Source organism: Kribbella sp. NPDC055110 (assembly GCF_053607525.1).
This window is the reverse complement of the sequence record NZ_JBSGTS010000041.1, coordinates 1-41,531: the sequence shown is the minus strand read 5'-3', so window position 1 is coordinate 41,531 and position 41,531 is coordinate 1. Positions and strand designations below refer to the sequence as shown.

The 41,531-nt window shown below is 68.7% G+C and carries 40 protein-coding genes; 27 read left to right on the top strand and 13 right to left on the bottom strand.

The features are described from left to right. The first annotated feature begins 1,270 nt into the window (after positions 1-1,270). Positions 1,271-1,411 carry a hypothetical protein gene (locus ACWF0M_RS36035; protein WP_452240244.1) on the top strand — a complete coding sequence of 47 codons (141 nt, stop codon included), beginning with the start codon at positions 1,271-1,273 and terminating at the stop codon, positions 1,409-1,411. A gap of 316 nt (positions 1,412-1,727) precedes the next feature. Here the strand turns inward: ACWF0M_RS36035 and ACWF0M_RS36030 are convergent, their stop codons facing one another. From ACWF0M_RS36030 to ACWF0M_RS36020, 3 genes are all read right to left on the bottom strand, one after another. Next, positions 1,728-2,303 (bottom strand): dihydrofolate reductase family protein, encoded by a 576-nt coding sequence (locus tag ACWF0M_RS36030; protein WP_452240243.1) that lies wholly within the window; start codon positions 2,301-2,303, stop codon positions 1,728-1,730. 169 nt (positions 2,304-2,472) lie between these two features. Next, on the bottom strand, positions 2,473-3,063 hold the full coding sequence (locus tag ACWF0M_RS36025) for a GNAT family N-acetyltransferase (protein ID WP_452240242.1): 591 nt from the start codon (positions 3,061-3,063) through the stop codon (positions 2,473-2,475). Then, complete coding sequence (locus ACWF0M_RS36020; protein WP_452240241.1) at positions 3,063-3,695, bottom strand: TetR/AcrR family transcriptional regulator; 633 nt, start codon at positions 3,693-3,695, stop codon at positions 3,063-3,065. The genes ACWF0M_RS36025 and ACWF0M_RS36020 overlap by 1 nt, the downstream gene beginning before the upstream one ends. A 128-nt stretch (positions 3,696-3,823) precedes the next feature. Here ACWF0M_RS36020 and ACWF0M_RS36015 point away from each other — a divergent pair, with 128 nt between their 5' ends. Genes ACWF0M_RS36015 through ACWF0M_RS36005 form a run of 3 tightly spaced genes read left to right on the top strand, consistent with a single transcriptional unit; the run spans position 3,824 to position 6,862 of the window. Further along, positions 3,824-5,278, top strand: coding sequence for a flavin-containing monooxygenase (locus ACWF0M_RS36015; RefSeq protein WP_452240240.1), 1,455 nt, complete (start codon positions 3,824-3,826; stop codon positions 5,276-5,278). Between the two features lie 55 nt (positions 5,279-5,333). Beyond that, positions 5,334-6,629 carry a hypothetical protein gene (locus tag ACWF0M_RS36010; protein ID WP_452240239.1) on the top strand — a complete coding sequence of 432 codons (1,296 nt, stop codon included), beginning with the start codon at positions 5,334-5,336 and terminating at the stop codon, positions 6,627-6,629. Beyond that, positions 6,626-6,862, top strand: coding sequence for a hypothetical protein (locus tag ACWF0M_RS36005; protein ID WP_452240238.1), 237 nt, complete (start codon positions 6,626-6,628; stop codon positions 6,860-6,862). The genes ACWF0M_RS36010 and ACWF0M_RS36005 overlap by 4 nt, the downstream gene beginning before the upstream one ends. 202 nt (positions 6,863-7,064) lie before the next feature. On the opposite strand, the gene ACWF0M_RS36000 is transcribed toward ACWF0M_RS36005, so the two are convergent. Further along, the gene (locus tag ACWF0M_RS36000; protein ID WP_452240237.1) at positions 7,065-7,286 is read right to left on the bottom strand and encodes a hypothetical protein; all 222 of its coding nucleotides are present in this window, start codon (positions 7,284-7,286) and stop codon (positions 7,065-7,067) included. 395 nt (positions 7,287-7,681) lie between these two features. After that, positions 7,682-8,431 (bottom strand): MerR family transcriptional regulator, encoded by a 750-nt coding sequence (locus ACWF0M_RS35995; protein ID WP_452240236.1) that lies wholly within the window; start codon positions 8,429-8,431, stop codon positions 7,682-7,684. A gap of 105 nt (positions 8,432-8,536) precedes the next feature. Here ACWF0M_RS35995 and ACWF0M_RS35990 point away from each other — a divergent pair, with 105 nt between their 5' ends. From ACWF0M_RS35990 to ACWF0M_RS35965, 6 genes are all read left to right on the top strand, one after another. Next, positions 8,537-10,360: a hypothetical protein gene (locus ACWF0M_RS35990; protein ID WP_452240235.1), complete on the top strand. Its 1,824-nt coding sequence runs from the start codon at positions 8,537-8,539 to the stop codon at positions 10,358-10,360. Beyond that, entirely contained in the window at positions 10,357-11,352 is a 996-nt protein-coding gene (locus ACWF0M_RS35985; protein WP_452240234.1) for an alpha/beta fold hydrolase, read from the top strand. The genes ACWF0M_RS35990 and ACWF0M_RS35985 overlap by 4 nt, the downstream gene beginning before the upstream one ends. A 68-nt stretch (positions 11,353-11,420) precedes the next feature. Next, positions 11,421-12,566, top strand: a complete 1,146-nt coding sequence (locus ACWF0M_RS35980) for a CaiB/BaiF CoA transferase family protein (RefSeq protein WP_452240233.1) — start codon at positions 11,421-11,423, stop codon at positions 12,564-12,566. A gap of 343 nt (positions 12,567-12,909) precedes the next feature. Next, positions 12,910-14,454 carry a sugar ABC transporter ATP-binding protein gene (locus tag ACWF0M_RS35975; protein ID WP_452240232.1) on the top strand — a complete coding sequence of 515 codons (1,545 nt, stop codon included), beginning with the start codon at positions 12,910-12,912 and terminating at the stop codon, positions 14,452-14,454. After that, positions 14,454-15,470, top strand: a complete 1,017-nt coding sequence (locus tag ACWF0M_RS35970) for an ABC transporter permease (protein ID WP_452240231.1) — start codon at positions 14,454-14,456, stop codon at positions 15,468-15,470. The genes ACWF0M_RS35975 and ACWF0M_RS35970 overlap by 1 nt, the downstream gene beginning before the upstream one ends. Positions 15,471-15,483: 13 nt before the next feature. Next, positions 15,484-16,491 carry a substrate-binding domain-containing protein gene (locus ACWF0M_RS35965; RefSeq protein WP_452240230.1) on the top strand — a complete coding sequence of 336 codons (1,008 nt, stop codon included), beginning with the start codon at positions 15,484-15,486 and terminating at the stop codon, positions 16,489-16,491. A 186-nt stretch (positions 16,492-16,677) separates the two neighbouring features. On the opposite strand, the gene ACWF0M_RS35960 is transcribed toward ACWF0M_RS35965, so the two are convergent. Continuing rightward, complete coding sequence (locus ACWF0M_RS35960; RefSeq protein ID WP_452240229.1) at positions 16,678-17,670, bottom strand: LacI family DNA-binding transcriptional regulator; 993 nt, start codon at positions 17,668-17,670, stop codon at positions 16,678-16,680. 118 nt (positions 17,671-17,788) lie between these two features. Between ACWF0M_RS35960 and ACWF0M_RS35955 the strand changes: the two genes are divergently transcribed. From ACWF0M_RS35955 to ACWF0M_RS35945, 3 genes are read left to right on the top strand one after another with little or no spacing between them, the layout of a single operon-like run. Next, positions 17,789-19,219 (top strand): malic enzyme-like NAD(P)-binding protein, encoded by a 1,431-nt coding sequence (locus ACWF0M_RS35955; RefSeq protein ID WP_452240228.1) that lies wholly within the window; start codon positions 17,789-17,791, stop codon positions 19,217-19,219. A gap of 8 nt (positions 19,220-19,227) precedes the next feature. Continuing rightward, positions 19,228-19,617, top strand: a complete 390-nt coding sequence (locus tag ACWF0M_RS35950; protein ID WP_452240227.1) for a VanZ family protein — start codon at positions 19,228-19,230, stop codon at positions 19,615-19,617. 7 nt (positions 19,618-19,624) lie between these two features. Further along, entirely contained in the window at positions 19,625-20,182 is a 558-nt protein-coding gene (locus tag ACWF0M_RS35945) for a YqgE/AlgH family protein (protein WP_452240226.1), read from the top strand. Positions 20,183-20,191: 9 nt separating this feature from the next. Here the strand turns inward: ACWF0M_RS35945 and ACWF0M_RS35940 are convergent, their stop codons facing one another. After that, positions 20,192-20,461 carry a DUF3039 domain-containing protein gene (locus tag ACWF0M_RS35940; protein ID WP_452240225.1) on the bottom strand — a complete coding sequence of 90 codons (270 nt, stop codon included), beginning with the start codon at positions 20,459-20,461 and terminating at the stop codon, positions 20,192-20,194. Positions 20,462-20,633: 172 nt separating this feature from the next. Here ACWF0M_RS35940 and ACWF0M_RS35935 point away from each other — a divergent pair, with 172 nt between their 5' ends. From ACWF0M_RS35935 to ACWF0M_RS35925, 3 genes are all read left to right on the top strand, one after another. Then, positions 20,634-21,155, top strand: a complete 522-nt coding sequence (locus tag ACWF0M_RS35935) for a Uma2 family endonuclease (protein ID WP_452240224.1) — start codon at positions 20,634-20,636, stop codon at positions 21,153-21,155. Positions 21,156-21,213: 58 nt separating this feature from the next. After that, positions 21,214-23,019, top strand: a complete 1,806-nt coding sequence (locus tag ACWF0M_RS35930; RefSeq protein ID WP_452240223.1) for a DEAD/DEAH box helicase — start codon at positions 21,214-21,216, stop codon at positions 23,017-23,019. Positions 23,020-23,353: 334 nt separating this feature from the next. Then, positions 23,354-26,686, top strand: a complete 3,333-nt coding sequence (locus ACWF0M_RS35925; RefSeq protein WP_452240222.1) for a CARDB domain-containing protein — start codon at positions 23,354-23,356, stop codon at positions 26,684-26,686. Between the two features lie 82 nt (positions 26,687-26,768). On the opposite strand, the gene ACWF0M_RS35920 is transcribed toward ACWF0M_RS35925, so the two are convergent. Both ACWF0M_RS35920 and ACWF0M_RS35915 read right to left on the bottom strand, forming a co-directional pair. Continuing rightward, entirely contained in the window at positions 26,769-27,524 is a 756-nt protein-coding gene (locus tag ACWF0M_RS35920; protein WP_452240221.1) for a glycoside hydrolase family 16 protein, read from the bottom strand. Positions 27,525-27,571: 47 nt separating this feature from the next. Next, positions 27,572-28,414 carry a helix-turn-helix transcriptional regulator gene (locus ACWF0M_RS35915; RefSeq protein WP_452240220.1) on the bottom strand — a complete coding sequence of 281 codons (843 nt, stop codon included), beginning with the start codon at positions 28,412-28,414 and terminating at the stop codon, positions 27,572-27,574. 101 nt (positions 28,415-28,515) lie between these two features. On the opposite strand from ACWF0M_RS35915, the gene ACWF0M_RS35910 reads away from it, so the two are divergent. After that, positions 28,516-29,244 (top strand): SDR family NAD(P)-dependent oxidoreductase, encoded by a 729-nt coding sequence (locus ACWF0M_RS35910; RefSeq protein ID WP_452240219.1) that lies wholly within the window; start codon positions 28,516-28,518, stop codon positions 29,242-29,244. 102 nt (positions 29,245-29,346) lie between these two features. Here ACWF0M_RS35910 and ACWF0M_RS35905 read toward each other — a convergent pair whose 3' ends face one another. After that, the gene (locus ACWF0M_RS35905; RefSeq protein ID WP_452240218.1) at positions 29,347-29,895 is read right to left on the bottom strand and encodes an NUDIX hydrolase family protein; all 549 of its coding nucleotides are present in this window, start codon (positions 29,893-29,895) and stop codon (positions 29,347-29,349) included. Between the two features lie 67 nt (positions 29,896-29,962). Next, entirely contained in the window at positions 29,963-30,643 is a 681-nt protein-coding gene (locus tag ACWF0M_RS35900; RefSeq protein ID WP_452240217.1) for a helix-turn-helix domain-containing protein, read from the bottom strand. A 118-nt stretch (positions 30,644-30,761) separates the two neighbouring features. Here ACWF0M_RS35900 and ACWF0M_RS35895 point away from each other — a divergent pair, with 118 nt between their 5' ends. Both ACWF0M_RS35895 and ACWF0M_RS35890 read left to right on the top strand, forming a co-directional pair. Next, on the top strand, positions 30,762-31,523 hold the full coding sequence (locus tag ACWF0M_RS35895) for a phytanoyl-CoA dioxygenase family protein (RefSeq protein WP_452240216.1): 762 nt from the start codon (positions 30,762-30,764) through the stop codon (positions 31,521-31,523). Between the two features lie 29 nt (positions 31,524-31,552). After that, the gene (locus ACWF0M_RS35890) at positions 31,553-32,785 is read left to right on the top strand and encodes an MFS transporter (protein WP_452240215.1); all 1,233 of its coding nucleotides are present in this window, start codon (positions 31,553-31,555) and stop codon (positions 32,783-32,785) included. Positions 32,786-32,788: 3 nt separating this feature from the next. Here the strand turns inward: ACWF0M_RS35890 and ACWF0M_RS35885 are convergent, their stop codons facing one another. Further along, positions 32,789-33,538, bottom strand: a complete 750-nt coding sequence (locus ACWF0M_RS35885) for a hypothetical protein (RefSeq protein WP_452240214.1) — start codon at positions 33,536-33,538, stop codon at positions 32,789-32,791. A 55-nt stretch (positions 33,539-33,593) separates the two neighbouring features. Here ACWF0M_RS35885 and ACWF0M_RS35880 point away from each other — a divergent pair, with 55 nt between their 5' ends. Continuing rightward, a complete protein-coding gene (locus tag ACWF0M_RS35880) occupies positions 33,594-34,238 on the top strand; it encodes an IclR family transcriptional regulator (RefSeq protein ID WP_130382015.1) in 645 nt (214 codons plus the stop codon). Between the two features lie 141 nt (positions 34,239-34,379). Here ACWF0M_RS35880 and ACWF0M_RS35875 read toward each other — a convergent pair whose 3' ends face one another. Further along, positions 34,380-34,850, bottom strand: coding sequence for an Lrp/AsnC family transcriptional regulator (locus tag ACWF0M_RS35875; protein WP_452240213.1), 471 nt, complete (start codon positions 34,848-34,850; stop codon positions 34,380-34,382). Between the two features lie 151 nt (positions 34,851-35,001). Between ACWF0M_RS35875 and hppD the strand changes: the two genes are divergently transcribed. The 7 genes from hppD (at position 35,002) to ACWF0M_RS35840 (ending at position 41,454) form a co-directional block, all read left to right on the top strand. Continuing rightward, positions 35,002-36,204: a 4-hydroxyphenylpyruvate dioxygenase gene (gene hppD, locus ACWF0M_RS35870; RefSeq protein ID WP_452240212.1), complete on the top strand. Its 1,203-nt coding sequence runs from the start codon at positions 35,002-35,004 to the stop codon at positions 36,202-36,204. A gap of 161 nt (positions 36,205-36,365) precedes the next feature. Then, positions 36,366-36,839, top strand: coding sequence for a hypothetical protein (locus ACWF0M_RS35865; protein ID WP_452240211.1), 474 nt, complete (start codon positions 36,366-36,368; stop codon positions 36,837-36,839). A gap of 44 nt (positions 36,840-36,883) precedes the next feature. Continuing rightward, positions 36,884-38,260: an FAD-binding oxidoreductase gene (locus tag ACWF0M_RS35860; protein ID WP_452240210.1), complete on the top strand. Its 1,377-nt coding sequence runs from the start codon at positions 36,884-36,886 to the stop codon at positions 38,258-38,260. Positions 38,261-38,411: 151 nt separating this feature from the next. Next, positions 38,412-39,011: a hypothetical protein gene (locus ACWF0M_RS35855; protein ID WP_452240209.1), complete on the top strand. Its 600-nt coding sequence runs from the start codon at positions 38,412-38,414 to the stop codon at positions 39,009-39,011. Positions 39,012-39,059: 48 nt separating this feature from the next. Continuing rightward, positions 39,060-39,725, top strand: coding sequence for a two-component system response regulator CseB (gene cseB, locus ACWF0M_RS35850; RefSeq protein ID WP_452240208.1), 666 nt, complete (start codon positions 39,060-39,062; stop codon positions 39,723-39,725). Continuing rightward, positions 39,726-40,970, top strand: a complete 1,245-nt coding sequence (locus ACWF0M_RS35845; protein WP_452240207.1) for a HAMP domain-containing sensor histidine kinase — start codon at positions 39,726-39,728, stop codon at positions 40,968-40,970. Positions 40,971-41,040: 70 nt separating this feature from the next. Beyond that, a complete protein-coding gene (locus ACWF0M_RS35840) occupies positions 41,041-41,454 on the top strand; it encodes a hypothetical protein (protein WP_452240206.1) in 414 nt (137 codons plus the stop codon). Positions 41,455-41,531 lie beyond the last annotated feature (77 nt).

The following is a 41,531-nucleotide window of genomic DNA, read 5'->3' as shown; positions in this document are numbered from 1 at the left end:
ACCCACCACCCCGCCGCCGCCACACACCACCAGACAACACACCCCCGGCACACCAGCCCCCGGGCGAGCACCCCACGCCCCCAGCCCCACCGGACCGCGGACTCACCCGTGCCGGGAGCTCAAGGCCCGAAACCTCGACTCCAGCAGCCGATCCGTGGGGTGAGACACCCGTGCCCGCACCGGAGCCGCCGGACACCGCATCGCGGGCACACGAGCCGCCGGGCGAGCGCCCCACGCCCCCAGCCCCAGGCGACGGCGGACTCACGCGCGCCGGGAGCTCAAGGCCCGAAACCTCGACTCCAGCAGCCGATCCGTGGGGTGAGACACCCGCGCCCGCACCGGAGCCGCCAGAGACCGCATCGCGGGCACACGAGCCGCCGGGCGAGCGCCCCACGCCCCCAGCCCCAGGCGACGGCGGACTCACGCGCGCCGCGAGCTCCAGGCCCCAAACCTCAATCCCCGCAGTGGATCCGTGGGACGAGGCAGTCGGGCCTGCGCCGGAGCCGCCGGACGGGGGACTCACCTGTGCCGGTAGCTCAAGGCCCGAAGCCTCTGCCCCAGCAGTCGATCCGTGGGGTGAGACAGACGTGCCTGCAGCGGAACCGCCGGAGCTTGCGCCGTCGGCCAGCGCACCGGATGTGAAACCCAGCCGCTGGCACTGCGACGAATCGACGCGTGCGGAAGCAGCCCGGTTCGCGGTGTGGGGTGAGAGCGCCACGAACGACTCCGGCACCGGCCCACCATCCTTCGCCACAATCTGATCCCAACGGCTGCACCATCCTCGGCACCGACCGTCAGCCCCGGCGCGCGGTCCGGAGCGTGCGGCGTACGGGTTCTGGGGATGTGCGGTGCTCGGGATGTGCCGTGCCTGGGGAGTGCGGTGCGCGTGGCCGGGGAGGTGCTGCGGCGGACCGGGCGGCGGCGAGGTCTCCGCACTTGAGGCGGGCGCTGAGCGACTCCCGGGCCGGGCCCTTCGGTCGGATGCGCGGGACGGGGTGGCGGCGCTGCCCGACGTGATGTACCTGGCGGTCTGGGGACAGTACGTCGGCCGATCGTCGGGCGAAGCTGCGGGTGTGGGGTCTGGGACAGTCCACCGCTCGGACTGCAGGGCGAGACTGCCAGGGTCAGCTCAGCCACAGCGGCCCCCGATCCGCGCCAACGATTGCCGCAAGCAAGTACCGCAGAGCCCCGCTCGTGAGGCGCAGCCCCGCTGTACGGTGCGGCCCCGCTCGTGCGGTGCGGCTCCCGCTTGTGCGGTGGAGTGCCCGGTTTGTCTCGAGCCGCCGGTGGCTTGCGGCTGCACGAGGCGGCGCGGGAGGACGGCGCGTTCTGGAAGGTGGTCAGCTGGTTGGGAGCGCAGTCCGGGTTCTTCGGCGTGGCCTCGGGTGGTCTGTGGGGCTCGGATGTGTGACGTCCTGCGGTGGGGGTGCGCTCGAGTTGGCCACGCCCGGAGGCGGATGATGCGGCTCGTTGCCCGACCACCGCAGACCGCCGCTGGCCGCCGCCGCCTCCTCCTCGTCCTCCTGCCGCCACCGACTGTTGCCACCGACTGTTGCCGCCGACTGCTTCCGCCCCCGGTTGCCCCTGCCCCCTCCTGCCGTCGCCAGCCAAGGGCGGTGTGGGATGTCTCGGGGTTGAGCTTTGGGGCGTCGTGGGTGACGGCTGTTGGCGGGAGGGCTGGGTATGGGCGCCTGTCGACGGGGTCGAGTGAGCGCGGTTCGGGGGAGTCAGGGGTGGAGGGTGGGGTGGTAGATGAGTTCTTGGGTGTGGGTGTCGAGGGTGTGGGTTTCGATCAGTTCTAGGTCGAGTTCGGCTGCGTCCTCGAAGATCCGGCCGAGGCCGCCCTTTCCCGTGATTACGGGGAAGAGAGTTACCTGGATTCGGTCGACTAGGCCGGCGGCCAGGAGTGCGCGGTTCAGGGTCAGGCTGCCGTGGGAGCGCAGCGGGACGTCTGATTGTTTCTTGAGTTGGGCGATGGCCTCGACTGGGTCGCCAGTGAGGACGGTGGCGTCCGGCCAGTCGAGTGGTCCTTGCAGGGTGTTCGACACCACTGTCGTCGGCAGGTTGTGCATCCGGGTGACCCACGGGTCGAGCGCGTCGGGCCACTCGGAGGTGGAGGCGAGCATTGCCGCCATCCCTCGGAAGGTGTTGGCCCCGAGGACCAGCCGCTGCTCCTCGCCGAACTGGTTGAAGCGGTGCTCGAGAAACTCCGGACCCTGCTTTCCGAAGTAGCCACCGAACGACTGGCTATTCGAGTAGCCGTCGAAGCTGGAGAAGATGTCGAAGGTGTAACTGGCGGTCATTTCTGTTCTCCCCTGGTTTGGTGGGCGCTTCGTCGGCGCCCTCACCACTACTACGACGACCTCAGACCCGATCCGACACTGCCTCCCACCAGATGTCGGCTGAGGGCGAGGAGCGTACGTCGGCGACGGTTCGCGGCGGGCCCAGACAGGTCCTAGATGAGATGGGCGGTTACCAGAGCCTGTCGATGTCTCCTGGATGGAGCGGGATGCGGGTGTGGTGGAACGTCGAGGCGGCCCCGCGCGCGGCCGGGGTGAAGAAGGCGGCGAGAGTGACTTTGTCGAAGCCGGGTTGGTCGCTGGGGAACGGGGCGTCGGGAGTGCCGCCGATCAGGACCGTGCCGGGGAGGGCTTGCCAGCCGGCTGATTCGTAGAACGGCTGGAGGGCGCGGTCGCAAGTGAAGATGCCTAGATCCAGGTGGAGGTCGATCATTGCGGTGCGGGCGGCGGTGATCAGGTGGTGGCCGTAGCCGTGGCCGCGGAGGTCCGCGCGGGTGACGACGGTACTGAGTCCGCCTGCCTGGAAGGTGTTTCCGGCGTGGTGCAGCGGCTTGCGCAGGATGTCCAGTGCGGCGACGACCACGCCATCGTCGAGGAGCATCATCGAGAGCGGCTGGAGTTCGGGGTCGTGGACAAGACTGTTATCAGGCGGAGCGCCGGTCGTGGGTGTGCCAGAAGGCGGCCAGGCTTCGTCTTGCAACGCGTGGATCTGGCGGCGGAGGGCCTGCGGTACGGCGCCTTCGGGGTAGGACTCGACGTGCATCAGGTGGTCTTGAGGGTGTGGAGGCCCTGCCAGAGAAGGTCTTGGAGGGTACGGGCGACCTTCTCGGGGGTGGGTGGTGTGACGCTGCGGGTGCGCCAGATGGCCAGGCGTTCGGTGGCGCCGGAGATGCTCTGGGCAACGATCTGGACCTCGTCGTCGTCGGCGGTGCGACCGGCCGGGAGGTTCATCCGGACCATCGTGGCGATCAGTTCGATGAAAGCCGCGCGTACCTCGTCCGTGGCTTCCGCGGCCGGGCCGGCGCTCAGCATGCCCTCGTCGACCAGGACGGACCATGCCTGCGGGTGCTCGTCGAGGAAACGGAACCAGGCCAGGAATCCGGCGTACAGGGCGTCCTCTGCGTCCGGCGCGGCCATCACCGCGTCGGCGACGGTGTCCAGCAACTGGCCGCGGAGCCGGGCGAGGCAGGCGAGGAACAGGCCGTCCTTCGAGCCGTAGTACTGGTAGATCAGCGGCTTCGAGACCCCGACCTGTGCGGCGACGTCGTCCATCGATGTGCCCTGGTACCCGCGCTCGCCGAAGATCCGCTCGGCCGCCTCGAGGATCTCCCGTTCCCGCGCGGCCCGGTCGCGTCGGCGCTTCGGCGGGCCCTGGGGAACCGTGGTCGAGGTCACTTGCGCAGTCTAACTGACTCCGAGTAACTTACTACGAGTAAGTTCCGACCGAGTAACTTCCGGCCGGACAACTCCTGGCCGAGCAACTCCGGCCGGGTAGCTTCCGACGACGACGGGCGGAGAACCTCATGGGCGAGCGGCATCGGATCGTGGTGATCGGCACCGGGTTCGCGGGCATCGGGATGTCGGTCCGGCTGAAGCAGGCCGGGTACGACGACTTCGTCGTACTGGAACGCGCCGAGGATGTCGGCGGCACCTGGCGGGACAACACGTACCCGGGCTGCCGGTGTGACGTGCCGTCGCACCTGTACTCGTTCTCGTTCGCCCCGAATCCCGACTGGTCGTCGACGTTCTCGCCGCAGCCGGAGATCGAGGACTACCTGCGGAACGTCACCGAGTCGTACGGCGTCCGCTCGCACATCCGCTTCGGCAACACGGTCGAATCCGCGCGCTGGGTCGACGGCACCTGGCAGATCACCACGAACCAGCAGACGTTCACCGCGGACATCCTGCTGTCCGGAATGGGTCCGCTGGCGGAACCGTCGTACCCGAAACTTCCCGGGATCGAGGACTTCGAGGGTGAGGTCTTCCACTCCGCGCGCTGGAACCACGACCTGAACCTCAGCGGCCGCAAGGTCGCCGTCATCGGGACCGGTGCGTCGGCGATCCAGTTCGTGCCGGCGATCCAGCCCGAGGTCGAGGAACTGCACCTGTTCCAGCGGACGCCGCCGTGGGTGATGCCGCGGCCCGACCGCAAGATCTCCGCGGCGGAGAAGGCGGTCTACCGGCGGTTCCCGCTGGTGCAGAAGGCTGTCCGGGCCGGGATCTACTGGGGTCGCGAGTCGATGGTGCTCGGGTTCGCGAAGCTGCCCGCGATCATGAAGCAGGTGCAGAAGGTCGCCGAGAAGCACCTGGCGCAGCAGGTCCGCGACCCGCTGTTGCGGGCGAAGCTGACGCCGGACTTCACCCTCGGCTGCAAGCGCGTGCTGATCTCCGACGACTACTATCCGGCGCTCGCGCGGCCGAACGTCGAGGTGGTTACCGACGGGATCGCCGAGGTGACGCCGACCGGCATCGTCACGACCGAGGGTGTGAAGCACGAGGTCGACACGATTGTGTACGGCACCGGCTTCAGGGTCACCGACCTGCCGGTGATGGACATGGTGCACGGCCGCGACGGCGTCTCGTTGCGCGAGGCCTGGGCCGACGGCATGGAGGCCCATCTCGGTACGGCGATCGCCGGCTTCCCGAACTTCTTCATGCTGATCGGCCCGAACACCGGCCTCGGGCACAGCTCGATGGTGTTCATGATCGAGTCCCAGATCGCGTACATCCTGGACGCGCTGAAGACCATGGACGCCCAGGGCCTGCGGGAGGTCGAGGTACGGCGGGACGTGCAGCGCGCGTTCGTCGACGGGGTCCGCTCGTCGATGCGGAACACGATCTGGGCCCGCGGCGGCTGCACCAGCTGGTACCTGGACTCGGAGGGACGCAACACGACGCTCTGGCCGTCGTTCACGTTCCGGTTCCGGCAGCTCACCCGGCGCTTCGATCCCACCGAATATCAGACTCTCGCTATGTGACATCGAGCGTGTTACATTCAATCGGTCGGATAGCCCGATTGATCGGAGTTGCGCGGTGCTGCCACTGCATGGGATCGGCGGTCGAGGGGACCTGCCGGTGCCGTTGTGGCTGGCGATCTACTCCGCCGGCGCCGCGGTCGCGGTGTCGTTCTTCGCGCTCGCCGCGTTCTGGTCGCGCCCGCGCTTCGAGAGGACCGTCGGCCGTCCGCTCGAGGTCCTGACCCGGATCGTCGACCACCCGGCGACGCGCGCCGTACTGAAACTGGCCGGGTTAGCAGCGCTAGCGTTTCTGCTCGGCGCCGCGTGGTTCGGCAGCCACGAACCGTCCCTGAACCCCGCACCAACTTGGCTGTACGTGTGGATCTGGGTCGGCATCATCCCGCTCTCGCTGCTCTGCGGACCGATCTGGCGGCTCGCGAACCCGTTGCGGACGATCGCAGGCCTGGTACGGCGTACGTCGTACCGGCGGCTCCCGAACGGGATCGCGTACTGGCCCGCCGTGGCTGGTCTGGCCGGCTTCCTCTGGCTCGAACTGGTGTACCCGGAAGGCTCCGACCCGCGCGTGGTCGCGATCTTCACCACGACGTACGCCGTCGTGAATGTTGCCGCCGGCATCGTGTACGGCCCGTCCTGGTTCGCGATCGGGGACAGCTTCGAGGTGTACGCCGAGACGCTCGGCCGACTGAGCCCGCTCGGCCGCGGCGCGCGAGGCCGGCTCGAACTACGGAACCCACTCGCCGGACTGGCGACGACGCCGCAACAGTCGGGGATCGTCGGACTGCTGTGTTTGCTGCTCGGATCGACGGCCTTCGACGGAATCTCCCGCTGGTCGGCGTGGACCCGGCTGACGGGTGGGCTCGACCACATCCTCGTTTACACGCTGGGGTTGATCGCCGCGGTCGCGATCGTCACGACCCTGTTCCTGCTCGCCGCGCGGACGACCGGCGCGGCGCAGATCCGGCCGGGGGCGGTCGGGGCCGCTGGGCTGCCGGGCGCGTTCGTGCATTCGCTGGTGCCGATCGCGATCGGGTACGCCGTCGCGCACTACTTCTCGTTCGCGATGTTCCAGGGCCAGGAGGGCTGGCTGCTCGCGAGCGACCCGTTCGGGCGCGGCTGGGACCTACTCGGAACGAGCGGGACGCGGATCGACTACGCGTTCCTCGGAACCGGTCTGATCGCGGGGGTCCAGATCGGCGCGATCGTGCTCGGACACGTACTTGGGGTCGTGTCCGCGCACGATCGCGCTGCCGACCTGTTCCGGCGCCGGCAGCTGCGCAGCGCGCAGTACCCGATGCTGGCCGCGATGGTCGCCTTCACAGCCGGCGGAATCGCCTTGGTGACAGCGTCATGATCGCCCAGATGATCGCCCAGATGATCGCACTGCACATGGGTGGGATCCCCGAGACCGCGATGGTGCTCGGCCCGATCCTGCTGATCATCGCCTTCCTCCGGATCGCCCGCCGCAACGAAGCGACCCTCCCGGACGAGGACGACGAGGACGGCTGGATCTCCGACCTCGGCGACCTGCCCCAAAGACTGCCCGACGAGGCCAGCCACAACGACCACACCAACCAGCAGGCCTGAACCGCTGGCCGCGCCTGTCGCGCCGCAGCAGACCGCGGCCGTGAAGCAGAGAGTGGCGGCGTCGCAGTACCGCGCCGGCCGGAGTAGCCGCTGGGTTGCCACGCGGTACGTCGGGATGTGGGGGTGCTGGCGGGCTGAAAAGGTGAGGCCCGGCAAACCCCCTGCGGTTCGCCGGGCCTCCCGTCCCCGTTGGCTCAGTGGTTCAGGCGGCCAGGGCCGGTTCGTAGTAGCCGCTGACGCGGGACAGGTCGGTAGTGCGGGTCAGTTCGGCGAGGCGGGCGCAGCCGGCGGCGAGGGCGGCCTCGAGGGTCGGCCACGCGTCGACGCACCAGTACGGGTCGTCCGGCTGCCGGTCGTTGTCGTCATCGATGTCGGCACACCAGCCGCCGGAGCGGACGTGGTGGACATGCAGTCGGAGTTTCATGGTCGCAGGGCTTTCGGGGGACTGGACGGGTTCGGGATCAGAAGGGCAGCGGACGACCGGACGGGGTCCGGAGGTCGTAGGTCTTGGTCTGACGGCGAGTCGTCGTGGTGCGCGGCCGCCGGCGGATCTGGATCTGGCGCATCGTCGTCCTCCTGTCTCGTGGTCCGTTGTGGTAGCTATACGGTGCCGCACCAGGGGTGGTTCACACATGCGGAGGATTACCTATCCGAGTCCCTAACCGCCCCCGGCCTTCGACTCCGGGTTCACTAAGGGACGCTACCGGGGCCCATGGACAGTTTTTGCCCGTAGGAAAGGTGAATCTGTTGCGGCGCCGGGGACTTCACCGGTATGACGACATATGCCCGCCGAAGGTTCGCCTGGCTCACCAATCACAGTTAGCCCGCGGAGGGCAGGTCTTTCGGGTTGAGCCCTAGTTCCTCGTAGGCGACGACCTCGATCTCGCGGGCCATCGCCTCCCGGAACGCCGCGACCAGCGCCTGCCCGGCCAGCGGGATGATGCCCTCCAGCGTCCGCTGGATCTCCGGCCAGCCCTCCGTAGGCATGCCGGCGTTGGTGAAGTCGCGCCAGACGGTCGAGCGGAACAGTTCGACGTACGTCTTGGCAACCGCGTCGGCCTGTGCGAACAGCTTCGGCAGCATCTCGAAGATCGCCTGCATCGGGACACCGAGCTTGATCACCTCGAGGCCGGCGCGCAGCAGGTCCGAGTTCGCGATCCGGAGCCTGCCGTCGTCGAGCCGCTCGGCGATCCCGAGCTCGACCAGCCGCGCGATCACCTCGGGGTCATGCGGTACGCCGGCCCGCTCGGCCAGCTGGAACTCGTCGAGCACCTCGGGCTCGACCGGTGTCCAGGGGTTCACCAGGGTCTCGAAGACGCCGAGCGCCATCGCGCCGTCGGGCAGTTCGCCCATCATCCGCTCGACCGCGGCCAGCGTGTACCCCTTGGCGAGCAGCTCGCGGACCAGCGTCAGCCGGGCCACGTGGTCCGGGCCGTAGTACCCGGTACGGCCGGCCAGCCGCGGCGGCGGGATCAGGCCGCGCCCGGCGTACGCGCGTACGTTCCGCACCGTCATGCCCACCTTGGCGGCGAGCTGGTCGACGGTGAGCTCCTCGTCCTGTGCATCCACCCTTGACAGTCTTCCAGACTTCACGTTACATAGCTGATGTAACATCACTCATGGCGCATGCCTTCTGTCGCGCCTGAATCACGCAGCCGGACGAAGGAGCACCAGATGGCGATCCCGCTGGCGACCACCGGTACGGCGACGTTCGACCAGATCGCCATCGTCACCGGCGTGGTCGGGCTGCTGTACGTCGCACTCGCCGTGCTGCTGTGGCGCGAGCGCACCGGCCACGTCACGCTGGTAGGCAGGTTCGCGGACACCATCGGGAGACTGGACGGAGTCCCCCGATGGGCCGCGCTCACGCCGTACCTGCACGCCGTCTCGCTGCTCGCCTGCGCGTTCGGGGTCTGGTGGGACATCGCGGTGCACATCGACAAGGGCCGCGACACCGGTCCGTTCGGGACGCCGGCGCACTACCCGATCTTCTTCGGCATCCTCGGCGTGATCGTCTCCGGCGTGCTGCCGATCGCCCTCGCGCGCAAGCCGCTCCCGGCCCGCACGATCAAGCTGACGAAGGGCTGGCGGATCCCGTGCAGCGCGGCGCTGATCACGGTCTGCGGCACGTTCGCGCTGGTCGGGTTCCCGCTCGACGACGTCTGGCACCGGCTGTTCGGCGAGGACGTCACGCTCTGGGGGCCGACCCACCTGCTGATGATCGGCGGCGTGGTGTTCTCGATCTTCGCGCGGCTGCTGGCGATCGCCGAGGTCGAGCAGTTGATGGGCGTGAACAAGCGCCGCCTGCTCCAGGAGATCGTGTCGGTCGGCGCGCTGCTGATCGCGTGGGACCTGTTCAGCACCGAGTTCAACTACGGCGTACCGCAGTTCCCGCTGATCCTGCAGCCGCTACTGATCGTGTTCGGGTCCGCGATGGCGTTCACGATCCTGCGGGCGCGCCGCGGTCCGGGGACGACGTTCGCCGCGCTGGCCGTGTACCTGGTGATCCGCGGCGGGATCGCGTGGGCGGTGGCCGAGCCGCTCGGCGAGATCGTCGGGCACTTCCCGTTGCTGGTCGTCGAGGCGCTGCTGGTCGAGATCGTGGCGTTTGCCCTCGGCAACAAGAACCGCTTCCGGCTGGGCGCCGTGTCCGGTCTGCTGATCGGGACGGTCGGCGTGGTCGCGGAGTACGCGTGGAGCCACGTCTGGATGCCGATCGCGTGGCCGTCGTCGATGCTGCCGTCCGCGATCGGGTACGGCGTGATCGTCGGAGTCGGCGCCGGCCTGGTCGGGGCGTGGCTCGCGACCCGGTACGCCGAGGTGGCCGGCGAGGAGCGCGCGATCGGGATCAAGCACATCCGGCCGATCGCGGTCCGGCGTACCCATCAACTGGGTGCAGTCGGACTCGTGGCGGTCGTCGCGACGGTGTTCTTCTGCGTACCGCGAACGGCGGACGCAGGCGTGTCGGGGGTCGTGTCGTTGGAGCGGATGGCCACGGGGGCCGAGCCGACGGCGTACGTCACGATCACCCTGTCGCCGACCGATGCGGCCGACGGTGCGCGGTGGTTCGAGGCCCTTGCCTGGCAGGGCGGCGGGCTGGTGTTCCACCCGATGGAGAAGGTTGCCGACGGCACGTATCGGTCGGCGGACCCGCTGCCGATGTACGGGAAGTGGAAGTCGATGATCCGGCTGCACCAGGGGCCGCGGGACCTGGTCGCCAGTTGGGTGTACGCGCCGGAGGATCTTGCGATCGGGAAGCCCGCGATCCAGGTGTCGAACGGGCAGACCGTCGAGTTCGTGAACGAGCAGCAGACGCTGCGCCGCGAGGAACGGACCGACGTGCCACGATGGATGTGGAACGCCGGCTACGTGCTACTCGCGGTCGTCGGGTTGCTCGAGGTGATCGGGATCGCCTGGCTGGTCGGGCGCGGTGCCCGCGGCGGACGGATGCGGGCGGCTCACTTGGCCACCGGCGAACGGGAACGGGAGACTGCGTGACGATCCAGTTGGAGCGGTCCGGGGTGACTACCGCGGACGGAGTACGGCTGAACGTCGAGGTGGCCGGGCCGGCCAACGCGCCGGTGACGGTGCTGCTGGTACACGGGTGGACTTGCTCGACGCGCTCCTGGCACAACCAGGTGGAGGGTCTGCCGCAGATCCTCGGGCCGGACGCGGTGCGGGTCGTCACGTACGACCACCGCGGACATGGTCGGTCGGATGCGGCGCCTGCCGGTACGACGCGGCTCGATCAGCTGGCCGATGACCTGGTGACTGTGCTCGACGAGGTCGTCGGCGACGGACCGGTCGTGTACGGCGGGCACTCGATGGGCGGCATGACCTTGATGGCTGCCGCCGAGCAATACCCGGAGCTGTTCGGTTCCCGCATCCGCGCAGCCGCCCTGGTCAGCACCACCTCCGGCCACCTCACCGAAGGAGCCCTCGGAATCCCCGAGCGCTTCGACCCCGCAGCCGCCCGCATCGCCCCCCGCGTGCTGAACCGAGTCGGCAAGAGAGCCGACCGCCACGCCGAGGCCCGCACCCGCCGCCACGCCGCGGCTGGAATCACCCCCGAAGCCGGCGCGGCCGGATTGGCGCGTCGGGCGGCGCGGCTTGCCGCGAGTCTGCAGCGGCCGGCGTTGCGGCGGGTGGTGTTCGGCAAGAAACCGGACCCGGCCGAGGTCGACCTGTTCATAGCGGATCTGGCTGTGGTGCCCGGGGCGTCGTACGGCGGGTTCTTCGAGACGATGCTGGAGCACGACCGGGGCCACGCGCTGAAGGTGCTAGCCGAGTTGCCGGTGGAGATCATGCACGGGACCCGCGACCGCCTCCTTCCACCGCGGCACGCGAACCGGATCGCCGCTCAACTCCCGACCGCCCGCCTCTGGATCTACCCCGGCGCCGGCCACATGCTGATGCAGGAACGCCCCCGCGACGTCACCCACCGCCTCGCCTCGCTGTGCCGTTCGCAAACCCACCCCACCAGTCTGTAGGCCCGCAAGGTCACCGCCTGAGAGTCGCGTCACGGCCCGCCGCGACGGACTCGCCTACGCTCGACCTCGTGCAGAACCTTCTCTCCGATGTCGTGGTCGTGGACCTGACCCGCGCGCTGGCCGGGCCGCATGCGGCGATGATGCTGGGCGATCTCGGGGCGCGGGTGATCAAGGTCGAGACGCCGAACGGCGGCGACGACAGCCGCGGCTGGGGTCCGCCGTTCGTCGACGGCGAGTCGACGTACTACCTGTCGGCGAACCGGAACAAGGAGTCGGTGACCGCCGACCTGAAGTCCGACGAGGGCAAGGAATTCCTGACCAAACTGGTCCGCAAGGCCGACGTACTGATGGAGAACTTCCGCCCCGGCGTCCTCGACCGCCTCGGCTTCTCCACCGAACGACTGCACGAACTCAACCCCGGCCTGGTGATCCTGTCGATCACCGGGTTCGGGCACGACGGTCCCGAGGGCGGCCGCGCCGGGTACGACCAGATCGCCCAGGGCGAGGGCGGCCTGATGAGCATCACCGGCGAGACCGAGCCGACGAAGGTCGGCGCCCCGATCGCGGACCTGCTGGCCGGGATGTACGGCGCGTACGGCACCCTCGCCGCGCTGCACGAGCGATCGATCACCGGCAAGGGCCGGGTCGTCCGGACCAGCCTGCTCGCGTCGGTCGTCGGCGTGCACGCGTTCCACGGCACGAAGTGGACGGTCGCGCACGAGCTCCCGGTCCGCGTCGGCAACCACCACGCGCAGATCGCGCCGTACGGGCTCTATCGCACCCAGGACGACATCGTCCAGGTCGCCGTCGGCAGCGAAGGGCTGTGGCGGCTGTTCGCCCCGGTCGTCGGCCTGGATCCCTTGGAGGAACGGTTCGCGGCCAACTCGGCCAGGGTGGCGCATCGGGACGAGCTGACCGCGGCGATCGAGGCCGCGTTCGCCGGTGCGCCGGCCGACGTGTGGCTGGAACGCCTTGCGGAGAAGGGGATTCCGGCCGGGAAGGTCCGCGACTTCCAGCAGGTGTACGAGTGGGAGCAGACCCGCTCACAAGGCCTGCTGATCGACGTCGAACACCCGACCCTCGGCACCATCCAGCTCCCCGGCCCACCGCTCCGCTTCGACGACAACCCCCACGCCGGCGCCCGCGAGACCAACCTCCCCCCGCCGCGCCTCGGCGAACACAACGAGTCCGTCAGAGCCTGGCTGGACGAGTAGGGCGGACCGCCACGCCATCACAATCGACGAGTTCTCGGCTCGTCAGGCGGGGAAGCGCGCTCACTCGTCAATTGTGATGGCCTGGCGGTCCGCCAACACTCACTAACCGACCTCGTCCACGGGAGCTCACGCTCAGGTGGACGGCGTCGCGCGTCGAGCGGGGCCGTTGATGAGTGCCGGCGGTCCGCCGAACCCTTCCACTCAGATCGAAGGGCTCCCGCGATGCCGGTTCGACGCGGAAGCTGGGTCACGGTTCCGGCTGTTGGAGTGGTGAGGGGTTGACGGGTCGGAGGGGCGCGGTCTAGCGTCCGGGAAATCGATTACTCGCCCGATCGGAGATGTGATGGCCGACCTCGTCAGGATGGCTGCGATCGGGAAGCGGTACGGCGGGGTGCAGGCGTGTCACGAGGTGGACTTCGTGCTCGGCGCCGGTGAGGTACATGCGCTGCTCGGCGAGAACGGCGCCGGCAAGAGCACGCTGATGAAGATCCTGTCCGGCGACGTCACCGAGTACGCGGGCAGCATCGCGATCAACGGCGCCCCGGTGCGGTTCAGCGGCCCGACCGACGCACAGGCTGCGGGGATCGCGATGATCCACCAGGAACTCGACCTGGTCCCCGGCCTGTCGGTCGCGGACAACATCTTCCTCGGCCGCGAGCTCCGTACGACGTTGCGCACGGTCGACCGCCGCCGGATGGAACGCGAGGCCCGCGAACTCCTCGACCGCAGCGGTGTCAGCCTCGACCCGCGCCGGCCCGTCGGTGAGCTCCGCGTCGGCGAGCAGCAACTCGTCACGATCGCGAAGGCGATCTCGCTCGACGCCCGCGTGCTGATCATGGACGAGCCGACCTCCGCGCTCACCAGCTCCGAGGTCGAGCGACTGTTCGACGTGATCCGCGAACTCCGGCAGAGCGGCGTCGGCATCGTCTACATCTCGCACCGGATGGAGGAGATCGCCCAGGTCGCCGACCGCGCGACCGTCCTCCGCAACGGCAGGATCGTCACCAGCTTCGACCCGCGCAAACTCAGTACGGCGGAAGTGGTCGAGGCAATGGTCGGACGCCCGGTGCAGACGATGTTCACCACGCCAGACTCCGACACGGGTGACGAACTGCTCCGCGTCGAGAACCTCACTCTCAAGCCCCGCCGCCCGCGACCAGGTCGCCGCGATCCCGACGGCGTCTCGCTGACCGTCCGCTCCGGCGAGATCGTCGGTCTCGCCGGCCTGCTCGGCGCGGGCCGCACCGAACTCCTCGAGACCCTGTACGGCGTCGCGCCCGGCGGCACCCGCACCGGCCGGATTCTCCTGCAAGGAAAGGCGATCCAGCCACGGGGACCACGTCAGGCGCTTGCCCAGGGCATCGGATTCGTCCCGGAGGACCGGCGCGCGTCGGGGCTCGTGCTCTTCCACTCGATCCTCGCGAACACGGTCGTCTCGAGTCTCCCGGCGTACGGCCGTCTGGGGGTGATCGCCCGCCGGATGGAGCGTGCGGCGTCAACCAGGATGGCCGATCGGCTGCGGCTGAAGTTCGGCCGCCTGCAGGACGAGGTCGGCACGTTGTCCGGCGGGAACCAGCAGAAGGTCGTGTTCGGCCGGATGCTGCTCACCGAGCCCAAGCTGCTGCTCCTCGACGAGCCGACACGCGGCGTCGACGTCGGGGCGAAGGCCGAGATCTACCGATTGCTCGGTGAACTCGCGGCGCAGGGTCTCGGCGTACTGCTCGCCTCCTCCGAGCTTCCCGAACTGGTGGGGGTCTGCGACCGCGTCGTCGTACTGCGGGACGGCCGCGACGTCGCCGCGTTCAGTACGGCGGACTCGGGCGAGGGCGATCTGCTGGCTGCCGCGATGGGTCAGGGCGCAGTGTTCGACGAGGTCGGAGGAGTGTAGTGACCGACGTACAGGACAAGGTCGTGCCGACGGAGAAGGTATCCGTGGTCGCGACGCTGTTCCGGTTCCAGAGTGTGTTCGGGCTGATCGCGGTCTTCGTCGCGGCGATCATCTTCTCGCCGCGCAAGGACGGCGCGATCCTCTTCGTCAGCGCGGACAACCTGGCGAACGTGGTCCGGGCGGTGTCCGAGATCGGGATCATCGCGGTCGGGATGACGTTCGTGATCCTGATCGGCGGGATCGACCTGTCGGTCGGCGCGGTGCTCGGGCTCGCCGCGGTCGGGTCGGCCGTCCTGATGGTCGAGAACGACTGGGGCTTCCTGCCGTCGGTCGTGCTGGTGCTGGCGATCGGCCTGGTCTTCGGTGCCCTGCAAGGCGTTGCGACCGCGATGATCGGGATCCAGTCGTTCATCGTCACGCTCGCGGGCCTGCAGATAGCGCGCGGCCTGGCGCGGATCTGGTCCGGCGGGCAGGGCGTCGCGATCGCGTACGGCGACGGGCCGAAGGAGGCTCCGACGTCGTTCGCGCTACTCGGTGAACGTACCTTCGGCGGCCTGGTGCCGATCCCGGTGATCATCTTCGCGGTGGTCGCGATCGCCGCGGTGGTGTTCCTCCGGATCAGCGCGTTCTCCCGGCACCTGTACGCCGTCGGCGGCAACGAGAAGGCCGCGCGGCTGTCCGGCGTACCCGTGGTCAGGGTCAAGATCGCGGTGTTCGCGATCTGCGGGTTGCTCGCGTCGCTGGCCGGCATCGTGCACGCCGTCCAGCTCAACCAGGGCAGCCCGAACGACGGCATCGGCTACGAGCTCGACGCGATCGCCGCGGTGGTGATCGGCGGCACCAGCCTGGCGGGCGGTCGCGGTTCGGTGGCCGGGACCGTGGCGGGTGCGCTGCTGCTCGGCGTACTGAACAACATCCTTGCCCTGAACAACATCGACTCCAACATCCAGCTCCTGATCAAGGGACTGGTGATCGTTGCCGCCGCCGCGCTGCAGCGACTCCGCCCCACCTCGTAAGGAAGGCTCCGTCATGCGTTCTGTACGAATTCCCCTGGCCGCCGCCGCTGTTGCCGCACTCGTGCTGGCCGGTTGCGGGACGACCAGCGAACGGACCTCGAGCGGTGCGTCGCCGGGGTCGTCCAAGTCCTGTAAAGGGGCTGATGGCAAGTACACGATCGGGATGAGCCAGGCGAACGTCGCCGAGCCGTACCGGCAGCGGATGGACGACGACATCTTGGCGGCCGCCAAGGAGGTGCCGCAGTTCGACGTGAAGTTCGCCGACGCGGCGCAGGACAACGCCAAGCAGGTCGCGGACGTGGAGAACTACATCACCCAGCAGATCGACCTGCTGATCATCAGCCCGAACGAGGCGAAACCGCTCACCGCGGTGGTGAAGAAGGCTTACGACAAGGGCATCCCGGTGATCGTGCTGGACCGGAAGGTCGAGGGCGACGCGTACACCGGGTTCATCGGCGGCGACAACGTGCAGATCGGTCGCGAGGCCGGGAAGTACATCGCCGAGAAGCTGCTGCCCTCCGGTGGGAATGTCGTGGAGCTCAAGGGGCTCGCCGGCGCGACACCGCAGGCCGAGCGGCACGAGGGGTTCGTCGAGGGGATCAAGGGCAACCCGAAGGTCAAGGTGATCGCGAGCGCGAGCGGTGACTGGCTGCGGGAGAAGGGGCAGGCGCAGATGGACGCGCTGCTGAAGGCGAACCCGAAGATCGACGTCGTGTACTCGCACAACGACCCGATGGCCGAGGGCGCGTACCTGGCCGCGAAGGCGGTCGGCCGCGAGAAGGAGATGAAGTTCACCGGCATCGACGCGCTGCCGATCCCGTCCGGCGGCATCAAGGCCGTCGAGCAGGGCCGCCTGTCGGCCACCTTCACGTACCCGACGAACGGCAAGGAAGCGATCGCCGCCGCGAAGAAGATCCTGGTCGACTGCGGCACCATCGAGAAGACCCAGACGCTGCCGACCCGGCTGATCGATGCCTCCAACGCCGCGAAGATCTACGCCGAGGAAAACCCGACCGGCTGAGGCCCCACTCAATCCGCCCCAAACCAGTTCGGGGAGGTTTGCCCGCCCAAGTCGGGCAGTCTGCCTCCCCAAACCGGTTTGGGGAGATTCGCCCGCCGGTAGCGGGGTGTCGCGTCCCCAAACCGGTTTGGGGAGGATTCCCCACCCAAATCGGGCTGTTTGCGTCCCCAAACCGGTTTGGGGGCGCTAGTGGCGACGGGAGCTGGCGCGTTTGATCAGGCGGGCGCCGAGGGTGGTCGCGGTCGGGGGGCGCGTGGCGTCGGCGATGCGCGCGAGGAGGAGGCGGGCGGCGGCGGCGCCGATCTCGTACGCCGGTTGCGCGACCACGGACAGCGGCGGGTCGACCAACGCGGCCCACGGCGCATCGTCGAACGTAACGAGGCCGACGTCCCGCCCGGCGCGCACACCGCGCTCCTGCAGGGCTTGCAGGACACCGACTGCCATCGCGCTGTTCGCGATCAGCAGTGCATCCGGTGGTTCGGGCTGGGCGAGCAGATCGAGGGCCGCGCGATGGGCGCCCGCGGCCTTGTACTCGGTCCGCCTGACGAGTTTCGGCGTACGGCGACGGGCCGCCCTGAGTGCGTCCCGGTACCCGGCCAGCCGATCGTCGGCGGTGCGGACGCCTGCGGGTCCGGTGATGCAGCCGATCCGTTCGTAGCCTTGGGCAACCAAATGCGTGGTCGCCTCGCGGGCGGCGAGCCGGGTGTCGACCAGGACGACGTCACTGTCCTGTCCCGGCAACGGACGGTCCACCGCGACGTACGCCGTACCGCGCGACGCCAGTTTCGCGACCGTGGACGTCGGGCCGCTCGGGGACAGGATGACGCCCGCGACCCGTTCCTGGATGGCGATGTCGAGGTAGCGGTTCTCCTTCTCCACGCTCTCGTCGGAGTTGCAGAGCACGACCGAGTACCCGACCTCGTGCGCGACATCCTCCACCCCGCGCGCGATCGCGGTGAAGAACGGGTTCTCCACGTCCGAGATGATCAGCGCGACGACCGCGGCCTCCTGGCGGCGCAGGTTCCGCGCCGGACCGTTCGGCTGGTACCCGAGCTCGTCGGCCGCCTGCCGTACCCGTGCGGCGAGGTCCGGGTCGACCGTCGGCTTGCCGTTCAGCGCCCGCGACACGGTCGCCGTCGACACCCCGGCGCGCGCGGCCACGTCGCTGACAGTCGGCACTCTGGCTCCCTTCCTGACGGAACAGTAACCGGTCGAGTAATGGATTACCCAGGGGTCTGCCGTGCACTTTACTTACGGAACCTCCGGGCATTACCAGTGACATGAGAGGATCACCCGCGTGACTGCCTTGCCGAGTGTTTCGTACTCCATCACCGTTCGCCTCGAGGTGCCCGCGGGTGGCTCGACGGTGAGCAAGCTGACGACCGCGGTCGAGCAGGCCGGCGGTCTGGTCACCGCGCTCGACGTGACCGCGTCCGGCCACGAGCGGCTGCGGATCGACGTCACTTGCGCCGCGGCCGACACCGAGCACGCCGGCCGCCTGGTCGAGGCGATGCGCGCCGTACCGGGCGTCGAGATCGGCCGGGTCTCGGACCGGACGTTCCTGATGCACCTCGGTGGCAAGATCTCGATGGAGGCCAAGCACCCGATCCGCAACCGCGACGACCTGTCGATGATCTACACGCCGGGTGTCGCGCGGGTCTGCCTGGCGATCGCGGCCAACCCCGACGACGCGCGCCGGCTGACGATCAAGCGCAACAGCGTCGCGGTCGTCACCGACGGTTCCGCCGTACTCGGCCTCGGCAACATCGGCCCGAAGGCCGCGCTGCCGGTGATGGAGGGCAAGGCCGCGCTGTTCAAGCGGTTCGCCGGGATCGACGCCTGGCCGCTGTGCCTGGACACCCAGGACACCGAGGAGATCATCGCCGTCGTCAAGGCGATCGCCCCTGGCTTCGCGGGGATCAACCTCGAGGACATCTCCGCGCCGCGCTGCTTCGAGATCGAGGCCCGGCTGCGCGAGGAGCTCGACATCCCGGTGTTCCACGACGACCAGCACGGTACGGCGGTCGTGGTGCTGGCGGCGCTGTTCAACGCGCTGCGCGTGGTCGGCAAGGACATCAGCGAGATCCGCGTGGTGCTGTCCGGCGCGGGTGCGGCCGGTACGGCGATCCTGAAGCTGCTGCTCAAGGCCGGCGTGCAGGACGCGATCGTCGCCGACATCGCCGGCGTCATCCACACCGAACGCGAAGGGCTGTCGCCGGAGCTGCGCTGGATCGCGGAGAACACCAACGCGGCGAAGTACAGCGGCGACCTGAAGGGTGCGCTCAGCGGTGCGGACGTGTTCATCGGCGTCTCCGCGCCGAACATCCTGAACGGCGCCGACATCGCCACCATGAACAAGGACGCGATCGTCTTCGCGCTCGCGAACCCGGACCCGGAGGTCGACCCGGCGGCGGCGCACGAGCACGCGGCCGTGGTGGCGACCGGGCGCAGCGACTTCCCGAACCAGATCAACAACGTGCTGGTCTTCCCGGGGGTCTTCCGCGGTCTGCTCGACGCGCAGTCGTCGAAGGTGTCGATCGACATGGAGCTGGCGGCCGCGAAGGCGCTGGCCGGTGTCGTCACGGACGACGAGCTGAACGCGGACTACATCGTGCCGAGCGTCTTCCACCCGGAGGTGCACACGAGGGTGGCGCACGCCGTCCGCGATGCGGCCGGTGGCAAGGCTCCCGCGCATGAGAGCTTCCCGGACGACTCCCCTTCGCTGTGACCGGCCCGGTGACTGACACGGTTTCGGCCGGCACAGGTTCGCGGGTGCGGGTCTGGGCTTGGCGGATCGCCTTCGTCGCCGCGGTGGCGTTGCAGCTGTACGGCGTCTACGCGCCGCGCGAAGCGGGTCCGCACATCGGGATCCCGCAGATCGACAAGGTCGCGCACTGCTTCCTGTTCGCGGCGGTCGCCTTCACCGGAACGAAGATCGGGCTGCCGGCCCGCTGGTTGCTCGGGGCACTGGTCGCGAACGCGGTGGTCAGCGAACTGGTCCAGCACTGGCTGCTGCCGCAGCGCGACGGCGATCCGTTCGACACGCTCGCCGACGTGGCCGGGGTCGCGCTCGGTGCCTGGCTGGCCAGGTACGGTCCGAGCCGGGTGGCCCGTCGTACGCCATGATGGGGGTATGACGGTCTCGACCCTGACCGGTTCGCTGCTGGTGGCGACGCCGCTGCTCGACGAACCGCCCTTCCGCCGATCGGTGATCCTGCTGCTGGATCACGACGACGACGGCGCGCTCGGGGTGGTTGTGAACCGCGCCGCGGACCTGTCCGTCGGCCAGGTGCTGCCGAACTGGTCGTCGGCCGTCGACGAGCCCGGTGTGCTGTTCATGGGCGGCCCGGTCGGCACCGACAGCGCGCTCGCGGTCGCCGAGGTGGCCGAGGCCACGGACCCGCCCGGCTGGCGCGAGTGCTTCGGGCGGATCGGTCTGGTCGACCTCGACGTGCCGCCGGTGCTGCTGGAAGGCGCGATCACCCGGATGCGGATCTTCGCCGGGTACGCCGGCTGGTCCAGCGGCCAGCTCGAGGGCGAGATCACCGAGGGCGCCTGGTACGTCGTCGAGTCGGTGCCGGAGGACGTGTTCGGACACGACCCGGACACCCTGTGGCGCCGGGTCCTGCGCCGCCAGAACGACCAGATTGCGTACCTGGCGACGTACCCGGACGACCCGACCCAGAACTAAGGCGCGGGCCTACTCGTCGCCGCCTGCGTCGTCACCCGGGTTCAGCGAGTCCCAGATCTCCTTGCACTCCGGGCAGACCGGGAAACGCTGCGGGTCGCGGCTCGGAACCCACACCTTGCCGCACAGCGCGACCACCGGCGTGCCCATCACCATCGCCTCGGTCAGCTTGTCCTTCGGCACATAGTGCGAGAACCGCTCGTGATCGCCCGGCTCGGCCGGCGCCGTCTGGGTCCGCTCGTCGACAACCGTCTCCGCGCCGGGGGTCAGCTGAGTACTCATACCCCCGAGTGTAGGACGTGTCACCAGCCGATCCGGAACTTTTCCACAGCCGGGGGATTCCCGGGGCAACCCGGGGCAGATCCCGGCACCTTCTCTGACATGACCGACCGAAGGAGGCACTATGAGTGCTGTGGAACCTCTCCCGACCGAACCTCCGGTGCCCTGGCAGGCAATGAGACCGTTCACACGGGACGATCTCGATCGGATGCCCAATGACGGGCACCGGTACGAGCTCATCGACGGAGCGCTGCTCGTGACGCCGGCGCCGGTGCCGCGCCACCAGTTCGTGGTCGCGGGGGTTTACCGGACCCTGTTCGCGGCCTGCCCGCCGGACCTGGCGGTGCTGTTTGCCCCGCTCGACGTCGTTCTCGCCGAAGACACTGTGGTAGAGCCGGATGTGCTGGTTGCTCCGCGTGACGCCTTCAGCGAGCGCGACCTGCCCGGCCCGCCGCTGCTCGCGGTCGAAGTGTTGTCGCCGAGCACGCGGCGCGTTGACGTGATGCTCAAGTTCTCGCGGTACGAGGCTGCCGGGTGTTCGGCGTACTGGGTGGTGGAACCCGACACGCCGAGTCTGATCGCTTGGGAATTGCAGGACGGGGCATACGTGCAGGTCGCGAAGGTGACCGGGGACGCGGCGGCGCGGTTGTCGAGGCCGTTCGACGTGACCGTGGTGCCCGCGGATCTGATCTCGTAACAGAACTCAGGTAATCTTCCTGCCCGGCACACTGTCGACTTCGGGGGAGTAGCTGTCTGTGGATTCGCACGTGCCGGCCAACCCTGCTGTCCTGCCACCGGCCTATCCGGACCGGGCAGCGTGGGGTACAGCGAGCAAGCTGCGAGCCTGGCAGGCCGAGGCGCTCCAGATCTATCTCGACAGCAACCCGCGGGACTTCCTGGCGGTCGCGACACCGGGCGCCGGTAAGACGACGTTCGCGCTGACCGTGGCCGCCGAGCTGCTGCACCGGCGGCAGATCGAGCGGATCACCGTGGTGACGCCGACCGAGCACCTCAAGGTCCAGTGGGCCGACGCGGCCGACCGGGCCGGGATCGCGATCGACCCGGCGTTCGCCGGGCGGCGTGGGAAGACGAACAAGGACTACCAGGGCGTCGCGGTGACGTACGCCGGGGTCGCGGTGAACCCGCTGGCGTTCCGGGTCCGGACCGAGCGGTTCAAGACCCTGGTGATCCTGGACGAGGTGCACCACGGCGGTGACGCGCTCAGCTGGGGCGACGGCGTCCGCGAGGCATTCGAGCCCGCGGCCCGCCGCCTGTGCCTGACCGGTACGCCGTTCCGCAGCGACGACAACCCGATCCCGTTCGTGACGTACGAAGAGGGCCACGACGGGGTCGCCCGGAGCAGGGCCGACTACTCCTACGGGTACGGGCGCGCCCTGGAGGATCACGTCGTACGTCCGGTGATCTTCATGTCGTACTCGGGCGAGATGCGCTGGCGGACCAAGGCCGGTGACGAGGTCGCCGCGCGGCTGGGCGAGCCGCTCACCAAGGACCTGACCGCCCAGGCGCTGCGGACCGCGCTGGACCCGGCGGGCGAGTGGATGGGCGCGGTGCTGGCGGCCGCGGACAAGCGGCTGACCGAGGTACGGCGGCATATGCCGGACGCCGGCGCGCTGGTGATCTCGGGTGACCAGAACACGGCCCGCGCGTACGCGAAGACGCTGCGCGAGCTGACCGGGGAGTCGCCGACGGTCGTGCTGTCGGACGAGAAGGCGGCGAGCAAGAAGATCCAGAAGTTCTCCGAGGACGAGTCCCGGTGGATGGTCGCCGTGCGGATGGTGTCCGAGGGCGTCGACGTACCGCGGCTCGCGGTCGGGGTCTACGCGACGCCGACGTCGACGCCGCTGTTCTTCGCGCAGGCGGTCGGGCGGTTCGTGCGGGCCCGGAAGCGGGGTGAGACGGCGTCGGTGTTCGTGCCGTCGGTGACCCGGCTGCTCGGGTTCGCGGCCGAGATGGAGGTCGAGCGGGACCACGTCCTCGGCCGGAAGAACGCAGGAGAAGACGGCGATATTTTCGCGCTCGAGGACGACCTGCTGAAGCAGGCGAACCAGACCGAGAGCGCGAGCGACGAGCTCGAGGGGAACTTCGAGGCGCTCGGGTCGGATGCGAGCTTCGACCGGGTGGTGTTCGACGGCGGTGACTACGGGACCGGCGGCGACAACGCGTCCGACGAGGAGCTGGACTTCCTCGGGTTGCCGGGTCTGCTGGAGCCGGACCAGGTGCGGGAGCTGCTGCACAAACGTCAGCAGAAGTCGCTGGCGGCGCAGAAGCTAGCCACACGGAAGACGGCTTCGCGGTCCACGAGCGACCGTGAGGACCCGACGCCGACCGAGCTGGCCACGCACGAGCAGATCGGGCTTCTTCGCCGCGAGCTGAACGGTCTGGTCGCCGCCTGGCACCACCGCACCGGCCAGCCGCACGGGGTGATCCACAATGACCTGCGCCGCAAACTCGGCGGACCGGCCGCTGCCCACGCCTCCTCCGTCCAACTGAAGGAGCGGATCGAACTGATCCGCGACTGGGCCACCCAACGCCGCGCCTGAACCTCCGCGCCTGAACCTTCCCGCCTGAACCTTCGCGCCTGAACCTTCGCGCCTGAACCTTCGCGCCTGAACCTTCGCGCCTGAACCTTCGCGCCTGAACCTTCGCGCCTGAACCTTCCCGCCTGAACCTTCGCGCCTGAACCTTCGCGCCTGAGGCTTGCGGTTGAGCGCTCCGTCCTGGACCTCCAGGGCGGGGTGTTTCTGTGAGTGGCGAGGTGTTGACGTGCTGCTACCGGTGCTGCAAGCTTCGGGTACCCGCGCTGCAAGAAATCGTCAGACTCATGCAATTTCCGTAGCGCGGGACCTCCCACCGCCCCCGATGGAGGACCACCCGATGCATCGGAAGAATCTTCTGCGGCTCTTACTGGCCGCCCTGCTCATCGCAGCCGGCCTACTGTCCGTCCCGACCGCGATGGCCGCCGACCTCACCAAGACCCTGACCGCCAGCAGCTCACTCGGCGCGTATCCGAGTGGCAACGCCGGCGACGGCAACGCGAACACCTACTGGGAGAGCAACAACAACGCCTTCCCGCAGTGGCTCCAGGCAGACCTTGGCGCCACCAAGGACGTCAACCAGGTGACGCTCAAACTCCCGTCGTCCTGGGGCGCGCGGACCCAGACCATCACGGTCCAGGGCAGCGCGAACGGCTCGACGTTCACCACGATCGTCAGCAGTACGGCGTACAACTTCAGTGGCACCAACGTCGTGACGATCGACTTCAGCAACACGTCGGTGCGCTACGTCCGGCTGACCTTCACCGCGAACACCGGCTGGCCGGCCGCGCAACTGTCGGAGTTCGAACTGGCTGGGCCTGGTGGCGGGCCGGTCGAACCTCCGACCGGTACCGATCTGGCCGCCGGTAAGCCGATCGAGGCGTCGAGTTCGGTCTTCGGTTTCGTCGCGTCCAACGCCAACGACGGCAACGTCGGCACGTACTGGGAGTCGAACGGTTTCCCGTCGACCCTGACCGTCAAGCTCGGCTCGAACGCGGACGTCAGCTCGCTCGTCGTCAAGCTCAATCCGGACTCGGTCTGGGGCGCACGCACCCAGAGCATCGAGGTCCTCGGCCGTGAACAGTCCGCGACCACGTTCACCTCAGCCGTCGCCCGGACCGACTACCAGTTCGATCCGTCCGCGAACCAGAACACCGTCACGATCCCGGTCACCGGCCGGTACGCCGACCTTCGCCTGCAGGTCTTCAGTAACACCGGCGCCCCGGGCGGCCAGGTCGCCGAGCTCCAGGTCTTCGGTACGCCGGCACCGAACCCCGACCTCGTGGTGACGACCGTCGACTGGTCGCCCGCCAACCCGTCCGAGTCGACTCCGATCACCCTGTCCGCGACCGTCAAGAACAACGGCTCCGCAGCAGCCCCGGCCAGCAGCCTCAACTTCCTGCTCAACGGCAGCACAGCCGGCACCGTGAACGCCGGTGCTCTCGCCGCCGGTGCCTCCACCACCGTCACCGCCAATGCCGGAACTCATGCCGAAGGCAACTACACCGTCGCCGCGATCGCCGACCCGACCAACGCCGTCGTCGAGCAGAACGACACCAACAACACCCTCCAGGCAGCGACCCAGCTGACCATCGCCCAAGCCCCCGGACCCGACCTCCAGGTCACCGGCATCACCACCAACCCGGCCAACCCTGCGCCGGGCGCCCAGGTCTCCTTCACGGTCACCGTCAACAACCGCGGTACGTCGGCCTCCGCCGCCAGCACGACCAAACTGGTGGTCGGCAGCACCACCCTCAACGGGAGCACCGCGTCGATCGCGGCCGGTACCACCGCCAACGTCGCGATCAGCGGCACCTGGACGGCGACCAACGGCGGCGCAACCGTCACCGCCACGGCGGATGCGGGCAATACCGTTGACGAGACCAACGAAACCAACAACACGTTCACCAAGTCGATCGTGGTCGGCCGCGGTGCCGCCGTACCGTACACGTCGTACGAGGCCGAAGCCGGTAACTACACCGGGACCCTGCTGACTTCCGACGCGACGCGGACCTTCGGGCACACGAACTTCGCCACCGAGTCGTCCGGCCGCGCGTCGGTCCGGCTGAACTCGAGCGGTCAGTACGTCGAGTTCACATCGACAGTGCCGACGAACTCGGTCGTGGTCCGCAACTCGATCCCGGACTCCGCCGACGGACAGGGGCTGCAGGCAACGATCAGCCTGTACGTCGACGGCGCCTTCAAGCAGAAACTCACGCTGTCGTCGCACAACAGCTGGCTGTACGGCAGCACCGATTCCCCCGAGGGGCTGACGAACACGCCGGGTGGTGACGCCCGCCGCCTCTTCGACGAGTCCCACGCCCTGCTCGGTACGTCGTACCCGGCCGGCACGAAGTTCCGTCTGCAGCGGGACTCCGGCGACACGGCGTCGTACTACATCATCGATCTGGTCGACCTCGAGCAGGTCGCGCCGGCAATCAGCCAGCCCGCGGGATGCACGTCGATCACGCAGTACGGCGCGGTGCCGAACGACGGGATCGACGATGCGGACGCGATTCAGCGGGCCGTGACCGACGACCAGAACGGCGTGATCAGCTGCGTCTGGATCCCGGAAGGGCAGTGGCGGCAGGAGAAGAAGATCCTCACCGACGACCCGCTCAACCGCGGGCAGTACAACCAGGTCGGGATCAGTAACGCCACGATCCGCGGAGCCGGGATGTGGTACTCGCAGCTGTACTCGACGATCGAGCCGCAGAACGCGGGCGGTATCAACCATCCGCACGAGGGCAACTTCGGGTTCGACATTGACAAGAACGTCCAGCTGTCGGATATCGCGATCTTCGGCTCCGGGCGGATCCGTGGCGGTGACGGGAACGCCGAGGGTGGTGTCGGGCTGAACGGCCGGTTCGGGACCGGTACGAAGATCAGTAACGTCTGGATCGAGCACTCGAACGTCGGGGTCTGGGTCGGCCGCGACTACGACAACATCCCCGAGCTGTGGGGTCCGGCCGACGGGCTCGAGTTCAGCGGGATGCGGATCCGCGACACCTACGCCGACGGCATCAACTTCACCAACGGGACGCGGAACTCGAAGGTGTTCAACTCGTCCTTCCGCACCACCGGCGACGACGCGCTCGCGGTCTGGGCGAACAAGTACGTCAAGGATCAGGCGGTCGACATCGGCCACGACAACACGTTCACCAACAACACCGTCCAGCTGCCGTGGCGGGCGAACGGGATCGCGATCTACGGCGGGTACGGCAACAAGATCGAGAACAACCTGATCTACGACACGATGAACTACCCCGGCATCATGCTGGCGACCGATCACGACCCGCTGCCGTTCTCCGGTACGACGACGATCGCCAACAACGCGCTGTACCGCTGCGGCGGGGCGTTCTGGAACGAGGACCAGGAGTTCGGCGCGATCACGCTGTTCCCGTCGAACCTCCCGATCCCCGGCGTCACCATCCGGGACACCGAGATCTACGACTCGACGTACGACGGGATCCAGTTCAAGACCGGCGGCGGCGAGATGCCGAACGTTGCCCTCACCAACCTCAAGATCGACAAGTCCAACAACGGTTCCGGCATCCTCGCGATGGGCGGCGCCCGCGGCAACGCCAACCTCTCGACCGTCACCATCACCAACTCCCGAGACGGCGACATCCTCAAGGAGCCCGGCAGCACCTTCACCTTCGCCGGCCAGTAACCCGCCACCGGGCACCCAGCCCCGCCCGGTGTCCCCCCGAGGCCCAGCACCCTAGTCGCCTATGGGTGCTGGGCCTCAGTCTTCAGGAGCGGTACACGTGGACGTAGTCGAGTTGCATTGACTCCGCGGTCACGGTGGGTGGGATGTTGCCGTAGACGAACAGGTCGAGGATGAGGGCGTCGCCGGTGCCGGAGTACGGGCCCTGGCGGCAGATTTCCTTGCCGTCGAGGTACCAGACGGTTTCGTCGGGGCCGAGTTGCTGGGCGATCGTGTGCCAGTCGGTGGTGAGGTCGGTGGGGGACTGGTAGGTGCAGCCGCCGCCGGGGGACTGGTGGTTGGTGAGGTACAGCGCGTTGTGGTTGTCGCTGTAGAACTCGTACGTGTCCTGCTCGTTGGAGCCGTTGCCGTTCCAGGTCCAGGTGGACGGCCAGAAACCCTTGGCGGACGGGAGCTTCAAGCGCGTCTCGATGTAGTCGCCCGCCTGTACGGCGAACGACTGCGACGGCTCGAGCCCGCAGGCCTGCCCGGTCGTGATCAGGGCCCCGGACCACTCGTACCCAGGCGCCGGGTTGTTCTTCTTCGCCGTCATCGTGAGCGTGCCGTCGTGCACCGACAGCGCGTCCCACGTGTGCCACTCGAGTTGCTGGTTGCCCTTGTTGCCCAGGCAGTCGTCGGCTTCCGCGTTCGAGTGGATCGCCCACTTGGCGCGGTCGATCGCCGTACCGTCGAACTCGTCGGCGAACACCAGCGTCCCAGGCCCGGTCTCGTCAGCGTCCGCCGCCCGGAGGGGTACGACGAGCAAACCGAGCACGACCAGCGCCGTAAGTAACTTACGCATCAGGCAAGCCTCTCCGTCGGAATTCAACGGATCAAACAGTCGCTTGATCAGCGCTTGGTTGTCAACTCCTGCAGACCGATCACGTCCAGCAGCCGGATCGCCTGCTCGGACGCTGAACCCGGCTCGGCCGTGTAGAGCACCACGCGCTGGTCGCGCTCCGGAACCACGAGCACCTCGCAGATCACGTCGATCTGCCCGACCTGCGGGTGGAAGATCGTCTGGCACAGCGTCTGCTGCCGCCCGACTTCGTGCCGCGCCCAGATCTCCGCGAACTCGGGGCTGCCGGCCAGCAGGTCCTCGACGAGTTGGGCGAGGGCCGAATCGTTCGGGTACGTGCTCGTGGCCGCGCGGAGATCGGCGGCCGCCTCGCGTGCGAACTCCCGCGTGGCCTCTTCGCCGAACAGCTCGTGCTGCCGATCGGTGAGGAAGCGCAGGCGAAGAAGATTCCGGCCCCGTGGCGGGATCGCGGAGAAGTCCGTGATCAGCGCGGCGGCCAACGGATTCCATGCGAGTACGTCGTACTTCGCGTCCAGGACCAGACCCGGTACGTCGAGCCGCGCGAGCATCCGCAGTACGCCGGTCCGCACCTCCACCGGCGGACCCGGCGGCGGCGCGGGCTGCTCGCCCGCGAGCCGGAACAGGTGGCCGCGCTCGTCGTCCGACAACCGCAACGCGCGGGCGAGCCCGGTCAGTACCGCACGGGACGGGCGCGGACCACGACCCTGCTCCAGGCGGGTGTAGTAGTCCGTCGACATGGTCGCGAGGCTCGCCACCTCTTCCCGGCGGAGCCCGGGCGTACGTCGACGCAGGCCGGCCGGGAGTCCTACGTCGGAGGGTTGCAACGACTCCCGCCGTACCCGCAGGAACTCCGCCAGCCCGTCGCGATCCATGGTCCCAGGATCCCAGGCGTTCGCGAGGTGAGCCAGGGACCGCCGGTCCCAGCCTCGGCTGACTCTGCCTGAATGCGTCGGATCGCCGGAGGGTTGGCGGCATGAACACGACGAAGATCGCGCTCGTTACGGGCGCCAACAAGGGGATCGGCAAGGAGATCGCACGGCAGTTGGGGCAGGCCGGGTTCACCGTGCTAGCCGGGGCGCGGGACCTGCAGCGCGGCGAGCTGGCAGTGAAGGAACTGGTTGCCGAGGGCGTCGATGTGGTCGGGGTCCAGCTGGAGGTGACGGACGCGGCGTCGGTGCGGACGGCGGCGGAGCGGGTCGCGGCGGAGTACGGGCGGCTCGACGTACTGGTCAACAATGCGGCGACCATCCCTGTGGGTGACGACGCGGTGTCGCGGATCGAGACCGGCATACTGCGGTTGGCGTTCGAGACGAATGTGCTCGGGCTGGTGGGCGTGACGCAGGCGTTCCTGCCGCTGCTCCGGAAGGCCGAGGCCGCGCGGATCGTGAACTTGTCGACGTCGCTGGCGTCGTTCGAGCAGGTCGGGGATCCGGAGTCGCGGATGTCGACCGTGCTGACGCTCGGCTACAACTCGTCGAAGGCGGCGGTGAACATGGTGACGGTCATGCTCGCCAACGAACTGCGCGGCACCGGCATCCTGGTGAACGGCGCGGACCCAGGCAACTGTGCAACGGACATGGGCGGCTGGAGCGCGGCACGCACCCCCGCACAGGGTGCGGCAGTAGCAGTCGCGCTCGCAACACTGGCCGCAGACGGCCCGACCGGCCACGTGTACGCCGAGGAGGGCCGCCTGGCCTGGTAGAAGACCGCGACTCCGACCCCACCCTGAACGCGCAGGTTCACGGCCCGTCCCTCCACCTCTGAACCCAGTAGGTTCAGTTGTGTGGGGCGGTGGGGGTGCGGGTTAGACGATCGCGCCTGACCAGGCGAGTGCCTGCTTGATGAGGAGGCCGCGGCCGCCTTCCATGTCGTTGAGGAGGCTCGAGGACAGGGCCTCTTCGGGGGTCAGCCAGGTCAGCTCGAGCGCGTCCTGGCGCGGGTTGCACTCGCCGGTGACGGGGACGACGTACACGAGGGCGACCGCGTGCTGGCGCGGGTCGTGCAGCGGGGTCATGCCGGGGAACGGGAAGTACTCCGCGACAGTGACGGGGACGAGCGTGGCGGGGAGTCGCGGGAACGCGGCCGGGCCGAGGTCTTTCTCGATGTTGCGCTGCAGCGCGTCGCGGATCGACTCGTTGTGCTGCACGCGGCCGGAGACCAGCGTGCGGGTGATCTCGCCGGTCGCGGGGGACGTCCGCAGCAGCACCCCGATGTGCTCGATCTGGCCGGAGGTGTCGACGCGCGCCGGAACGGCCTCGACGTACAGGATCGGTACCCGGGTCCGGGTCTCGGCGAGGGCGAACTCGGACAGCCAGCCGGGATTCGGGTCAGGCGTTTGCAGCGACGACGTCATAAGGACATCTTTGCTTACGGGTTGAAAGTGGACATGCACTGGGAGGGGAGTAGAAGGAAGAACGAGGTTATGGTCTGAAAGCGGACCTGTACTGGGATGGACTCAGTCCGAATGTTGAGCGGAATCTTCGCGTCGCGTGGCTCGGGTCGTGCCAGCCGACGGTGGTTCCGATCGTGCTGACCGGTAGCTCGGTCTCGATCAGGAGGCCTGCGGCGCGCTCGGCGCGGATGCGGTTGAGGTAGGCCATCGGGGACAGGCCGACCGACTTGCCGAAGAGCCGGATCAGGTACCCGGGCGCGAGGTTGACGCGGGCCGCGAGCTGGTCGAGGGTCCAAGGTTCGGCGAGATCGGACTCCAGCAGCCGCATCGCGTGCTGCACGGCCGGATGCGCCGGCGCCCGCAAACCCGGCCCGCCAACCCGGGCCCCACGGCTGTCCCCACGGCCACCCGGTACGAGCGCGCCGGACAGCAACCCGAACACATCCGGCCCTAGGTAGGCATTGCGGACCACCAACCTGTCGCAGTCGACGTACCCGTGCCACTCACCGGGCCGCAGTACGACGACCGAGTCCGGCGCCAGCGCGACCTCGCCGGCCGCCGACACGTGCGTACCCCGGCCGGCCACCACGACCCCGATCTCGAAGAACGCGTGGCTGTGCGGCGCGACGTCCGCGACCACCTCGAGCCGCTCCCCGGCCACCGGTAACCGCGGGTCCGGGAAGACCTCGCTGCTCAACACGTTGTGCATCCCGCCTCCAGGAGGTCAAGATCCGTCAAGTCCTGGTCAACCACCGCCTGTCCCCGGAGCGCGGCAACCGAGACGCTGGAAACACCTTCCAGGCCACCGGAATCCGAGGAGCACACCGATGACCACGACCGACCCTACGGCACCCGTCACCGTCGACGAAGAGACCATTTCCGCCTACCGCCGCGACGGCGTCGTCCGGATCCGGAACATCATCGGCCGCGACGAGGCGGCCCGGTTCGCGGCCGCCGCGACCGAGTGGACCGCGGGCGCCGACGACCTGTTCAAGGAGTCGAAGATCTTCAACCAGTACGTCAACGTCTGGCAGCAGAACGACGTACTGCGGGAGCTCACGCTGGATCCCCGTCTCGCCGCGGTGGCGACCGCGCTGGCCGGCGTACCGCTGCGGATCTGGCACGACCAGCTGCTGATCAAGCCACCCCACAACGGCGCGGCCACCGAGTTCCACCAGGACGCGCCGTACTGGCCGCACGCAAACTCCCGCGCTTCCCTGTCCGCGTGGATCGCGCTGGTCGACGTACCGGTGGAGCGTGGCTGTATGACGTTCATCCCGGGCTCGCAGGACCACCAGAACCTGCGCCGTCAGGACCTGTCGGACCGCGACGACCTGTTCCGCGCCGCGCCCGATCTGCGCTGGGAGGAGCGCCTGACGATCCCGCTGCAGGCCGGCGACTGCACCTTCCACAACGCCTACCTGGCGCACTCCGCGACGCCGAACCTCACCGACGACCCGCGGATCGCGCACGTCAACATCTACTTCGACGCCGAGGCGACGTACACCGGCGCCGGCCACGTGGTCACCGACGGCCTCGATCTGACCGCCGGCGAACCGCTCGACCACGAGCGTTTCCCGACTGTTTAACTTTTCACGTTGTGACATAAGTTGTCTGGGTGCGTCTGCTGACCGACATCCGACCGCTGCGTGAGTCCGCCGACTTCCGGAGGTTGTGGATCGGGTCGACGGTGTCGCAGCTCGGGCAGCAGATGACCGCCGTGACCGTGTCGATCCAGGTGTACGCGCTGACGCATTCGACGTTCGCGGTCGGGCTGGTCGGACTGTTCTCGCTGGTCCCGCTGATCGTCTTCGGGCTGTACGGCGGCGCGATGGCCGACGCGATCGACCGCCGTACGCTCGCCCTCGTCTCGTCGTCGGGGTTGTGGCTGCTCTCGATGGTCCTGGTTCTGCAGTCGCACCTCGACTGGGCACAGGTCTGGGTGCTGTACGCCGTGGTCGCCTGCCAGTCGGCGTGCTTCGCGGTCAACAACCCGGCCCGGTCCGCGATCATCCCGCGGCTGATCCGGCCCGAACTGTTGCCGGCCGCGAACACGCTCAGCCAGGCCGCGTTCAACCTGGGCTTCACGGCCGGCCCGCTGCTCGGTGCGGCGGTGATTGCCTGGCGCGGGTTCGCGGCGGCGTACCTGGTCGACGTGATCACGTTCACCGCGGCGCTGTACGCGCTGTTCCGCCTGCCACCGGTGCCGCCGACAGGAGCCGTACGGCGGGCCGGGCTGCGCTCGGTACTCGAGGGGTTCACGTTCCTGCGCGCCGCGCCAGCGCTGCTCGCGACGTTCCTCGCGGACATCCTCGCCATGGTGTTCGCCCAACCCCGCGCGCTGTTCCCGGCCGTGGCGGGCGCGTTCTTCGGGGGCGGCGTACGGACGGTCGGCCTCCTCCAGGCCGCGCCGGCGATCGGGGCGCTGATCGGGGTGATCTTCTCCGGCTGGGTGACCCGGGTACGTCGTCAGGGCGTGGCGATCGTGCTGGCGATCACGGCGTACGCCGCTGCCGTCGGGCTGTTCGGGCTGTCCCGCACGATCTGGCTCGGCGTGGCGTTGCTCGCGCTGTCCGGGGCGGCCGACATGGTGAGTTCGGCGTACCGGAACACGGTGCTGCAGTCCGCGGCGCCGGACGCGATGCGCGGTCGCCTGCAGGGGGTGTTCATCGTGGTAGTTGCCGGCGGCCCGCGGCTCGGTGACTTCGTCGCAGGTACGACGGCGTCGCTGACGAGCCCGACCATCGCATTGCTCGGCGGGGCCGCCGTCTGCGTCACCGGGCTCCTGATCCTGCTGGCCAGAAACCGGCCGTTCCGGGTCTACGACTCCCAGACGCGCGCGCTCAGCTGACTGCTAGCCGCCGGTGGCGAGCTTCTTCAGGACGGTGAACCAGGAGTCCATGTCCGGGTTGATCTCGGTCATCGGCTTGTCGTCGACCGTGACGAGCTTGCGGTCGCCGAGCGGCTTCTTCAGCTTGATCGGGGTCATCGACATGTTGCTGTCCTCGGGGCACGGCACGTCGACGTCCACGACCGCCTTGATCTGGTCGTCCGACTCCTCGACCTTGAGATCCGAGGCACACTTGCCGACGGTGCCGATCACCAGATCCGCGTCGTCGTACTTGGGCGCGTTCTGGATCCACTTGAGGTACTTCGGCTTCTTGCCCTTGACCAGCTGGTAGTACAGCGCCGGCTGCGGCTTGGCCTCGTCGACCGTGCCCTTGCCGTCGCCGATGAAGGTGCCGTAGATCATGTCGATGCACGGGTCCTTGGTGTCCGGGCCGTCGATCGCCCCGAACGCGCGGGCGGCCTTGTAGCAGCCGACCGCCTCGCGGTTCAACGAGATGTTGAAGCCGATCAGCCCGACCGCGCCGACGACCATTGCGATGGCCAGCATCCGGCGGGACTTGAGCTGCTGCGGGCCGAGGATGCCGGCCGCCCGGCGGGCCTGTTCGGGGGTGGCGTCGGCCGGCACCGCGGTGGTGCGGAACATCGCCGTGATCGAACTCGTCCACTGCGGATTGATGATCGTCGGAACGGCATAGATCAGGATCAGACCGACGATCACGGCGATGGCGGGGAGCAGCGACCAGTAATTTCGCACGGCAGCAAGATACGGGGCCATCGGGCCGCGCCCGATTACCGGATACTCTTTCTAGGTGCCCGCCGAGACTTCGCAGACGCTCGACCGGGGGCTGACTGTCCTCGAGTTGCTGGCGGACGCCCCGGACGGGCTGTCCATCACGGAGCTGGCAGCGGCGCTCGGCGTCAGTCGCACGGTCGTGTACCGGCTGGTGAACACGCTCGAACTGCACCGGTTGGTGCGCCGTGACAGCGAGGGGCGGGCCCGGCTCGGTCTCGCCGTACTGCACTACAGCCGGCGCGTTCAGCCGACGCTGCGTGATGCCGCGCTTCCGGTCCTGCGCTCGCTCGCCGAGGACACCGGCGCCACCGCCCACCTGACGGTCGCGGACGGTGAGGAGGCGCTCGCGATCGCGGTCGTCGAGCCGAGCTGGACCGACTACCACGTGTCCTATCGGATGGGTTCGCGGCACTCGCTCGACCAAGGCGCCGCAGGCAAGGCGATCCTGGCCGGCCGTCGCAAGCCAGACCCTGCCGGCCGCCCCTTCGTCGTCACCTCCGGCGAACTCCAGGCCGGCGCCCAAGGCGTGTCCTCGCCCGTTCTCGGCGTCCCAGGCGTCGAGGCATCCATCGGCGTCGTCGTCCTCGGCAAACTCGACCGCGATTTCGTAGGCCCCCGCGTGGCTCGCGCCGCCGTCGAGGTCGCCAAACGCCTCGCCTGACCCGGACGCCCCCCACTCACCAACCACCCGCTCCCCGCCCGCACCCCACCTGAGCAAGCGCGGGCGACGCCGTTCCGGGCGAGTTAGTGAGTGCCGGAGGTCCGCCCCGCCGCCTCCACCAACGTCAGCACCGGCCGGGTGCTAGTTCGTGGTTGCTGCTTCTACAAGGGGGAGCACTCGGTGGGGGATCTGTTCGGCGAGGGCGATGACTGTGGAGGCGCGTTGGATGCCTCGGACGATGACTACCTGGTCGATCACGCGTTGGAGGTCGGCGTTCGAGCGGGCGACTATGCGGCACCAGAGGTCCTCGGCGCCGGTGATGGTGTGGACCTCGAGGACCTCGGGGATGCGGGCGAGCGCCTCGGCGACCGTGGTGTGACCTGAGCCCTGCTCGATCTGCAGCGTCGCGAACGCCGTCACCGGGTAGCCGATCGCACTCGTGTCGATGTCCGGCCCCCACCCGCGCACCACGCCGTCGCGCTGCAGCCGGTCCAGCCGCGCCTGCACGGTCCCGCGCGCGACCCCCAGCCGGCGCGACGCCTCCAGTACGCCGACCCGCGGCTCGGCCGCGAACAACCCCAGGATCCGCGCGTCCAGCGCATCGACCGTCATGGCCACCCTCCCGCAATGGTCAGACTGACCAAATAGTCCAGCAACATCCACAGCATACTGCACAGCTTGTCCAGCAAAACAAGGAACTGTTGCGCAACCTGTGCCCCGACAGCCAGGCTCGGCGGCAAGTACCCGACCCGGGAGGACCCCGATGACCAGCACCGACCTCACGCCCGCAGAGCTCGACGCCGATCTCGACCTCGACCAGCTGAAGCAGCTCGTCGGCCTGGTGCCGTACGACGAGAGCACCGACCCGTTCCCGGTCACCGCCATGGACGCGGTGGTGTTCGTGGTCGGCAACGCCACCCAGACCGCGAAGTGGTACCAGCTCGCGTTCGGAATGGACCTGGTCGCGTACTCCGGCCCCGAGACCGGCTCCAAGGACAGCAAGGCGTACGTGCTCAAGGCCGGCTCCGCCCGCTTCGTGATCTCCGGTGGTGTCAGCCCGAAGAGCACGCTGCTCGACCACCACCGCAAGCACGGTGACGGCGTCGCCGACCTCGCCCTCGAGGTCCCGGACGTCGACAAGTGCATCGAGCACGCGCGCAAGGTCGGCGCCGTCGTCCTCGAGGAGCCGAACGACGTGTCCGACGAGCACGGCACGATCCGCCGCGCGGCGATCGCGGCGTACGGCGACACTCGTCACACCCTGATCGACCGCAGCAAGTACGACGGCCCGTACCTGCCCGGCTTCGTCGCGGCGACCACCAAGGTCACCCGCCCCGACGGGCACCCGAAGCGGCTGTTCCAGGCCGTCGACCATGTGGTCGGCAACGTCGAGCTCGGCAAGATGGACGAGTGGGTTGCCTTCTACAACAAGGTGATGGGCTTCGTGAACATGGCGGAGTTCATCGGTGACGACATCGCCACCGACTACTCGGCGCTGATGAGCAAGGTCGTCGCCAACGGCAACCACCGGGTGAAGTTCCCGCTGAACGAGCCGGCGGTGGCGAAGAAGAAGTCGCAGATCGACGAGTTCCTGGAGTTCTACGACGGCGCCGGCGCGCAGCACATCGCGCTCGCGACCAACGACATCCTGCGCACGGTCGACATCATGCGGGCGAACGGGGTCGAGTTCCTCAACACCCCGGACTCCTACTACGAGGACCCGGAGCTGCGGGCCCGGATCGGCGAGGTGCGGGTACCGATCGAGGACCTGCAGTCGCGCGGCATCCTGGTCGACCGGGACGAGGACGGGTACCTGCTGCAGATCTTCACCGCGCCGATCGGCGACCGCCCGACGATGTTCTACGAACTGATCGAGCGGCACGGCTCGCTCGGCTTCGGCAAGGGCAACTTCAAGGCGCTCTTCGAGGCCATCGAGCGCGAACAAGAGCGACGCGGCAACCTCTGACAGCCGGTTAATCGCGTAACCGACGCCCAGAACCTTGCCGGTAGCAACTGAACACGGCGTGTCGCCGTCCGATTACCGGAATGACTGTCCGGGCAGGCTCCGTTCGCGTAGTGTGCCTTCCTGAGTGTGCGTCGGGGCGTGCACTCAGGAAGGGTTTCGTCATGAAGACACTGGGCATTCTGCTCAGCACCGCCGGCCTGGCCGGCGTGGGCGCGATCGCGTTGTCCGCACTCCCGGCCGAGGCGGCCACCGCCGCCAGCTGCTCGGGTGCGACGTCCATCGCATCGGCGCCGATGCTGCGTAACCATCAGCCGCCGAGCTGGGGCACGGTCCGGCTTGTCCGGGACAGCTGCTACCAGTACTGGGCCGAGATCACCATGGCGTCGCCGCTGGTCGCCAACGCGCAGGCCAACGCCTTCCTGGTGCAGTACGGCGGCGGCAACGACGGCCGGGTGCTCAGCTGCGACAGCAGCGGCGGCAACGGCGCGGTGATCCAGGGCCAGCGCACCTGCCGGACGCCGAAGGTGAAGGCGACCGCCGGCAGCATCACGTTCGCCGCCATCGGCCGCGAGTACCACAACTACGGCGGGGGCTACGAAGAGATCTCGGAGAACGCCACCAAGCGCACCCGCTGAACTGGGGCGCGCGGTACCGCGGAGTATTAACTAGGCTCGACCTCATGAGTGAGGTTGTCGAGCAGTTGCGTCAGGTGCTGCCGCCCGAGGCACTGGTGACCGATCCGGACCGGATGGAGAGCTACCGGTACGACCGGGCGATGTTCTGCCCGGCCGGGATGCCGCTCGCCGTCGTGCTGGCCCGGGAGACCGCGCACGTCCAGGCAGCGGTGCGGGTCGCGGCCGAGGCCGGCGTACCGATCGTGCCGCAGGGCGCGCGGTCCGGCCTGTCCGGCGCCGCCAACGCGCTCGACGGCTGCATCGTCGTCTCGCTGGAGAAGATGGACCGGATCCTCGCGATCGAACCCATCGACCGGTACGTCGTGACGCAGCCGGGCGTCTACAACGCGGTCCTGTCCCGCGCGGTCGCCGAGCACGGGCTGTTCTACCCGCCGGACCCGTCCAGCTGGGAGTTCTGCTCGATCGGCGGCAACCTGTCCACGAACTCCGGCGGTCTGTGCTGCGTGAAGTACGGCGTGACCACTGACTACGTGCTCGGCCTCGAGGTCGTCCTCGCCGACGGCCGGATCCTGCGGACCGGGCGGAAGACCGTGAAGGGCGTCGCCGGGTACGACCTGGTGAAGCTGATCGTCGGCAGCGAAGGCACCCTCGGCATCATCACCGAGGCGACCCTGGCGCTGCGCCCGGCCGCCGCGAAGCCTAAGACGATGGCGGCACTGTTCGGCTCCGGCGTCGAGGCCGGCAACGCGATCCTGGAGATCATCCGCAGCGGCGTCTCGCTCAGCCTGCTGGAGATCATGGACCGGACCACGATCCGCGCGGTCAACAAGTACAAGCGGATGGACCTGCCCGACGAGGCGGCCGCGATGCTGATCGCCCAGTCCGACGCGGGCGGCGAGGCGGGCGCAGCCGACGTCGCCGCAGTCGCGAAGCTGTGCCGCGACCACGGCGCGCTGGAGTGCATCGAGGCCGAGGACGACGCGGAGGGCGAGCTGCTGCTCGAGGGCCGCCGGGCCGCGCTGACAGCCCTGGAGGAACTCGGTACGACGATGATCGACGACGTCGCCGTACCGCGCTCGCGGCTGGCCGAGTTCATCGGCCGGATCGAGGCGCTGTCGGCCGAGCTGGACATCACGATCGGGGTCCTCGGGCATGCCGGCGACGGCAACATGCACCCGACGGTCGTCTTCGACCAGACCGATCCGGCGCAGGCCGAGCGGGCCCAGGTCGCGTTCGACCGGGTGATGGAGATCGGGCTGGAGCTCGGCGGCACGATCACCGGTGAGCACGGCGTCGGCGTACTGAAACGTGCTTGGCTGGCCGAGGAGATCGGGCCGGTCGCGCTCGACGTCCACCGGGCGATCAAGACCGCGCTGGACCCGAACAACCTCTTGAATCCGGGCAAGGTCGTTGCCGGGTAAGCCGATGGCTGGGCGCTGTGACGGAACCGCAATGGAACTGTCGAGGCCATTGGACGTCCACGCCCGTCGAATGTGACGTCCGGCCGACACCATGGAACTGAGGACGTGTACGAATTCGCGGGGGGACTTGATGCAGGGTAGGAGGCGCCCGATGAGTCTGTGGCGCCGTACCGTCCTGCCTGCCCTCGCCGCGGTGGTCGCGACGATCGCGCTCTCCGCCTGCGCGAACGGCGGGGGTCTGCGGGTCGAGGGCCCCGAATCACCCCCTCCGACGACCCCGACGCCGTCGGTCGCGTTCGGCACCGGCGGTGCCTCTCCCAAGGCCGGGCGCACCCCCGAAGTGGCTGTTGACCTGTACAAAGTCCGGGCCCGGCTGCTCGCCGACCGGCACCTGTCGGGGTACTCGCGGACAGTTCTCGTGAATTGCACCGTGATTTCGCGTTGCCTCAGCAGGGGTAAGACCGTTGATGTATTGCACAGCGGTTCACCCCAGCAGATCGTCCTCATCCATACCCTGGAGAAATTCGTCTTCGGTATCTTCCTGATCGCCGTCGAGCCAACCGGCCCGCGACCGATCTGGAGCCTGGACGTCGAGCAACCGACCGTGAACGCCAGCCCGCAAGGGGACCTGGTGGTCGAGTCGAAGATCTTCGCGATCGACGACCCGGTCTGCTGCCCGTCGGGCCGGCGGGTCGAGGTCTACCGTTGGAACGGCCGGCAGATGATCAAGGTGAGCTCGACGGACCAGTAGGGAGACTGAAGTTCGGTGGTACCGGAAGAACCGGCAGCGCGCATTCTCATGGTTGAGGACGACGCGGTGATCCGTGAGGCGACCCAGTTGACCCTCGAGCGGCACGGCTACGACGTGACCACGGCCGAAGACGGCCTGGAAGCGATCGAGCGCTTCGAGAAGATCCATCCCGACGTCGTGATGCTCGACATCATGCTGCCCGGGCTGGACGGTATCTCGGTGTGCCGGCGGATCCGCGAGACCAGCACGGTCCCGATCGTGATGGTGTCCGCACGCGGAGACGCGCTCGACGTCGTACTCGGCCTGGAAGCAGGCGCCGACGACTATGTGACCAAACCGTTCGACACCCAGGTGCTGGTGGCACGGCTGCGGGCGGTGATGCGGCGCGCGGTCTCCGACCCGGAGCGTCCGGCACCGGCGGCCGGCTCCGGCGTGGAGTCGTTCGGTGACCTGGAACTGGATCGGGAGGCGCTGGAGGTACGGCGCGGCGGACAGACCGTCCAGCTGACGCCGACCGAGCTCAAGCTCCTGATCGAGTTCGCGAACAACCCCGGTGTGGTGCTGAGCCGGTCGACGTTGCTGCAACGGGTCTGGGACTACGAGTGGGGTGGTGACGGCCGGCTGGTCGACGTCCACCTGCAGCGGCTACGGACCAAGATCGGTGCCGACCGCATCGAAACCGTCCGCGGCTTCGGGTACAAACTGCGGGCCTAGATGGGACTGCGCGGCAAGCTCGGTCTCATCTTCCTGCTGGTCTCCGCGCTCGCGATCCTGGTGCTGTGCGTCGCGGTCTACACCCAGGCCCAGTCGGCCCGGCTGGACCGGACGCGCAGCTTCGCCGACGAGCGGATCCAGCTCGCGGCGCAGAGCTACGACACCAACGACGTACCGGTGTTCGGGGCGAAGCTGGACGATCCGGACCTGCCGCCGCAGTTGCGGGACGCGGTGCTCGAAGGCAAGCGGGCCACGTTCAAGACCGGGTCGCCGCACGCGAAGATGTGGGCGGCGGTCGCGGTCAAGGACGGCAAGGTGCTCTCGATCGAGCAGGACTACGAGAGCACCGACGACTCGATGAAGGCGTTGCAGCAGGCCCTGATCCTCGGGGGGATCGGCACGGTCGCGCTGGTCGCGCTGGTCAGCGTGATCCTGGCCGGCAGCCTGTCCAAACGGATCGTCGCGGTCGCGGGCACGGCCCGGCGGATCGCGGCGGGCGACCTGGACGCGTCCGCGGCCGAGGCCGTTGGCAAAGGCAAGGATGAGGTCCAGTCGTTGGCGACCGCGCTGGACACGATGGCCAGCTCGCTACGCGGCCAACTCGAGGCGGAGCGCCGGTTCACGGCGGATGTCGCCCACGATCTGCGTACGCCGGTGACCGGGCTGACCACCGCCGCCGAGCTACTGCCGCCGGGCCGTCCCAGCGAACTGGTGCGCGATCGGGCAAAGGTGCTGCGGCGACTGGTCGAGGATCTCCTGGAGATCGCCCGGTTCGACTCGGGCGTCGAGCAAGCCGATCTGGAGCTGGTCGGGCTCGGTGCATTCGTCGGCTCGGCGGTCGGGCGGTTGCGGATGCAGCAGTCGCTCGCGCCGGACAGCGTGATCGTGCACCAGTCCGGCCAGGACGAGACGGTGTCGACCGATTCGCGGCGGATCGAGCGGATCCTCGCGAACCTGATCGTCAACGGGTTGCGGCACGGCAAACCGCCGGTCGAGGCCACGGTCTGCGGCCGAACGGTCGAGGTCGTTGACCACGGCAACGGTTATCCCGAGGAACTGATTGCCGAAGGCCCGCGCCGGTTCCGGTCCGGGATGGCCGAACGCGGCGCCGGGCACGGCCTCGGCCTGACCATCGCGGTCGGACACGCCAAGGTCCTCGGCGCCGAGTTGACGTTCGGCGAAGCACCCGGCGGTGGGGCACTTGCCCGATTGGTCCTGCCGGCCGGCCCTGAGACGGTGTTGTAACACAACCTTTCCCTCCACCGCCGCGTCTCCCTCTCCGTAACACCAACAAAACGAGGGGAAACCAGACATCATGCGTGCACAGTTCATCCGCCGTACCGCCGTCGCCGTCGCCGGTCTCGCACTGGCCGCCGGGGGCCTCGGCATCGCCGGCACCCTGCAGGCCAACGCCGCCACCACTCAGCAGAGCGCGGTGAGCACGCCGGCCGCGGCCAAGTCGATCACGATCAAGTCGGACAAGACCACCGCGAAGGCGTGGACGAAGGTCTCGTTCACCGGCAAGACGACCGGCATCGCGAAGAACACCGTCGTCCAGGTGCAGCGCCTGGAGAACGGCAAGTGGGTCAAGTTCCCGGCCACCACCAAGGTGACCAGCCGGGCGACCTACTCGGTGTGGGTGCAGAGCGGGCGGGTCGGCGTGAACAAGTTCCGCGTCGTCGCGGCGACCACCGCCTCCGCGCCGGTCTCGGTGACCATCACCAAGTAGCCCGGCGCCGGCCAACTGCCGGGGGTGGGGACAAGTACTGGGGGCGTTGCACAGGTTATTGCCCGTGCAACGCCCCC

What these genes read in the sequence shown, in the direction of transcription:
- ACWF0M_RS35990 (WP_452240235.1), top strand. Translation starts at nt 8,537, where the DNA reads ATGGCGATCCCGCTGGCGACCACCGGTACGGCGACGTTCGACCAGATC.
- ACWF0M_RS35945 (WP_452240226.1), top strand. Translation starts at nt 19,625, where the DNA reads ATGACGGTCTCGACCCTGACCGGTTCGCTGCTGGTGGCGACGCCGCTG.
- ACWF0M_RS35975 (WP_452240232.1), top strand. Translation starts at nt 12,910, where the DNA reads ATGGCCGACCTCGTCAGGATGGCTGCGATCGGGAAGCGGTACGGCGGG.
- ACWF0M_RS35925 (WP_452240222.1), top strand. Translation starts at nt 23,354, where the DNA reads ATGCATCGGAAGAATCTTCTGCGGCTCTTACTGGCCGCCCTGCTCATC.
- hppD (WP_452240212.1), top strand. Translation starts at nt 35,002, where the DNA reads ATGACCAGCACCGACCTCACGCCCGCAGAGCTCGACGCCGATCTCGAC.
- ACWF0M_RS35905 (WP_452240218.1), bottom strand. Translation starts at nt 29,895, where the DNA reads ATGACGTCGTCGCTGCAAACGCCTGACCCGAATCCCGGCTGGCTGTCC.
- ACWF0M_RS35840 (WP_452240206.1), top strand. Translation starts at nt 41,041, where the DNA reads ATGCGTGCACAGTTCATCCGCCGTACCGCCGTCGCCGTCGCCGGTCTC.
- ACWF0M_RS35845 (WP_452240207.1), top strand. Translation starts at nt 39,726, where the DNA reads ATGGGACTGCGCGGCAAGCTCGGTCTCATCTTCCTGCTGGTCTCCGCG.
- ACWF0M_RS36015 (WP_452240240.1), top strand. Translation starts at nt 3,824, where the DNA reads ATGGGCGAGCGGCATCGGATCGTGGTGATCGGCACCGGGTTCGCGGGC.
- ACWF0M_RS36025 (WP_452240242.1), bottom strand. Translation starts at nt 3,063, where the DNA reads ATGCACGTCGAGTCCTACCCCGAAGGCGCCGTACCGCAGGCCCTCCGC.
- ACWF0M_RS35935 (WP_452240224.1), top strand. Translation starts at nt 20,634, where the DNA reads ATGAGACCGTTCACACGGGACGATCTCGATCGGATGCCCAATGACGGG.
- ACWF0M_RS35965 (WP_452240230.1), top strand. Translation starts at nt 15,484, where the DNA reads ATGCGTTCTGTACGAATTCCCCTGGCCGCCGCCGCTGTTGCCGCACTC.
- ACWF0M_RS35865 (WP_452240211.1), top strand. Translation starts at nt 36,366, where the DNA reads ATGAAGACACTGGGCATTCTGCTCAGCACCGCCGGCCTGGCCGGCGTG.
- ACWF0M_RS36000 (WP_452240237.1), bottom strand. Translation starts at nt 7,286, where the DNA reads ATGAAACTCCGACTGCATGTCCACCACGTCCGCTCCGGCGGCTGGTGT.
- ACWF0M_RS35895 (WP_452240216.1), top strand. Translation starts at nt 30,762, where the DNA reads ATGACCACGACCGACCCTACGGCACCCGTCACCGTCGACGAAGAGACC.
- ACWF0M_RS36030 (WP_452240243.1), bottom strand. Translation starts at nt 2,303, where the DNA reads ATGACCGCCAGTTACACCTTCGACATCTTCTCCAGCTTCGACGGCTAC.
- ACWF0M_RS35920 (WP_452240221.1), bottom strand. Translation starts at nt 27,524, where the DNA reads ATGCGTAAGTTACTTACGGCGCTGGTCGTGCTCGGTTTGCTCGTCGTA.
- cseB (WP_452240208.1), top strand. Translation starts at nt 39,060, where the DNA reads ATGGTTGAGGACGACGCGGTGATCCGTGAGGCGACCCAGTTGACCCTC.
- ACWF0M_RS35855 (WP_452240209.1), top strand. Translation starts at nt 38,412, where the DNA reads ATGAGTCTGTGGCGCCGTACCGTCCTGCCTGCCCTCGCCGCGGTGGTC.
- ACWF0M_RS35910 (WP_452240219.1), top strand. Translation starts at nt 28,516, where the DNA reads ATGAACACGACGAAGATCGCGCTCGTTACGGGCGCCAACAAGGGGATC.
- ACWF0M_RS36005 (WP_452240238.1), top strand. Translation starts at nt 6,626, where the DNA reads ATGATCGCCCAGATGATCGCCCAGATGATCGCACTGCACATGGGTGGG.
- ACWF0M_RS35900 (WP_452240217.1), bottom strand. Translation starts at nt 30,643, where the DNA reads ATGCACAACGTGTTGAGCAGCGAGGTCTTCCCGGACCCGCGGTTACCG.
- ACWF0M_RS35915 (WP_452240220.1), bottom strand. Translation starts at nt 28,414, where the DNA reads ATGGATCGCGACGGGCTGGCGGAGTTCCTGCGGGTACGGCGGGAGTCG.
- ACWF0M_RS35940 (WP_452240225.1), bottom strand. Translation starts at nt 20,461, where the DNA reads ATGAGTACTCAGCTGACCCCCGGCGCGGAGACGGTTGTCGACGAGCGG.
- ACWF0M_RS35860 (WP_452240210.1), top strand. Translation starts at nt 36,884, where the DNA reads ATGAGTGAGGTTGTCGAGCAGTTGCGTCAGGTGCTGCCGCCCGAGGCA.
- ACWF0M_RS35875 (WP_452240213.1), bottom strand. Translation starts at nt 34,850, where the DNA reads ATGACGGTCGATGCGCTGGACGCGCGGATCCTGGGGTTGTTCGCGGCC.